General features: G+C 28.9%; 49 protein-coding genes and 1 other RNA gene. 35 read left to right on the top strand and 15 right to left on the bottom strand.

Annotation, left to right across the window (positions count from 1 at the left end):
- The first annotated feature begins 26 nt into the window (after window positions 1-26).
- From rplC to secY, 21 genes are all read left to right on the top strand, one after another.
- Window positions 27-653, top strand: a complete 627-nt coding sequence (gene rplC / locus ACO409_RS04130; protein WP_485555108.1) for a 50S ribosomal protein L3 — start codon at window positions 27-29, stop codon at window positions 651-653.
- A 21-nt stretch (window positions 654-674) separates the two neighbouring features.
- Window positions 675-1,319, top strand: a complete 645-nt coding sequence (gene rplD / locus ACO409_RS04135) for a 50S ribosomal protein L4 (protein ID WP_485555110.1) — start codon at window positions 675-677, stop codon at window positions 1,317-1,319.
- Complete coding sequence (gene rplW / locus ACO409_RS04140; RefSeq protein ID WP_314393820.1) at window positions 1,319-1,603, top strand: 50S ribosomal protein L23; 285 nt, start codon at window positions 1,319-1,321, stop codon at window positions 1,601-1,603. The genes rplD and rplW overlap by 1 nt, the downstream gene beginning before the upstream one ends.
- 180 nt (window positions 1,604-1,783) lie before the next feature.
- Complete coding sequence (gene rplB / locus ACO409_RS04145) at window positions 1,784-2,611, top strand: 50S ribosomal protein L2 (RefSeq protein WP_485555112.1); 828 nt, start codon at window positions 1,784-1,786, stop codon at window positions 2,609-2,611.
- Window positions 2,612-2,872: 261 nt separating this feature from the next.
- A complete protein-coding gene (gene rpsS / locus ACO409_RS04150; RefSeq protein WP_485555114.1) occupies window positions 2,873-3,142 on the top strand; it encodes a 30S ribosomal protein S19 in 270 nt (89 codons plus the stop codon).
- Window positions 3,143-3,245: 103 nt separating this feature from the next.
- Window positions 3,246-3,584, top strand: a complete 339-nt coding sequence (gene rplV / locus ACO409_RS04155; RefSeq protein WP_018451263.1) for a 50S ribosomal protein L22 — start codon at window positions 3,246-3,248, stop codon at window positions 3,582-3,584.
- 15 nt (window positions 3,585-3,599) lie between these two features.
- A complete protein-coding gene (gene rpsC / locus ACO409_RS04160) occupies window positions 3,600-4,256 on the top strand; it encodes a 30S ribosomal protein S3 (protein ID WP_018451264.1) in 657 nt (218 codons plus the stop codon).
- Window position 4,257: 1 nt separating this feature from the next.
- Entirely contained in the window at window positions 4,258-4,683 is a 426-nt protein-coding gene (gene rplP, locus ACO409_RS04165; protein ID WP_147004422.1) for a 50S ribosomal protein L16, read from the top strand.
- Window positions 4,683-4,874: a 50S ribosomal protein L29 gene (rpmC, locus tag ACO409_RS04170; RefSeq protein ID WP_485555117.1), complete on the top strand. Its 192-nt coding sequence runs from the start codon at window positions 4,683-4,685 to the stop codon at window positions 4,872-4,874. The genes rplP and rpmC overlap by 1 nt, the downstream gene beginning before the upstream one ends.
- 11 nt (window positions 4,875-4,885) lie before the next feature.
- Window positions 4,886-5,146 carry a 30S ribosomal protein S17 gene (rpsQ, locus tag ACO409_RS04175; protein WP_485555119.1) on the top strand — a complete coding sequence of 87 codons (261 nt, stop codon included), beginning with the start codon at window positions 4,886-4,888 and terminating at the stop codon, window positions 5,144-5,146.
- Between the two features lie 97 nt (window positions 5,147-5,243).
- Window positions 5,244-5,612, top strand: a complete 369-nt coding sequence (rplN, locus tag ACO409_RS04180; RefSeq protein ID WP_485555121.1) for a 50S ribosomal protein L14 — start codon at window positions 5,244-5,246, stop codon at window positions 5,610-5,612.
- A gap of 16 nt (window positions 5,613-5,628) precedes the next feature.
- Window positions 5,629-6,012 carry a 50S ribosomal protein L24 gene (gene rplX / locus ACO409_RS04185; RefSeq protein ID WP_485555123.1) on the top strand — a complete coding sequence of 128 codons (384 nt, stop codon included), beginning with the start codon at window positions 5,629-5,631 and terminating at the stop codon, window positions 6,010-6,012.
- A gap of 25 nt (window positions 6,013-6,037) precedes the next feature.
- Window positions 6,038-6,592: a 50S ribosomal protein L5 gene (gene rplE, locus ACO409_RS04190; RefSeq protein ID WP_485555124.1), complete on the top strand. Its 555-nt coding sequence runs from the start codon at window positions 6,038-6,040 to the stop codon at window positions 6,590-6,592.
- Between the two features lie 30 nt (window positions 6,593-6,622).
- Window positions 6,623-6,910: a 30S ribosomal protein S14 gene (gene rpsN / locus ACO409_RS04195; RefSeq protein WP_485555126.1), complete on the top strand. Its 288-nt coding sequence runs from the start codon at window positions 6,623-6,625 to the stop codon at window positions 6,908-6,910.
- Window positions 6,911-6,933: 23 nt separating this feature from the next.
- Window positions 6,934-7,329: a 30S ribosomal protein S8 gene (gene rpsH / locus ACO409_RS04200; protein ID WP_485555128.1), complete on the top strand. Its 396-nt coding sequence runs from the start codon at window positions 6,934-6,936 to the stop codon at window positions 7,327-7,329.
- A 32-nt stretch (window positions 7,330-7,361) separates the two neighbouring features.
- Window positions 7,362-7,895 (top strand): 50S ribosomal protein L6, encoded by a 534-nt coding sequence (gene rplF / locus ACO409_RS04205; protein ID WP_485555130.1) that lies wholly within the window; start codon window positions 7,362-7,364, stop codon window positions 7,893-7,895.
- Between the two features lie 13 nt (window positions 7,896-7,908).
- Window positions 7,909-8,271 carry a 50S ribosomal protein L18 gene (rplR, locus tag ACO409_RS04210; protein ID WP_485555132.1) on the top strand — a complete coding sequence of 121 codons (363 nt, stop codon included), beginning with the start codon at window positions 7,909-7,911 and terminating at the stop codon, window positions 8,269-8,271.
- A gap of 18 nt (window positions 8,272-8,289) precedes the next feature.
- The gene (gene rpsE, locus ACO409_RS04215) at window positions 8,290-8,799 is read left to right on the top strand and encodes a 30S ribosomal protein S5 (RefSeq protein WP_485555134.1); all 510 of its coding nucleotides are present in this window, start codon (window positions 8,290-8,292) and stop codon (window positions 8,797-8,799) included.
- 20 nt (window positions 8,800-8,819) lie between these two features.
- Window positions 8,820-8,999, top strand: a complete 180-nt coding sequence (gene rpmD, locus ACO409_RS04220; protein WP_006806072.1) for a 50S ribosomal protein L30 — start codon at window positions 8,820-8,822, stop codon at window positions 8,997-8,999.
- Window positions 9,000-9,004: 5 nt separating this feature from the next.
- Entirely contained in the window at window positions 9,005-9,619 is a 615-nt protein-coding gene (gene rplO, locus ACO409_RS04225) for a 50S ribosomal protein L15 (RefSeq protein WP_485555136.1), read from the top strand.
- 46 nt (window positions 9,620-9,665) lie between these two features.
- Window positions 9,666-10,973: a preprotein translocase subunit SecY gene (gene secY, locus ACO409_RS04230; protein ID WP_485555138.1), complete on the top strand. Its 1,308-nt coding sequence runs from the start codon at window positions 9,666-9,668 to the stop codon at window positions 10,971-10,973.
- 316 nt (window positions 10,974-11,289) lie between these two features.
- Here secY and ACO409_RS04235 read toward each other — a convergent pair whose 3' ends face one another.
- From ACO409_RS04235 to ACO409_RS04255, 5 genes are all read right to left on the bottom strand, one after another.
- Window positions 11,290-12,096: a PhnE/PtxC family ABC transporter permease gene (locus ACO409_RS04235; RefSeq protein WP_485555139.1), complete on the bottom strand. Its 807-nt coding sequence runs from the start codon at window positions 12,094-12,096 to the stop codon at window positions 11,290-11,292.
- A 48-nt stretch (window positions 12,097-12,144) separates the two neighbouring features.
- On the bottom strand, window positions 12,145-12,939 hold the full coding sequence (locus ACO409_RS04240; protein ID WP_485555141.1) for a PhnE/PtxC family ABC transporter permease: 795 nt from the start codon (window positions 12,937-12,939) through the stop codon (window positions 12,145-12,147).
- A 12-nt stretch (window positions 12,940-12,951) separates the two neighbouring features.
- On the bottom strand, window positions 12,952-13,701 hold the full coding sequence (gene phnC, locus ACO409_RS04245; RefSeq protein WP_485555143.1) for a phosphonate ABC transporter ATP-binding protein: 750 nt from the start codon (window positions 13,699-13,701) through the stop codon (window positions 12,952-12,954).
- A 232-nt stretch (window positions 13,702-13,933) separates the two neighbouring features.
- Window positions 13,934-15,448, bottom strand: a complete 1,515-nt coding sequence (locus ACO409_RS04250; protein ID WP_485555145.1) for a hypothetical protein — start codon at window positions 15,446-15,448, stop codon at window positions 13,934-13,936.
- Between the two features lie 172 nt (window positions 15,449-15,620).
- Complete coding sequence (locus tag ACO409_RS04255; protein WP_485555147.1) at window positions 15,621-16,499, bottom strand: peptidyl-prolyl cis-trans isomerase; 879 nt, start codon at window positions 16,497-16,499, stop codon at window positions 15,621-15,623.
- 558 nt (window positions 16,500-17,057) lie between these two features.
- Here ACO409_RS04255 and glmS point away from each other — a divergent pair.
- The 5 genes from glmS (at window position 17,058) to ACO409_RS04280 (ending at window position 22,914) form a co-directional block, all read left to right on the top strand.
- Window positions 17,058-18,887: a glutamine--fructose-6-phosphate transaminase (isomerizing) gene (glmS, locus tag ACO409_RS04260; protein WP_485555149.1), complete on the top strand. Its 1,830-nt coding sequence runs from the start codon at window positions 17,058-17,060 to the stop codon at window positions 18,885-18,887.
- A gap of 50 nt (window positions 18,888-18,937) precedes the next feature.
- Window positions 18,938-19,237: a hypothetical protein gene (locus ACO409_RS04265; protein WP_485555151.1), complete on the top strand. Its 300-nt coding sequence runs from the start codon at window positions 18,938-18,940 to the stop codon at window positions 19,235-19,237.
- A 694-nt stretch (window positions 19,238-19,931) separates the two neighbouring features.
- Window positions 19,932-20,696, top strand: a complete 765-nt coding sequence (locus tag ACO409_RS04270; protein ID WP_485555153.1) for a site-2 protease family protein — start codon at window positions 19,932-19,934, stop codon at window positions 20,694-20,696.
- 115 nt (window positions 20,697-20,811) lie between these two features.
- Window positions 20,812-21,693, top strand: coding sequence for a hypothetical protein (locus ACO409_RS04275; RefSeq protein WP_485555155.1), 882 nt, complete (start codon window positions 20,812-20,814; stop codon window positions 21,691-21,693).
- A 51-nt stretch (window positions 21,694-21,744) separates the two neighbouring features.
- A complete protein-coding gene (locus ACO409_RS04280; protein ID WP_485555157.1) occupies window positions 21,745-22,914 on the top strand; it encodes a hypothetical protein in 1,170 nt (389 codons plus the stop codon).
- A gap of 119 nt (window positions 22,915-23,033) precedes the next feature.
- Here ACO409_RS04280 and ACO409_RS04285 read toward each other — a convergent pair whose 3' ends face one another.
- From ACO409_RS04285 to ACO409_RS04300, 4 genes are all read right to left on the bottom strand, one after another.
- Window positions 23,034-23,411, bottom strand: a complete 378-nt coding sequence (locus ACO409_RS04285) for a DUF1304 domain-containing protein (RefSeq protein WP_485555159.1) — start codon at window positions 23,409-23,411, stop codon at window positions 23,034-23,036.
- 48 nt (window positions 23,412-23,459) lie between these two features.
- Window positions 23,460-24,233 (bottom strand): type I methionyl aminopeptidase, encoded by a 774-nt coding sequence (gene map, locus ACO409_RS04290; RefSeq protein WP_485555160.1) that lies wholly within the window; start codon window positions 24,231-24,233, stop codon window positions 23,460-23,462.
- Window positions 24,234-24,265: 32 nt separating this feature from the next.
- A complete protein-coding gene (locus ACO409_RS04295; protein ID WP_146964915.1) occupies window positions 24,266-24,895 on the bottom strand; it encodes an adenylate kinase in 630 nt (209 codons plus the stop codon).
- 392 nt (window positions 24,896-25,287) lie between these two features.
- Complete coding sequence (locus ACO409_RS04300) at window positions 25,288-25,548, bottom strand: hypothetical protein (protein WP_485555162.1); 261 nt, start codon at window positions 25,546-25,548, stop codon at window positions 25,288-25,290.
- Window positions 25,549-25,815: 267 nt separating this feature from the next.
- On the opposite strand from ACO409_RS04300, the gene nadA reads away from it, so the two are divergent.
- The 6 genes from nadA (at window position 25,816) to tgt (ending at window position 32,346) form a co-directional block, all read left to right on the top strand.
- Window positions 25,816-26,712 carry a quinolinate synthase NadA gene (nadA, locus tag ACO409_RS04305; protein ID WP_485555164.1) on the top strand — a complete coding sequence of 299 codons (897 nt, stop codon included), beginning with the start codon at window positions 25,816-25,818 and terminating at the stop codon, window positions 26,710-26,712.
- A 1-nt stretch (window position 26,713) separates the two neighbouring features.
- A complete protein-coding gene (locus ACO409_RS04310; protein WP_485555165.1) occupies window positions 26,714-28,015 on the top strand; it encodes an L-aspartate oxidase in 1,302 nt (433 codons plus the stop codon).
- Window positions 27,993-28,847 (top strand): carboxylating nicotinate-nucleotide diphosphorylase, encoded by an 855-nt coding sequence (gene nadC, locus ACO409_RS04315; RefSeq protein ID WP_485555167.1) that lies wholly within the window; start codon window positions 27,993-27,995, stop codon window positions 28,845-28,847. Before ACO409_RS04310 ends, nadC begins: the two co-directional genes overlap by 23 nt.
- An 18-nt stretch (window positions 28,848-28,865) precedes the next feature.
- Window positions 28,866-29,261: a MazG nucleotide pyrophosphohydrolase domain-containing protein gene (locus ACO409_RS04320; RefSeq protein ID WP_485555169.1), complete on the top strand. Its 396-nt coding sequence runs from the start codon at window positions 28,866-28,868 to the stop codon at window positions 29,259-29,261.
- 142 nt (window positions 29,262-29,403) lie between these two features.
- Window positions 29,404-31,062 (top strand): bifunctional metallophosphatase/5'-nucleotidase, encoded by a 1,659-nt coding sequence (locus ACO409_RS04325; RefSeq protein ID WP_485555171.1) that lies wholly within the window; start codon window positions 29,404-29,406, stop codon window positions 31,060-31,062.
- Window positions 31,063-31,164: 102 nt separating this feature from the next.
- Window positions 31,165-32,346: a tRNA guanosine(34) transglycosylase Tgt gene (gene tgt / locus ACO409_RS04330; protein ID WP_485555172.1), complete on the top strand. Its 1,182-nt coding sequence runs from the start codon at window positions 31,165-31,167 to the stop codon at window positions 32,344-32,346.
- Between the two features lie 330 nt (window positions 32,347-32,676).
- Here tgt and ACO409_RS04335 read toward each other — a convergent pair whose 3' ends face one another.
- The 6 genes from ACO409_RS04335 to ssrS form a co-directional block, all read right to left on the bottom strand.
- Window positions 32,677-33,888: an IS256 family transposase gene (locus tag ACO409_RS04335; RefSeq protein WP_485555174.1), complete on the bottom strand. Its 1,212-nt coding sequence runs from the start codon at window positions 33,886-33,888 to the stop codon at window positions 32,677-32,679.
- Between the two features lie 121 nt (window positions 33,889-34,009).
- Window positions 34,010-35,257, bottom strand: coding sequence for a DKNYY domain-containing protein (locus ACO409_RS04340; protein WP_485555175.1), 1,248 nt, complete (start codon window positions 35,255-35,257; stop codon window positions 34,010-34,012).
- A gap of 106 nt (window positions 35,258-35,363) precedes the next feature.
- Entirely contained in the window at window positions 35,364-35,759 is a 396-nt protein-coding gene (locus tag ACO409_RS04345) for a transposase (RefSeq protein WP_485555177.1), read from the bottom strand.
- Window positions 35,760-35,772: 13 nt separating this feature from the next.
- On the bottom strand, window positions 35,773-36,297 hold the full coding sequence (locus ACO409_RS04350; RefSeq protein WP_485555187.1) for an IS3 family transposase: 525 nt from the start codon (window positions 36,295-36,297) through the stop codon (window positions 35,773-35,775).
- Entirely contained in the window at window positions 36,261-36,578 is a 318-nt protein-coding gene (locus ACO409_RS04355; RefSeq protein ID WP_485555179.1) for a transposase, read from the bottom strand. The genes ACO409_RS04350 and ACO409_RS04355 overlap by 37 nt, the downstream gene beginning before the upstream one ends.
- Window positions 36,579-36,783: 205 nt before the next feature.
- A non-coding RNA gene (gene ssrS / locus ACO409_RS04360) (6S RNA) lies at window positions 36,784-36,986 on the bottom strand.
- A gap of 362 nt (window positions 36,987-37,348) precedes the next feature.
- Between ssrS and der the strand changes: the two genes are divergently transcribed.
- From der to ACO409_RS04375, 3 genes are all read left to right on the top strand, one after another.
- Window positions 37,349-38,674 (top strand): ribosome biogenesis GTPase Der, encoded by a 1,326-nt coding sequence (der, locus tag ACO409_RS04365; protein WP_485555181.1) that lies wholly within the window; start codon window positions 37,349-37,351, stop codon window positions 38,672-38,674.
- Window positions 38,675-38,834: 160 nt separating this feature from the next.
- Window positions 38,835-40,040, top strand: coding sequence for an AI-2E family transporter (locus tag ACO409_RS04370; protein ID WP_485555183.1), 1,206 nt, complete (start codon window positions 38,835-38,837; stop codon window positions 40,038-40,040).
- Window positions 40,041-40,058: 18 nt separating this feature from the next.
- A complete protein-coding gene (locus ACO409_RS04375) occupies window positions 40,059-40,544 on the top strand; it encodes a MarR family winged helix-turn-helix transcriptional regulator (RefSeq protein ID WP_485555185.1) in 486 nt (161 codons plus the stop codon).
- Window positions 40,545-40,984 lie beyond the last annotated feature (440 nt).

Raw genomic sequence — 40,984 nt, forward strand, 5'->3', positions numbered from 1 at the left:
AATATATTAAGGAGGAAAAATAAAAAATGATATTAGGTAAAAAAATCGGAATGACACAAATTTTTGAAAATGAAAAATTAATTCCAGTTACAGTAATCGAAGCAGGAACTAACTTCATTACACAAATTAAAACAGAAGAAAAAGAAGGATATAATGCTATCACATTAGCTTATGGAGATAAAAAAGAAAAAAATACTACTAAACCATTATTAGGTATATTTAAAAAAGCAGGAATTACTCCAAAAAGATTTCTTAAAGAATTTAAAGTAGCTAATCCGGCTGATTTTAAATTGGGACAAGAAATCAAAGTAGACGTATTAGAAGGTATCGAATTTGTTGATATTTCTGGAACTTCAAAAGGTAAAGGAACTGCTGGAGTTATGAAAAGACATAATTTTGGTGGAAACAGAGCAACTCACGGGGTTTCAAGAAACCATAGACTTGGAGGTTCTAACGCAGGTGGTGCTGCATCAAACAGTAACGTACCTAAAGGTAAAAAAATGGCTGGAAGATTGGGAGCTGAAAAAGTAACAGTTCAAAACTTGCAAGTTATTAAATTTGATGTAGAAAACAGTCTTTTATTAGTAAAAGGTGCTGTTCCAGGACCAAAAAATGGATTTTTAGTAATCAAAAAATCGGTAAAAAAATATTAATAGGAAAGAGAGGAGGATAACATGCCAGTTTTAAATATATATAAATTAGACGGTTCACAAGCAGGAACTATTGAAGTAAATAATGACATATTTGGAATTGAACCAAATAAACACGTAATGCACGAAGTTTTAGTAGCAGAATTAGCTGAAGCAAGACAAGGATCGGCTTCAACAAAAACAAGAGCAGAAGTAAGAGGTGGAGGAAGAAAACCTTTTAGACAAAAAGGAACAGGAAGAGCAAGACAAGGATCTACAAGAGCACCACATATGGTAGGTGGAGGAGTAGTTCATGGACCAAAACCGAGAGACTATACTAAAAAAGTAAATAAAAAAGTTAGAAAATTAGCTCTAAAATCAGCTTTAGCAACAAAAATTAACGAAGGAAATTTAATTGTATTAGATGATTTTGCATTAGAAGTACCAAAAACAAAAACATTTATTAATTTTGCAAAAGCATTAAACTTTGACGGTTTAAAACAATTATATGTAACAAATGATGATGTTGATACTGTTGACAGAGATTATTTCTTATACTTATCAACTAGAAATATTGAAAAAATTTCATCAATTAATACAAGAGATTTAAGCATTTACTGGTTAATCAAACAAGACAAAGTAATTTTAACTAAAGAAGCTCTTGCAACTATCGAGGAGGTGCTAGCATAATGCATATTACTGATATTATAAAAAAACCTGTAATTAATACAGAAAAAGCGAGAACTTTATTGGAAAATAATGAATATGTTTTTATCGTAGATAAAAGAGCAAATAAACTTCAAATTAAAGATGCGGTTGAAAAATTATTCAATGTAAAAGTTCAAGGTGTAAATACTTTAAACATCAAACCAAAAAACAAAAGATTCAGAATGTCAATGTATAAAACAGCTGCTATCAAAAAAGCAATTGTTAAGTTAAAAGCTGGAGAATCAATTACAGCTTACGAAGGATAATTAAAACATAAAATTTATTTTGATTTTTAAATTTAATTTTAAAAAAGTAAAATAAATAAATTTTTTTGTGGAAATTATTTAATAAAAATGCTATAATAAACAAGTTATATAAAATATGGAAGTTTTAAATAATTAATTAAAAATTAAAACGTAAAATTAGGAAGAGAGGGAAAGTAAGTTATGCCAATAAAAAAATTAAAGCCGATAACTAGTGGGACACGGCATATGTCGATATTAGTTAATAAGGAATTAGATAAGGTAAGACCTGAGAAATCTTTAGTTGAACCGTTAAATTCATCTTACGGAATTGACAACTATGGACATAGAACAGGTAGAAACAGACATAAAGGACATAAAAGATTATATAGAGTAATCGACTGGAAAAGAAATAAAATTGGAGTACCAGCAAAAGTTGTAACTCTTGAATATGATCCAAATAGAACTGCAAATATTGCATTGCTACATTATGTTGATGGAGAAAAAAGATATATTTTAGCTCCAAATGGACTTAAAAAAGGTGATGTTGTATTAGCTGGGGAAAGTGCAGATATTAAACCTGGAAATGCATTGAAATTAAAAGATTTACCAATAGGGACAGTTATTCATAACGTTGAGTTAATGCCTGGTAAAGGTGGACAATTAGCAAGATCTGCAGGAACAGCTGCAAGACTTGTTGCAAAAGAAGGAACTTACTGTCACGTGGAATTACCTTCTGGAGAATTAAGATTGATTCATAAAGAATGTATGGCAACAGTTGGAGCAGTAGGAAATTCTGAACATTCATTAGTATCATTAGGAAAAGCTGGAAGAAATAGACATTTAGGAAGAAAACCTCATGTTAGAGGATCAGTAATGAACCCTGTAGATCACCCACATGGAGGAGGAGAAGGAAGATCTCCAATTGGTAGAAAATCACCAGTTACACCTTGGGGTAAACCTACTCTTGGTAAGAAAACTAGAGGTAAAAAATCTAGCGATAAATTCATTGTTAGAAGAAGAAAAAAATAGTTGTTTAAAAATTAATTTAATACGAGAAAATATAATAATAGAATTTTTAATAAACTTAACGAGAAGTCTCCAACTTTTAGAAGTGGGAGTAACTCACATAAAAAACGTAGAAATGGACTGTGCCAGTCAAATATACAGATTACATGTAAAAGAAAATTTGGCTGAATATAAAAACATTGCTTAATACATTGAACTAAATAATTAAGATGAGATGTATTGAGTAACATTTCTCGATTTAAAAAATGAAATAAGGAGGAAAGAATGGCTCGTTCATTAAAAAAAGGACCTTTTGTTGATGCATATTTATTAGAAAAAATAGAAGCATTGGGAGGTAAAAAACAAGTTATTAAAACATGGTCTAGAAGATCAACTATATTCCCTCAATTTATTGGACATACTTTTGCTGTATATAACGGTAAAAAACATATCCCTGTATATGTAACTGAGGAAATGGTTGGGCATAAATTAGGTGAATTTGCACCAACTAGAACTTTCTATGGACATGGAAAAGATGCAAAAAAAGTTAAATAATAAAGGACTTTAACAAACATAACAGCGAAATCTCTAACTTGTAAAAGTAGGAGCAGTTCACTTGTTAATTAATAGATATACATTGGAAAGGAGAGGACTTTGAATGGCAGTTGTAGCTAAATTGAAATACCAAAGATTAAGCCCTCAAAAAGCAAGATTAGTTGCTGATATTGTAAGAGGGAAAAACGCATTACAAGCATTGAACATATTAAAATTTACTAACAAAAAAGCAGCATTATATATAGAAAAAACATTAAGATCAGCGATTGCAAATGCTGAACATAATAATAATATGGATCCAGATAAATTATTTGTTTCAAAAATATTAATTGATAAAGGACCTGTATTAAAGAGAATCAGCCCAAGAGCAATGGGAAGAGCTGATATTATCAGAAAACCAACAGCTCACATCACAGTAGAAGTTGATGAAAAAGAAGATTAATAAGGAGGTAAGTCTGTGGGACAAAAAGTAGATCCTAGGGGGATAAGATTAGGAATCACAAGAACTTGGGATTCAAAATGGTTCGCTGAGGGGAAAGAGTACGTAAATAATTTTCATGAAGATTTAAAAATAAAAAAATATATTAAGAAAAACTATTACCACGCGGGGGTTTCTTCTATTCAAATAGAAAGAACATCACCTACAGAAGTAGCAGTTATTATAGAAACTGGAAAAGCTGGAATTTTAATTGGTAGAAAAGGTCAAGAAATCGAAGCTTTAAAAGTAAAATTAGAAAAATTAACTGGTAAAAGAGTACAAATTAAAGTACAAGAAATTAAAAATCCTAATAAAGACGCTCAATTAGTAGCAGAAAGCATTGCAACAGCAATTGAAAAAAGGGTTGCTTATAAAAGAGCAGTTCAACAAGCTATTCAAAGGGCAGAAAAAGCTGGGATTAAAGGAATTAAAGTTATGGTATCGGGAAGATTGAATGGTGCCGAAATTGCAAGAAGTGAATGGACACTTTCAGGAAGAGTACCACTACATACTTTAAGAGCAGATGTTGATTATGCAACAGCTACTGCACACACTACATACGGTGCTTTAGGATTAAAAGTATGGATATTTAATGGTGAAGTTCTTTCTACTACAAAGGAAGGAGAAAACGAATAATATGTTAATACCTAAAAGAACGAAATATAGAAAACAGTTCAGAGGAAAAATGGGTGGCGTAGCAACTAAAGGAAACAAAGTTGATTTTGGTGAATTTGGACTTGCCGCTAAAGAATTTGGTTGGATTACTTCAAGACAAATTGAGGCTTGTAGGGTAACAATCAACAGAACGTTTAAAAGAGAAGGTAAAATTTGGATTAGAATATTCCCTGATAAACCTTATACAAAAAGACCTGAAGGAACAAGAATGGGTAAAGGTAAAGGTAATACAGAAGGTTGGGTAGCAGTAGTTAAAAAAGATAAAGTAATGTTTGAAGTTGGTGGAGTATCAGAAGAGAAAGCCAAAGAAGCATTAAGAAAAGCAGGACATAAACTACCTATCAAAGTTAAATTTGTAAGAAAAGAAGAAGTAGGTGGTGATAAGTAATGACAATTAAAGAAATTAGAGAATTATCATTGGAAGAATTGGAAGTTAAAGTAAATGAATTGAAACAAGAATTATTTAATTTAAAATTTCAAAAAACTCTTGGACAATTACAAAACACTGCTAAAATACGAGATGTTAAAAGAACAATAGCGAGATTAAAAACTGTTGTAACTGAAAAAACTGGTAAATAGGAGGATCAAGAGTGGAAAATAAAAGAAACGAAAGAAAAGTAAGAGAAGGAATCGTTGTTTCAAATAAAATGGATAAAACTGTAGTTGTTCTTGAGGAAACAATGAAATTACATAAACTTTATAAAAAGAGAGTAAAAACTTCTAAAAAATATAAAGCACACGATGAAAACAACGAATGTGGAATCGGAGATAAAGTGCAAATTATGGAAACTAGACCATTAAGTAAAGATAAAAGATGGAGAGTTGTTACAATTTTAGAAAGAGCTAAATAGTTCTATTTTATCAATAAAATTAAAAATAATATTTTATTTTCAATATTAAAAAAAAGGCAAATAGCGTGAGTTAATATTTGAGAGGAGGAAATTTTAAATGGTTCAACAACAAACGATTCTTAATGTCGCTGATAACACTGGAGCTAAAAAAATCATGGTTATTAGAGTATTAGGTGGATCAAGAAAAAGATTCGGTAAAATAGGAGACATCGTAGTAGCAACTGTAAAAGAAGCTATACCAAACGGAAACGTTAAAAAAGGTGATGTAGTAAAAGCTGTAATCGTTAGAACAAGAAAAGAATTAAAAAGAGCAGATGGTTCATATATAAAATTTGATGATAATGCGGCAGTTATTTTAAATACTGCATTAGAAGTAAGAGGGACAAGAATTTTTGGACCTGTAGCAAGAGAATTAAGAGCTAAAAACTTTATGAAAATAGTTTCTCTAGCACCAGAAGTATTATAGGAAGGAGAGTTTAAACGTGGCTAAACCAAACTTAAAATCAGTACCTAGAAGATTACATGTTAAAACAGGAGATACGGTTATTGTAATTAGTGGTAGATCAAAAGATTTGTTACGTAATGAAAACAGTACACAAACTGGAGATAAAGGAAAAATTGGAAAAGTATTAAAAGTTTTCCCAAAAACTGGAAAAATAATTGTTGAGGGTGTTAATATTAAAAAAAGACATATCAAACCTAATGCAATGAACCCACAAGGCGAAGTTGTAGAAAGAGAAATGCCAATTTTCTCATCTAAAGTAATGCTTTGGGATGAAGGGGCAAAAAAACCTACAAGAGTAAGAAAAGAAATAAGAGATGGAAAGAAAGTAAGAATATCAGTTGTATCTGGTAATGAAATATAGTATTTTAGAGAGGAGGATGTCATAAGTGGCTGAAAAATATATTCCAAGATTACAAAAATTATATAAAGATGAACTTGTTTCATCATTGATGAAAGAATTAAACTTGTCTAATGTTATGCAAGTACCTAAACTAGATAAAATAATAGTTAATATGGGGATTGGTGAAGCAGCAAGCAACCCTAAATTAATAGATGCAGCTATCGTTGAATTGGCACAAATTACAGGACAACAGCCTGTAGCAAGAGCAGCTAGAAAGTCAGAAGCTGGATTTAAATTAAGAGAAGGACAAAAAATTGGAGTAAAAGTTACATTGAGAAAAGAAAAAATGTATGAATTTCTAGATAGATTAATCAGTATTACTTTACCAAGAGTAAGAGATTTTGAAGGTGTTTCACCTAAAGGATTTGATGGAAGAGGAAATTATACATTAGGACTAAGAGAACAAATCGTATTTCCTGAAATTGAAATTGATAAAGTTGATAAAATCTTTGGATTAGGAATTACAATTGTATCTACGGCACAAACTGATGAGCAAGGAAGAGCTTTATTAAAAGCATTTGGAATGCCGTTTGCAAGATAGTGTTATTTTGAAGGAGGTGTAATTTAATCAATGGCTAAAAAAGCAATGGTTGAAAGAAATTTAAAAAGAGAAAAAATAGTTGATAAATATGCAGCTAAAAGAGCTGAATTAAAAGCAAGAGCTAAAAAAGGTGATCGTGAAGCAGTTTTAGAATTATCTAAATTACCAAGAAATGCATCACCTACAAGAGTTAGAAATAGATGTCAAATTAACGGAAGACCAAGAGGATTTATGAGAGAATTTGGTATTTCAAGAGTTATGTTTAGACAATTAGCAGGAGAGGGAGTTATCCCTGGAGTAAAAAAATCAAGTTGGTAATATTTTGAGAGGAGGAAGAATTAATGTATTTAACAGATCCTATTGCTGATATGCTTACTAGAATCAGAAACGGAAACATGGCTAAACATGCACAAGTTGCAGTACCATTTTCAAAAATTAAAGAAAGTATAGCAAATATATTAAAAAATGAAGGATATATAAACGGTTACGAAATTAAGGAAGAAGGAGCTATAAAAAATATAGTTGTATCTTTGAAAGTTGTAGATGGAGAAGCTGTTATTAAAGGGTTAAAAAGAATATCAAAACCTGGAAGAAGAGTTTACACATCTGTAGAAAGTTTGCCTAAAGTATTAGGTGGATTAGGAATTGCCATTGTCTCAACACCACAAGGTGTTATTACAGACAAGGAATGCAGAAAGCATAACGTAGGTGGAGAAGTTCTTTGCTACGTGTGGTAATTTACGCATTTTATAAATTAGGAGGATAAACAATGTCAAGAATAGGTAGAAAACCTATAATTATACCTGCTGGTGTTGAAGTTAAGCAGGATGGGAATACTTTTACTGTAAAAGGGCCAAAAGGGCAATTGGTAAGAGAATTAAGTGATGAAATTAAAGCAAATATTGATGGTAATGAAATTGTATTTGAAAGATCAAATGATTTACCAAATACTAGAGCTCTTCATGGAACTACAAGAGCAAACTTAAACAATATGATTGTTGGAGTAAGTGAAGGATTTTCTAAAGGATTGGAATTAGTCGGAGTAGGATACAGAGTACAATCTAGTGGAAAAGGATTAACTTTATCTTTAGGATATTCACACCCAGTTGAAATTAAGCCAATAGAAGGAATTACTTTCAAAGTTGAAGGAAATACTAAAATTTCTGTTGAAGGAATTGACAAACAATTAGTTGGACAAGTTGCAGCAAACATCAGAGCAAAAAGACCACCTGAACCTTACAAAGGAAAAGGAATTAAATATGCTGATGAAGTAATTAGAAGAAAAGAAGGTAAGAAAGGATAGGAGGTAGATTTTAATGGTAAAAAAACTTGATAGAAATAAATTAAGACAAAAAAAACATAGAAGTATTAGAAAAAAAATCGTTGGAACTGCTGAAAGACCTAGACTTGCTGTGTATAGAAGTTTACAAAACATCTTTGTTCAAGTAATTGATGATACAACAGGAAATACTCTAGTTTCTGCATCAACTATTGAAAAAGGTGCAAAAATTGAAAAAGGTTCAAATATCGAAGCAGCTAAACAAATTGGTGAAAGAATTGCTAAAAAAGCGTTAGATAAAGGAATTACTACTGTTGTATTCGACAGAGGAGGATATATTTACACAGGAAGAGTTAAAGCTGTGGCAGATGCTGCAAGAGAAGCAGGATTAAAATTCTAAAGATAAGGAGGATTTATTTTGGCTAGAGATAGAGATAACAGAGAAAGAGAAAGTGAATATAAAGAAAGACTTTTAAGAATAAGCAGAGTTTCTAAAACTGTTAAAGGAGGAAGAAGAATTTCATTCTCAGTATTAGCAGCTGTTGGAGATGAAAAAGGAAAAGTAGGTATTGGTTTAGGAAAAGCTAACGGTGTACCTGATGCAATTAGAAAAGCCATTGCAAATGCCAAGAAAAACTTAGTAAATGTTTCATTAAAAGGTGGGACATTACCACATGAACAAATTGGTAAATACAATGCAACTAGTGTGTTATTAAAACCAGCTTCAAAAGGGACAGGAGTTATCGCCGGTTCAGCAACTAGGGAATTACTTGAGCTAGCAGGTGTAACTGATGTGCTTACAAAAATTAGAGGTTCAAAAACTAAGGATAACGTTGCAAGAGCAACTTTAGAAGGTCTTAAGCAATTACGTTCTCTTGAAGACGTAGCAAGACTTAGAGGAAAATCAGTTGAAGAAATTTTAGGATAATAGGTTAGGAGGTAAAATTAATGTCTAAAGTAAAAGTAACACTTGTAAAAGGAATTAATGGAAGAAAACCTAATCATGTTGCGACTGTAAAATCACTTGGATTAAGAAAAATCAGTCAAAGTGCAGTTCATAACAAAACTGCTGATATTGAAGGAAAAATTAAATTAGTTTCTTATTTACTTAAAGTAGAGGAGGTTTAGAATAAATGAATCTTAATGAATTAAGACCTGCTGCTGGATCGAAAAGAGAAAGAAAAAGAGTAGGAAGAGGACACGGAACTGGTTGGGGAAAAACTGCTGGTAAAGGTCATAATGGACAAAAACAAAGATCAGGTTCTTATGTATCACCTATATTTGAAGGTGGACAAATGCCTATTATTAGAAGAATCCCTAAAAGAGGATTTTCTAATGCACCATTTAAGAAAGATATTATAGCAATTGCATTGTCTGATATTGTTGAAAGATTTAACGATGGAGATGTAGTTAGCTTACAAACATTAGTTGAAAATGGAATAGTAAAAAACCCTAAATTTATAAAAAAATATTCTGATGGAGCATTGAGAAATGCAAAAGGAAAAAGAGCTGTAAAAGAATACTTAAACTCAAATGTTGAGGCTTATGTAAAAGAAAAAGAATTTACTAGCTTATTAAAAATTATAGGGAATACAGAAGTTAATAAAAAATTAACTGTAAAAGCACACAGAATCTCAAAAGCAGCTAAAGAATTAATTGAAAAAGCTGGAGGAAGTGTAGAATTATTAGAAATCAGATCATATTCAGCTAAAGCAGGAAATAATAAAAAAGAAGATGGAGATAAGTAAGATTTAATATCTTGCTTTTTCTTCATACATTAAAGGAGTGGTAGAATTGACTCTAGCTGAAGCAGTATCAAGTAGGGTAAAAGCTATTTTTAATATACCTGAATTAGAAAAAAGAGTAACGTTTACATTACTTATGATAATGGTTGCAAGAGTTGGAATTCATATAGCAGTTCCTGGAATTAATACAGAAGCTTTTAAAAATTTCCAGCAAGGAAATGCGATTGCTCAATTTTTAAATTTATTTTCGGGTGGAGCTGTTGAAAGAGCTTCAATTTTTGCATTGGGAATTGTCCCTTACATTAATGCTTCCATTGTATTTCAATTATTAGGAGTAATTTTTCCTAAAATAGATGAAATGCAAAAGGAAGGTGGAAAAGAAAGAGATAAAATAACTCAATGGTCAAGATATGTAACAATTGTACTTGCAATAATTCAATCTTTTGGGATTGCAATATTAATGCAAAATCAAGGATTAGTATTGGAACCAGGTCCTAAATTTGTTCTTAGTACAGTAGTTTTGATTACAGGTGGAACTTCATTTTTAATGTGGATTTCTGAAAGAATTTCAATAAGAGGTATTGGAAATGGTACATCAATGTTGATTTTCCTAAATATCGTTGCAGGATTACCATCTGTTATTAGTTCTATGTTTACTGGATTACCTAGTGGAATGGGAAAAGTTTTGTTAGGATTGTCATTAATAGTATTTATAATATTTATTGCGTTGATGGTAATTATTCAGTTAGCAGAAAGAAGAATTCCTATTCAATATGCTGGAAAAGGAAGCCTTGGATTTGGTGGTGGACAAAGTACAGTTGGAAAAAGAACATATTTGCCATTAAAGATAAATATGTCTGGAGTAATGCCAATAATCTTTGCATCAGTATTGATGGCGGCACCATCATTTTTAATTTCAATGATGAAAACTGGAAATTTAAAAAACTTTTTAACAGCTCAATTTGAGCCTAAAGGAGTTTTTTACTTGCTATTATTTGCAATATTGATTACAGTATTTTCATTTTTCTATACGCTTACAATTGCTTTTGATCCAGATAAAGTTGCAGATGACTTAAAGCAAAGTGGTGGAACAATTCCAACAGTAAGAGCTGGAAAGGAAACTGCTGATTATTTGGAAAAAGTTACTACAAGAGTAACATTTGGAAGTGCAATATTCTTATCACTATTAGGTATTATGCCTAATATATGGTTTGGATATATTTTAAATCTTCCAGTAATGCTTGGAGGAACAAGTTTATTGATTTTGGTTGGGACTGCAGTAGAAATATTATTGCAAATAGACTCATTCTTGGCAGTTAAACATATGAAGAGTTTTGTAAATAAAAGACATCGTTAATATTAAAATTTAATTCTATATAAAATAAAAAATCTCTAACTAGGTAAAATTCTTTTTAGAGATTTTTTTATTTAGTGAACTACTCCCACTTTTAGAAGTGAAGTGTGAGCTTCTTGGGAAGTATCTGCTTCTGTTAGCCAAATAAGCTCTTTGGGCAGTCCTTGCCCTGATGTACGAGCATTATGCCATATAATAATTATTATTTCAAGTTATGTTCTGCAATTCATCTCCCTCTTCTACAAGTGGGAGGGGAATAGTATAATTTTTACATTAATTGGAGTATCCAAAACTATGTAAATAATATAAGTTAAAAATTTTAATTTTTTAAATATTTTTTTCTTAATAAATATGAAATAAATTCCAATATAATTGCCACGCCAAATATTAAGTATACAAATACTCCAATTTCACGTATATCAAAATACATTGTTCCAGACATAAACATATCATATCCAATTCCGCCAGCTCCAGCGGCAGCTCCAACTAAAACTGCATTTGTAAAGTTTATTTCAAAACGTATAAAAGTCCAAGATAAAATGGAAGTTATAGTGCTTGGTAAAATTCCTTGAAAAATGATTTTCCAAAAGGAAGCTCCTGTTGACTTTAATGCTTCGATGATGCCGTTATCTATTTCTTCAATACTTTCAGAATAGGCTTTTACAAGATAGGCAACACTGTGAAAAGTCATTCCAATAATTGCTGCCTCTACTCCGATGTTTGCAACGACCGAAAATACCATAACCCATAATATTGTTGGGATTGCTCGAATAAGAGATATACCTAATTTTATAGTTTTTGATAAATATTTATTAGAAAGATTTTGTGATGCAAAAAAGGATAAAAACAATGCTATAAATGAACCAATAATCGTTGTAAGGATAGATAAAGCAATTGTTACAGCAAGACTTTGAAATACTTGAATGTAAGTATATCTATTAGATAGCTTTGGAGAAAAAAACATTGTTTTTAAGTCCTTAAAAAAATGTCCAGTTGCTTTAAAAATATTGACACCGCCAAAATCCATTGTGAATAAAGTATAAACTGTAATAATTAATAATATAGATAAAGTTGTGTATAAGTAAATTTTTGATTTTGTAAGTTTTTTTATTTTTATTTTTTCCAAAAGAATATTCACCTTCCTTTTTTTTATTAAAGAAATTATTCAAATATTTTACATTAATTCGCTTCTAAGTTTGTTTGAAAGCATTTCTACACCAACTACAATGATTGTAACAACTAAAATTACAAGTCCAGCGGCATCATAACGGAAACTTTTGTAATACAAGTTAAATGTAAATCCGATTCCAGTTCCTGTTAATATTCCAACTAATGTTGATTCACGTATTCCAGTTTCTATAAAGAATAGAAGCCAAGATAAAAGTTGAGAAGCTGTACTTGGAATAATTCCACAAAATATTATTTGAAAATACGAAGCTCCTACTGATTTTAACGCTTCTATCACATCATTTGCTGTATCATCGATTGTTTCAGAAAAGGCACGTGTCAAATATCCAAATGTAATTAGAAACAATGCCAGAAATCCCGTAAATTGACTTTGTTTGAAAGAAAATACAAGTATTAATGACCAGGCTACAATTGGCATATTTCTAAAAAATGAAGCAATTACTTTTGTTATAATTTTTGTGAAAATATTGATTCCAGTTGAGTTTGAGCCAATTATTGCGAGAAATAGGGCAAATATTGCTGAAATCGTTGTGGAAGTTATAGCAAGTAGAACTGTCTGCAGAGCAGAAGTTATGATTTCTGGAAAATATTGAATAGCATTTTGTGTAGGAATAAATTTTTGTAATAACCAAAAAATTCCTGCTGGAATTGAGGAGAATGCCATTCCATTTTGAAATCCTGAAATAATAGAGGACATTACATAAAGTAAAATAATTATTAGTACAAATATAAATTTAGAATAAAATCTTTGCTTAAAAATATCTTTTTCATTTAAATTCATAATCCCTCCTTATTAAGCATGTTCTTCATCTTTGTAAATAAGATCAATCATGTCATTTGTAAGTTGATCTGTTCTATCATCAAAAATTTTCTTGCCTTCATTTAATGCAATAATTCTATTGGAATACTTTTTTGCAATATCAACTTGATGAAGATTGACAATGCATGTAATTTTTAGTTCAGAAACAATTTTTTTTAAGTAGTCCATTATATTTTCAGCAGTTTTGGGATCAAGTGAAGCTATTGGTTCATCGCAGAGAAGCAGTTTTGGTTTTTGCATTATTGCTCTTGCAATTCCTACACGCTGCTTTTGTCCACCTGAAAGTTCGTTGCACTTTTGGTAGGCATATTTTGTCATGTTTACTTTTTCTAAAAAATTAAAAGCATCTTTTTTTTCTTCTTCTGAATAAATTCCAAGTATTCCAGCAAATACCGATTTATATCCAAGCCGCCCATGAAGCACATTTTCAATAACAGTCAGCCTTTCCACAAGATTATAATTTTGAAAAATCATGCCGATTTCACGTCTTACAAGTTCAATTTCTCTTTTTTTTAAATTTTCAATATTTCTATTTTCAAATAAAATCGAACCTTGGGAAATATCAATCATTTTATTAATACTTCTAAGTAGTGTTGATTTTCCAGAACCTGACGGTCCAATAATAGAGATAAATTCACCTTTTTCCACATCAAATGAGACATTTTTTAAGGCAGTTGTTCCATTGTTATATTTTTTTGAAATATTCTTTATACTTAATAACATAAAAACTTCCTTTCTAAAATTTATATTATTTCTGATTTAAATAGTGGATTTACTATAAAATTTTTTCTTAAAATAATAACTTTGTTATAATTTTTGTTATGCAAGAGGCTGATGCTCTCTTGTTAGGAAATAGGAAAATATAATTTATATTTTTTTATAGAGCATAGTTTTACCATACAAATAATATTTTAAAAAATAAGGCATATCATTAGAGGTATGCCTGTTATAAAATTTATCTAATTCCAATATTAATTTTATTAGTATTTTGGCTGCCATTTTGTTTTTCGGCATTATTATTTATATTATCATTATTATTAGAATTTGTATTGTTTATATTAATAGTTGATGCGTTATTTTGATTATTATTTTGTGGAGTATTGTCATTAATTGCAGTAGACTGTTCAACTGTTATAATAGTTCCAAGTGACAGTAAATCTCTTTCTAATTTATCAAGTTTGTCTTTTTGTGCATAAACTGTATTAATTAATGTTTCAATATTTTTGTTATCTTCTTCATATTTTGCCATAATTTGCTGATAATTGTTATTTCTCAAATTTTCGATTTTTTGAGTTAGCAATGTTTTTTCCTCATCAGTTAAGACAGTGTGATTTAAATTTTTGAAATTATTATTTTCCATAATAAGTTCTGAAGCAAGTTTTACAATTTTTCCTTCAATTAAATCATTTTTTGAATATTCAATAACTGAACCTATTTTATTCATTGTAAATAAAGTTTTAGAAGTAAAATTATCTTTGTTGTAAGTAATTTCATAATCATTATTTTGACCTTTTATTAATGCTTTTGAATTATTTGGCAATAAGACTTCGCCATTTACTTGCGAGATATTTCCATTTAGCCCTTTAGCTACAATTTTTCCTTCGTTAATATCCACATCTGAAATTCTAATATTTAAATCTTTTATTTCCTTTATAAGGTTAGTAGCTTTTAAAGCCGTATTTAATGAAGTTTCTAAGTCTTTTCCTTTATCTAGGAATATATAAAGATTCATATTTTGAACATTGCTGTTGGAATTGTTATTAAAGTCATTTAATGAAATTTCTTTTTCGAGTTTAGTTAGGTTATCAGAAATATTTTCAAGTGCAATATCTCTTTCTAGCTCGATTTCGGAAATACTTTTTTCAATATTTTCTTTTTCAGAATTTATAGATTTTACAAGTGGCTTAATTTCATTATTTAATTCTACAATTTTTTGAGCTTTGCTCTTCAAGTCTGTAGTTTCTGCATAATTTTTTTTCATGGTATTAATTTTTTCAATGTTTTGTTTCCACTGGTTATTGATAAGATTATCAGTATTAGTTGTTAAAGCTGTTGCCTTATCTGTTGTTTCCTTAATAAAATCAGCAGTTGTTTTACTTGCTTTTTCTTGAGCGCTAAGGGAATTTATTTTTTCTGTAAAAGTATCAATTTGAGAATTTTTTTCTTTATAAATGCTGTTTAAGTTTACATTTTCCAGCTTTAGATTAGAGATTGTTAATTTTGGTACAAGTTTAAACAGACCAGTTCGTATTATTCCAATTGTAGCATGTCCTTTTCCAAGATTTTTTCCATTAACCGTAAAATTATCAAAAACCATTTGACTATTTTTTACAGAATATTTTACATTATAAAATTTAGAATGTTTGGATTTTGTCATAAATGAAACAATATTACTAGAAAACATAATACCAAAAAGTGATATAATTAATATTAATAATACAATACTTAGCAGGTATTTCAAAATTTTCACAAAAACCCTCCTTTTTAATATTATTTAATCCCCTTTATCCCACTACTAAAGTAATGGGATTTTTAGGGTAATTTGTAAACTATCTGCTTTTGTTAATTATGAGTTGTAATTTTTTATTTGTGTATTTTTATAAAGCTCTAATGATAGTTTATGTGTGATATTTTTTGTTAAATTATTTAACATTTTTTATTGCATCATCTATATTTGAAAGTTTAAATTCGTCAGATATAGATTTTAAATAATTTTGTTGTTCAACTTGTCTTTTTTGATTTCTTATTTGAGTTTTTATAGTTTCCTTAATTTTTTCAAAAGGAATCAAACCTTTAGAGTTCTTTTCCAATACTTTTACAACATATAAAGCGTTATCAACTTTAACTACACTGTTAACAATTTGTCCAGCTGATACATTTTTTATAGCTGTACCTAAAGCACCTAAACGGCTATCTGGAATTACAGGAGTTTCTCCATTTTCAGAAACTCCAGCAATATTTGAATTATATTTACGTGCATAAGCAGTAAAATTGTTAGGATTTGCAAGAACATCCTTTAATACTTGATTTGCTGTTGCAGCGTCTGTAGCTTTAAATGGAATAATCTGTAATTTTGCAGAATCTTCCTGAAGAGTGAAAGCAGCAGGGTTTGCATCATAATATTTCTTAGCTTCTTCATCGGTAACTTTAACTTTACTGTTAACTTCATTAACTAAAGTCAAACTTGCTAATAATTGTTCTCTTATAACATTTTGATTTTCTGTATATTTTTTATCTTTGTCAAGTTTTTCTTCTTTACCTTTTATGGCAAGAGCTCTGTTCAAAGCAATATTTCTAATAATAGATTGTTTCATTTGTTTAATTTGATCAGGTGTAAGATCTTTTTGTGCAATACCGCTGGAAAATAGATTCTTTTCCAATTCAATATCAACTTCATTTTCATATACTTTTATCTTTTTATCTGGTGATTCAAATACTACCTTTCCATTTTGTCCATTTCCACAAGATAATGCAAATAAGCATAATGCTGTTAAAATACCCATTTTTAATTTATTATTCATTTTAAAATCCTCCAATTTAATTTTTTTATTTAAGTTTCTAGATTTATAACCTTAGTATATCACAACATCACAAACATTTCAAACTAATTAAATAAAAGACGCAATAATTTTTTATTTATTTTAAAAAATTTGTATATGTATTGAAAAAATATAAAAAATTTGATATAATCTTTTAAACTAGAAAGTAAAAATTTGAAAAGCGCCTGTTCTTTTGAAATATTTAACAATATTTAGCAAGAAGTCTCTTTCTTCTATAAGTGGGAGATGAATTGCAGAATATAGCTTGAAATAACAGCTCTTATACGGTATAATACTCATAGTCAGGGCAGGGACTGCCCGAAGAGCTTGGTAAATATATTTGGCTAGCAAAAGCAGATACTTCCCAAGAAGCTAGTTCACTATAGAAAAGAAGACGAGGAAAAGAGTTATCGAAATATCGGCGGATGCTCTTTAGGTGGTTACAGCCTTAATAATATACAAAAATTTCAAGTAATTGAAATTACAAAATTATTATAGTAACATTTTCTAGTAATTTTATATTATTAAAGGAGAAAAATTATGTGTGGAATTGTAGGTTACATTGGATCAAAAAATGCTCAGGAATTTGTTATTGACGGGTTGGAAAAATTAGAGTACAGAGGATATGATTCAGCTGGGATCGCTGTTAATACTGGAAGTGAAAAATTTGAAATTGTGAAAAAAGTGGGAAGATTGAAAAATTTGGCTGATGAATTAAAAAAACATCCGCTTTCAGGAACTGTTGCAATAGGGCATACAAGATGGGCAACTCATGGAAAACCATCTGATGAAAATTCACATCCTCATTTTAACAAAGATAAAACATTAGTTGTTGTTCACAACGGAATTATTGAAAATTATCTGGAACTAAAAAAAGATTTAATTGCAAAAGGATATGAATTTAAATCAGAAACTGATACGGAAGTTGTGGCACATTTATTGGATGAACTTTATACAGGGGATATACTTGAAACAGTAAAAAAATTGTTAAAAGTTATAAAAGGTGCTTATGCACTTGGAATTATGTCTGTTAAGGAGCCTGATAGAATTATTGCGGCTAGAAAGGAAAGTCCATTAATAGTTGGAATTGGAAAGGGAGAAAACTTTATCGCGTCTGACATCCCTGCTATTTTAAAATATACAAGAGATGTCTATTTGATTGAAAATAATGAAATTGTAGAAATAAAAAAAGATTCTGTAAAAATTATGGATGTTGACGGAAATGAGAAAAAAAGAGAAATAACTCATATTGAATGGGATTTGGAAGCTGCTTCTAAAGGTGGATATGAATATTTTATGGAAAAAGAGATTTTTGAGCAGCCAGAAGTTCTTGTGAAAACATTAAACAGCAGAGTTGATGAAAATTACAACATTAATTTTGATGATGCGGGGCTTACAAAGGAATATTTGAGTGGAATTAACGATATTTATATTGTGGCTTGTGGAACTGCTTATCATGCAGGGCTTGCCGGAAAGCATATTATTGAGAAAAAAACTAGAATACGTGTAGATGTTGATATTGCTTCTGAATTTAGATATAGAAATCCTGTAATTGATGATAAGGCATTAGTCATCGTGTTGAGTCAGTCTGGAGAAACATTAGATACGCTTGAAGCTATGAAAGAGGCTAAAAGACATGGGGCAAGAGTTGTTGCAATTACAAATGTAGTAGGATCTTCAGTGGCAAGAGAGGCAGATCATGTTATTTATACTTGGGCAGGGCCTGAAATTGCCGTTGCTTCTACAAAGGCATATACTACTCAAATGGTAATTTTAAATTTGATGGCAATTGATTTTGCATATAAATTTGGTAAAATTACAAAAGATGAAGTGGCTAAGGATATTAAAAAATTGTATGAAGTGGAGCAAAGTATCCAAAGAATGCTGGAATACGATGAAAAAATCAAAGATGTTGCAGATAAAATTAAAAATAGTGAAAGCATGTTCTATCTTGGGCGTGGGCTTGACTATGTAATTGCTGTAGAAGGTGCCTTAAAATCTAAAGAGATTTCATATATTCATTCAGAAGCCTTTGCTTCAGGAGAATTAAAACACGGAACAATTGCACTTATTACAGATGGAGTGCCTGTTGTGGTTAATGCTACGCAATCTGACTTATTTGAAAAATCAGTATCAAATATAAAAGAAGTTACATCAAGAGGAGCTTATGTTATTGCAATTGCAAAAGAAGGAAATACAGTTGTAGAAGAAGTGGCAGATGAAGTATTCTATATTCCAGATGTCGAAGATGATTATGCAGGATTCCCTACAATCGTAATTCATCAGTTATTGGCATACTATTTATCAAAATTAAAGGGAAATGATGTTGATAAGCCTAGAAACTTGGCAAAATCAGTAACTGTAGAATAAAAAAGATAGTTATTTAATAATTATAAATAAAAAAAATGGAGGAAAAAATTATGAAATTCGATGATTTAAAAAAAGGTGCAGAAGATGCATTGAAAAAAACTGTAGATGGAGCAAAAGACTTGGCTGACAAAACAAAGGAAATTGCAGGAAGCGAAGTTGCTCAAAATATTAAAAAAGGAACTGAAGAAGTTTTTGAAAAAACAGTAGAAGGTGCAAAAGACTTGGCTAATAAAGCAGCAAATAACAAAATTGTTAAAGATGTGGAAAAAGGTGCTGAAAAAGCAGTGGATAAAACTGTGGAAGGAGCAAAGGACTTAGCTGGCAAAGTTACTGGAATGTTTAAAAAATAGTTAAAACAAAAATGTAGCAAAAAGAAGTTATTTGGAGTATCAGTTATGGTACTCCATTTTTTAAAAAAAATTTTGAAAAATCAAAAAAATGTGGTAAAATAAGTTTGTAGTAAAAATTCCTGCCACTACCAAAAGTAAAAAATTCAGGGAAAAATCTATTGAAAGCCAGTAAAAATGCAGGCTAGGAGTTACGGAAAATGCCAAAAAAACAGCAAAAAATAACAAAAATTAGTCAAAAAAATGCGATTTTAATGTCTGAAAAAATCTCTGTAACACCGATAAATAAAGAATTTTCTCAAAAGTACGGGTTAAAGTAGAGTATCCATTAAAATAAGGATTGAAACGATTAAGAAATAAATGAAACAGGATTCTTGCGTCCAAGTTAAAGTAGAGTATCCATTAAAATAAGGATTGAAACGTAATCGCTTTCGCATTAAAAATTTGTTCATGTTCATTAGAGTATCCATTAAAACAAGGATTAAATTATTCGTTAAAAGCAACAACTTTTACATAAGGTTGTTTTTTTTATTTGTAAAAAAAGATTTGAATACTTTAATCCATCAAATTTTTAAAATGTTTTGTTATTTTTGGGAAAATTTGATATAATTTATACAATAGGAATTGGATATTGGGTGATGAATTTGAGAAATGAATAAAAAATATTATGTAAAGTCAAATTTGGAAAGGAAATTTTGTGAAAATATTAAAAGATTATTATGATAGATTTAAAAATTTGAATCCAGAGTATTCGGGAATAAAGCTGGGAGTCATTATAGCAGTTATTATTTATTTTATTGCAAGAATTTTTTTTGTGGTAGAAATTTCGAGAGATATGATAATTTCACTTGTGATTTTTGTAATATCAATGACTCTTCACGAAGTGGCACATGGATATGTGGCTCATAAATTTGGAGATGATACAGCTAAGATAAAAGGAAGAATAACTTTGAATCCTTTAAAGCACATTGACTTGACAGGGATAATTTTGCCTATTTTAATACTTTTGAGTGGATTTAAGTTTTTGGTAGGATGGGCAAAGCCTGTTCCAGTAAATTTTGATAATCTAAGACCGCATCGGCTTGGATTATTTTGTGTTGCAATAGCTGGAATAGTTGTGAACTTTATAATTGCTGCAGTTTCACTTCTTTTATTAAAATTTCTTGGAAAATATCTGGATATTGAAAATATTTTTATGACAGTTCTTCTTTATGCATATCTAATAAATTTGCTTCTTGGCATATTTAACCTGATACCAATCACACCTTTGGATGGAGGAAGAATAATTTATTCTTTTTCTGGTGAAAAAGTAAGAAAGTTTTATAACAAAATTGAAAAATATGGAATTTTAATTATATTTGCAATAGTTTACTTTGGAAGTGGAATTTTAACGAATGGATTTATAGCAATTGTGGAGTTCTTTTTAAAATTAGCAGGAATTCATTTTAATTTGATGTTTTAAATTTTAAAAAAAATCAAGAAAAAATTTTTAAAAATCAAAAATGTAGGATATACTTATATTGTACAATAAATGTTAAAGGAGATGTTTTTATCAAAATTTTAAGGATGTGGTAAAGGTGAAAAAATTATTTTTGATTTTAGGAATATTTTTAATGATGAATTTTGAAATATATGGATTTACACAAAGGGAAAAAATTCAGGAAACATTGTCAAAACTTGGAGTTAAGCAGGAATTGATTGATGAAACAATTGCGTTGGATTATGAAATACGTGATACGCAATATTTTGAGGAAGATGAGAAAATCATACGAGAGCGAGTCGAAAAACTGGAAAATCTTCTTCAAAAAGACAAAAGAAATTATATAGCCGCACAAGCATTAATTACTATTTTTGAATCAAAAATAAGCGGAGATTATAAAAAATATCTGGATTTATTTGAAAAATATACGCCTTATGAATATACAAAAACTTTTTCAAAAATGATGTATGCTCTAGATCAAGGAAATACATCTGAATTTGAAAAAATTATGAATGAGATTCCTAAAAAATACAATGATCCTGCGATAATAGCATTATCAAAAATTTTTGTAGCAAAGAATCCTGATGAAAAGCAGATGCTGACAGAAAAAGTTCTAAAATTATTAAAAGATGAAAGCGAAAGAAGAAAAATAGGAGTTTCTGATGAAGAGTACCATCTTATGAAATTGACTTATTATTTAAATAAGATTCGTGGACTATTTGATAAAGGTGAAGTAAAGCAGGCTGTTGCCGAGTATCTGAATAATGTTGTAAATGATGATGTTAGTAATGAAATACGAAATTATAATCTTCGTGCTGAAGTAATACTTTACTTTAATGTTGTAATAATGAATGAGGAAATAAAGGAAGTCGTACTTAAAATAAACAATGGAGCAAAATTGGAAGATACTTGGATTGCTAACAAAATTCAAAAAGAAACTGAAAAAGATAAGGATTTTTTGGCCAAAATGATAAATTGATACTATTTAGTAAAATGTAAAAAAAGATTTATATAAAAACAGGAGGGATTTATGAAAAAATTGTTTGCATCGCTATCATTGCCATTATTGCTTGGATTAAGTTCAAAATTATCGGCGTATACACGGGCAGAGCTTACACAGGATAAGCTTTCTAAAATTGGAATAAAGCAGGATATTATTGACGAAACTATAAAACTTCAATATGATATTAGAGATGAAAGAAATTTTTTTGCGGAAGATGGTAAAGAAAATGATGATTTTTTAAGACTAAAGGAAATTTTTGAAAAAGACGAGAGGAATGAAACTTTAGGAGAAATTATTGCTGGTGCATATATGATTGGAGAACAGAAAGACTTTAAAAAAGCAAGACAATATATGGACAAGATTTCAAAATATTCATCAAAATTTGACAGATTATCAGATGAATTTAGTTATTATAAGCTAAAAGGCGATGAAAAAAATTCTGAAAAATATTACAATCTTTTAAAAAGAAGTTATAAGGGAACACCAGCAATGGATTTGATTGAAATATTAAATGATAATTTGGATATGGTCTTGTTTTTTAATACACTAGGAGATTATTTATCTGAAGAAGATAAAAGTAGTAATAATGAAGTAAATGATCTTCCAGATGGTTTTTTGTATGATAATGAAAAAGGAATTATACAAAATAAATATGAAGAAGACGATAACGATTCAGACGAAGCAGAAGATAATAAAGAAAGTAATCAAACTTATTCTGAAAGCATAAAAGAAATTCTTGATAATGGAAAAGATAATGTAAAAAATCAAAAAGAAGAAATTACTAAATATCGACGAATAGCAGATTATTTTAAAATTGATAAAAATCAGAAGGAATTTGGTATTTCAGATGATTTTGTAAGAGGATTTGAGTTAAAAGTTGCAGAAATAGAAATAGCCAAAAATATGATGAATTATGGAGCAGAAAGTGCAGTAAAATATTATTTGGATAACGTTTCAACAAAGGATGTAAGTTATGAAGATGTATATTTTAACGAGCAGTCGGAATTAGCACTTTATCTAGCAGTTGCTCAAATGCTTGCAGTTGCTGATGAAAGTGTAATAAATAAATACAGAAAAGAATTTGAGAATACAAGAGTAATAAAACTTTTAGATGAAGTTTTGGAAAATGAGAGAAAAAAAGAGAAGGATAAAATTGAAAATCCTGATAAAAATAGTAAAAAACATATAAAAGGTTGATTTTTAAAATTAGATTTTGTGAATAAACTTGTGGCAGGGGGTTATTGACCCCTTGTTATTATTTATAAAAAAATACACCTAAAACTTTTTTCCATTTCAGATGCATTTATTATATAAAATTATGAAATTATTAATGGCAATAATAATAAAATAAAAGCTATTAATGCAGGGACTCCCTGTAATAAGAATATTTTTTTTGAAACTGTTACAGAACCGTAGATTGCTGCACAAATAATACAAATCAGGAAGAAAATTGCAATTTGAAATTGAAATTCTCCGCTTTCGGTTAAACTCCACATTAATCCTGAGGCAAGAAAACCGTTGTATAGTCCTTGATTTGCCAGCATTTTTTTTACACGTTTATCTTTTAGAAAATCTAGTTCTAATCCAAAGTTTTTTTGAATAGATTTACTTTCATTTAGGTACATTTCAAGAATTAATATGTAATAATGTTCCATTGCCACGAATAATATTAATATGAATGCCAGTATGCTCAATTTAATTCTCTCCCTTCATTATATTTTTTATTTTTATATTTTTTTTCATTAATCTCTTACACTTAAAATTACAGGTTTTCCACCAATAATGGCAAAACTGTGTTCATATTGGGCTGAACGTTTTCCGTCTTTTGTAACGGCAGTCCACATATCAGGTAATATTTTTACTTTATAAGTTCCGACATTTACCATTGGCTCAACTGTAATTACCATTCCATCTTCAATTTTAGCTCCAGTTCCAACTCTTCCATAATTCGGGATAATTGGATCTTCATGCATTTCTTTACCAACTCCGTGTCCTGCAAAATCTCTTACAAGTGAGAATCCAAAACTTTCCACATATTCTTGAATAGCATGTCCAATGTCACCAATTCTATTTCCAGCATGTGCCGCTTCAATTCCGATGGCTCTTGCTTTTTCAGTAACTTCCATCAACTTTTTAGAAGTTTCATCAATTTCTCCAACAGCATAAGTAATTGCAGAATCCCCAAAATATCCATCAAGCACTGTTACTGTGTCAATTGTTAAAATATCCCCTTCTTTTAAAATTTGCTTTTTGCTAGGAATACCATGTACTACAACTTCGTTTACAGAAATACAAGTTGCAGCTGGATATGGAGGATATGGGCTTCCTATGTCGTATCCTTTTGTTCCTGGGATTGCACCTTGGCTTCTAATGTAATCTTCTGAAATTTTATCTAATTCATAAGTACTTATTCCAGGTTTTATATATTTTGGCAATACATCTTCAAAAAGTCTTGCGATTATTTCATTAGCTTTTTTGATTTTTTTTATTTCATCTAATGTTTTGTAAATTATCATTTTTCTTCTTCTTTCTAAATTCTTGTTTTTATTTATTTTTCCAGAATATCAATTATATCTTTTGTAATTTCTTCTAGTTTTTTGGCACCATCTACGCTGTAAACTTTGTTTTGTTTTTTGTAAAAATCCAATACTGGTGCTGTTTGTTCATTATAAACTGCCAATCTTTTTTTAACTGTTTCTTCGTTATCATCTGCTCTTTGTTCCAAATCTTCTGGATTTTCGTCAACTGGCGGATTATATTTTATGTGGTAGATTTTACCAGTTTTTTTAGAAACTCTTCTTCCTGTAATTCTTTCGATGATTTCTTCATCGCTTACTTCAAGTGCAATTACTTTTTCGATTTCTCTATTTGATTTTGCTAAAATTTTGTCAAGTTCTTTGGCTTGAGCCACAGTTCTTGGAAATCCATCCAAAATGAACCCTTTTTTACAGTCATCTTCTTTAAGTCTTGCTTCTACAAGTCCATTTACAATATCGTCTGAAACTAATTTTCCTTCATCCATCAATTTTTTTGCTTCCAGTCCAAGTGGAGTTTTATTAGCAATTGCCGCTCTTAAAATATCTCCAGTTGAAATTTGAGGAATTTCATATTTTTTAATTAATTCTTTTGCCTGAGTCCCTTTCCCTGCTCCAGGTGCTCCAAATAATACTATATTCATAATTATTATTATTCGATATTTAAAATATCGCTCCTTTCTAAATTATTTATCTATACTTAATTTTAACATTTTAATAGTTATTTTTCAATTTTCTTTTTCAATTTTTTTAAAAAATAGTGAATTTAATTTGGAAATAAAAAATAACCGCTGTCTTTTGCAACAACGATTATATTATTTTTTATTATGTGTTAAAAAAATTCTAATATTTAACTTTGTAATTCAGATAAAATTTCTTTATATCTTTTTATTGCTTCATCTTCTGTCAAAAACTGAGTTCCATTTTCTTTTTCTTTCTTTTATATTCAAAGCCTCAACAAACATAGCATTTATAAAAAAAAGCAATTCATCTCCCGCTTGTAAAAGTCAGAGACTTATTGCTATTTTTGGTTAAATTATCTTCTTCTGGCAGCTCTCGCTCTAGCGGCAGCTCTTTGTCTACGTGTAGGTTCTTTTTTTACGTATACTACTTTTGAATTTTTCTTTTTAGGAACTTTCACGAAAATGTATCTTCTTCTAACTACTACTTTACGAGTTGGCTCTTTTTTTACATATACGACTTTGTTATTTCTTCTAGGTGCTGCAAAGGCTGTAAGTGAGATTCCAATAACTCCAAAAATTAGAATCATTTTTTTAATAAGACTTCTGATATTCATTCTATCATCTTCCCTTCCTTAAAAATTATTTTTTTAACAATAAAAAACTGTCTTAAAATATTGTAGCACATTTTCATTAAAAAACATTGTAAAATTTATTTGAAATCTATGTTTAAAAAAAATTATTTTTTTAGTGATTTTTTTTGAAAATTAAGTTATAATTAGACTAGGAAAATAAATATTGTTTCTATTTTGGAATAATTTAGCTTTTTAAGCAGGAGGGGTTGACAATATTAGGAAATTTTATGGAATACTTTAGGAGGAGCAATGAAAGAGAGAATAAAAAAATTACAAAAAGAAAAAGATGTGGCGATTTTAGCTCATTATTATGTAGATGGAGATGTACAGGAGATTGCTGACTATGTTGGAGATTCTTTTTATTTAGCTAAGACTGCGACAAAGCTGAAAAATAAGACCATAATAATGGCAGGAGTATATTTTATGGGTGAAAGCATAAAAATTTTAAATCCAGAAAAAACAGTGTATATGGTTGATATTTATGCCGACTGTCCTATGGCACATATGATAACTATAAAAAAAATAAAAGAAATGAGAGAAAAGTACAATGATCTGGCAGTAGTATGTTATATAAATTCGACAGCTGAAATTAAAGCACATTGTGATGTCTGCATAACTTCATCCAATGCACTTAAAATTGTAAGTAAATTAAAAGAAAAAAATATCTTCATAGTTCCTGATGGAAATTTAGCCTCGTATATCGCAAAACAAGTAAAAAATAAAAATATTATTTTAAATGAAGGTTATTGCTGTGTACATAATTTAGTGCATTTAGAAAATGTAAAGAAACTAAAAGAAGAATATCCTAATGCAAAAGTTTTGGCTCATCCAGAATGCAAGGAAGAAATTTTGGAACTAGCAGACTATATTGGGAGTACAAGCGGGATAATCGCTGAGGCTTTAAAAGAGGGAGATGAATTTATAATTGTAACTGAAAGAGGAATTAGATTTGAAATATATAAGAAAGCTCCTAATAAAAAATTGCATTTTGCAGATGCTTTGATATGCAGAAGTATGAAGAAAAACACCTTGGAAAAAATTGAAAAAATTTTGACGGAAGGTGGAGATGAACTGAAAGTTGATGATGAAATAGCTAAAAAAGCTCTAATTCCTTTGGAAAGAATGTTAGAATTGGCAGGGGATTGAAATGAAAGCTGAAAATTACGATGTAGTTATAATTGGTTCTGGAGTTGCGGCATTGATTTGTGCTTTGACATTAGATGACAGTATAAATATATGCTTAATAACGAAAAAGGAGCTTAAAGACAGTAATTCTTATCTTGCACAGGGAGGAATATCTGTTTGCAGGGGAAAAGAGGATAGAGAAGATTATATCGAAGATACTTTAATTGCAGGCCATTATAAGAATGACAGAAAGGCAGTTGAAATATTAGTTGATGAATCAGAAGAAGCTGTAAAGACTTTGATTGGAATGGGAGTAAAATTTACAGGTGATAAAAAAGGTCTTTTCTATACAAGAGAGGGAGGACACAGAAAATTTAGAATTTTATATTGTGAAGATCGAACTGGTAAATACATAATGGAAAGCCTTATAAAAAAAGTTTTGGAAAAAAAGAACATAAAAACAATAGAAAATTGTGAATTTTTAGATATAGTTGAAGAAAATAATACTTGTCTTGGTATTGTAGCCAAAAATAAAGAAATATTTTCCATAAGATCTAAATTCACAGTTTTAGCAACAGGAGGGATAGGCGGAATATATAAAAATACTACAAATTTTTCTCATATAAGAGGAGATGGAGTAGCAGCAGCTATCAGACATAATATAGAATTAAAGGATATTTCATATGTTCAAATACATCCAACGACATTTTATACAAAAGATAATGAAAGGAAATTTTTGATTTCGGAATCAGTAAGAGGGGAAGGAGCGGTGCTTTTAAATCAGAAGTTGCAAAGATTTACAGATGAGTTAAAACCTAGGGATGAAGTCACAAAAGCAATACTGAAAGAAATGAAAAAAGATAAATCTGAATATGAATGGTTAGATTTTAGCACAATAAAATTAGATATTGAAAAAAGATTTCCAAATATTTATAAACAATTAATAAAAAAAGATATAAATGTATTGAAAGATAAAGTTCCAGTAGTTCCTGCTCAGCATTATACAATGGGAGGAATCAAGGTTAATATGGATTCAAAAACTTCAATGAAAAATTTGTATGCTGTTGGTGAAGTTGCCTGTACGGGTGTTCATGGGCAAAACAGGCTTGCAAGCAATTCATTATTAGAAAGTGTTGTGTTCGGAAAAAGAGCAGCCCGTTCGATTAATATTGAAAATAACATCTCTAATTATAATAATGTGGCAGCAGATAATGCTTTTAAAAATATTGAAAAAGAGGTTTTTGAAATAGAAAATAAAATAAAAGAAAATAAAAATATTATAGAGCAAAGGATAAAAGAAGATGAGTTTGAGAAAAATAGATAAATTTCAAATGGATGATTCAATCAAATTAGCATTAAAAGAGGATATTACTTCAGAAGATGTAAGTACAAATGCAATTTATAAGGATGATAGACTGGCGGAAATTTCTTTATATTCCAAGGGAGAAGGAATTTTGGCAGGACTTGATGTATTTAAAAGAGTTTTTGAGTTAAATGGTTCTCCTGTTTTTACTGAGTATAAAAAAGATGGGGATGAAGTTTTTAAAAAAGATCTGATACTAAAGATAAAAGATGATGTAAAAGCATTGCTATCTTCTGAAAGAGTAGCTTTAAATTATTTGCAAAGAATGAGTGGAATTGCAACTTATACAAAAAAAATGATAGAAGCGCTAGACGATAAAAACATATATTTACTAGATACAAGAAAAACTGTTCCGAATATGAGAATATTTGAAAAGTACGCAGTTGTAGCTGGTGGAGGGCATAACCATAGATATAATCTTTCCGATGCGATAATGTTAAAAGACAATCATATAGATGCCGCTGGTTCAATAACAAAAGCTATAAAACTTGCTAGGGAATATTCTCCTTTTATTAAAAAAATTGAAATAGAAGTTGAAAATTTAGAAGGGGTGGAAGAGGCAGTTAGAGCTGGGGCAGATATAATTATGCTTGACAATATGGATATAGATACTATTAAAAAGGCTATAAAAATTATACGAAAGAAAGCTGTAATAGAATGTTCTGGAAATATAGACATTAATAATATAAATCGCTTTAAAGGATTGGAGATTGATTATGTTTCAAGTGGGGCTATAACACATTCAGCTAAAATTTTAGATTTAAGTCTAAAAAATTTGAGGTATATAGAATAAGAAAGGGGGTAAATTTTTATGAAAAATAATATTGAAGATATGACGCTTAAAGAAGTCCAGTATCTGATTAAAAGAATAGAAAAAGGGACTTTAGATGAAAGCAGAGATAAGGAAGAATCACAGAAAAAAAAAGAAAATGGACAAAGATTAGTTTTAAAATTAATTGAGGAATTTGGGGAACTGGCTGAAAATATTAGAAAAAATACGAGGTTTGATGGACAAAATATAAAGGGGACGATTGAGGAGGAAGTATTTGATGTATTTTATTATATTGTTGCGATTGCGAATTATTATGAAATTGATTTGGAAAAAATCTTTTACATAAAAGATGAATTGAATAAAGTAAAATATGAAAGAGAATTTTCAATTTATGAAGCTCGGGAAAAGTGGAAAAATATTAGATATGTTCGATAACCTAAGTTTTTTTATCTATACAAGGGGTCAAGACCCCTTGCTTCAAGATATTTATTTTATTAAATTCTAAGTTTGTATAGTTATCAAACAGGTCTATTATAGAAAATAAAAAAAATAAAAAAGAAGAGGGAAAATAGGAATTATGTCAATGAAAAATATTGATACTTGCTTAGAAAATAAAAGAGAAGTGGATATAAAAATACTTGGAACAAGTGATGTGCATGGAAGAGTATTGGCTTGGAACTATGGGGCAGATGAGGAGGATAGGTCGGGTTCTTATGCACAAATTTCAACATTGGTAAAAAAAATAAAAAAAGAGAATAAAAATATAATTTTAGTGGAAGTTGGAGATGCGATACAGGATAACTGGATAGAAAAATTTGCTATGGTTCCAAAGCATCCTGTTCCCCAGATTTTAAATTATATGGGCTATGACATCTTTGTACCTGGAAATCACGAATTTAATTTTGGAATGCCAACTTTGTCAAATATTTTAAGAGATATGAAACTTAATAAATTGACAGCTAATTTATATTACAATGAAAATGCTGAAAATGATACTAACTTTTCAAAAAATAAAAGAAGATATTTAGATGCCTCTGTAATTATTGAAAGAGATGGTGTAAAAATAGGAATTATCGGATTATCAACTCCGATGTCAGCAAAGTTTGAAGAAGATACAGGTTACTTAAAGGATTTTTACTTTGTATCGCCTATAAATGAAACTAGAAGGCAAATAGAAAAATTAAAATCTGAAGGGGCAAATGCGATTGTCGTAGTGGCTCACATGGGAATTGAAAATGAAAATAACATTCCAGAAACTGGAGTGAGAGATTTGGCAAATGCCGTACCTGAAATAGATGTAATTGTCGCAGGACACATGCATCAGAATGTTCCAAAGGAAATAATTAATGGTGTTTTAATTACAGAGCCTCATAGATACGGCACTTTTGTTTCAGAAGTCGATTTAAAATTTGAAATTGAAAATGGAAAAATCAGTTTAATAAGCAAGGATTCGACAACTGTTCCTGTAAAAAATGAAGAGCCCGATCCAGAAATAGAAAAAATTTACAAGCCTTTTCATAACAGGCTTTGCAGAATTGCAAATGAAAAAGTAGGCGAAACATTGAATGACATGGTGCCAAAGAAAAAATATCATGGTATATCGGCAGCTTTTGCCAAAGATACTGGACTGTCTTCGTTTATAACGGATGTAGAACTTTATTACAGTGGGGCAGACGTGGTTTCATTTGCATATAATTATGAAAATGTTAGGCTTAATAAGGGTGAAATTAGGAGAAAGGACATAGTTTACAATTACAGATATGCAGGTGGAGATGTCACAATTTATAAAATGACAGGAAAGCAACTAAAAGACTATATGGAATGGGCAGCTGACTATTTTGACACGATACAGCCTGGAGATACAGAGTATAGGTATAACAGTGAACGTGCAGGAAGAAAATATGTGACTTTTGATATTTTTGGCGGAGTGAAATATAAAATTGACTTGAGAAATGAGAAAGGTAATAAAATTACTGATTTAATGCTTGTAAACGGAAAAGAGATAACTTCTGAAATGGAATTGAAAGTTGGAATGAATGCTTACAGATTTGAGCAGTTAGCAAGAAAAGGCGGAATTTTTGATGGGCAGAAAATCCCTGTATTATGGGCATCTAAGGAAGCAATTGGCGAAATTGATGGAACTATTCAAAATATGATGATTGATTATATAAAAAACGTAAAAAATGGCATAATAGAAGGGAAAAGTCATAATAATTGGGAAATTATAGGATTATAATAAATTTTTTTTAAAAGTTATATATTAAAAAATACAATATTAAATCGTATTTTATAAACTTTACAAATTAATAAAAAATAAATTTAGGAGAAAAAACAAATAATGAGCATAGAAAAGGAAAATCAGGATTTTAACAATCCAATAAAATATAAATTGGAAAAAAGTGATGGAAATGCACGTGCAGGAGTTATAACAACTCCACATGGAGAAATAAAAACGCCAGTATTTATGCCAGTTGGAACACAGGCAACTGTGAAAGCTATGACTAAGGAGGAATTAGAAGAAATTAATTCTCAAATTATTCTTGGGAATACGTATCATTTGTATTTACGTCCAGGAGATGAATTAGTAAATGATTTTGGCGGACTTCACGGATTTATGAAATGGGATAGACCAATATTAACTGATAGTGGTGGATTTCAAGTATTTAGTCTGGGAGAATTGAGAAAGATAAAGGAAGAAGGTGTTTATTTTCGTTCACATCTGGATGGGTCAAAGCACTTTTTATCGCCTGAAAAATCTATTTCAATTCAAAATAATTTGGGAAGCGACATTATGATGGTGCTGGATGAATGCCCGCCAGGATTATCAACACGTGAATATTTGATTCCGTCTATTGAAAGAACCTCAAGATGGGCAAAACGTTGTATTGAAGCAAATAGAAATAAAGACAGACAGGGCCTTTTTGCAATCGTCCAAGGTGGAATTTATGAGGATTTGCGGGACAAAAGCCTTGAGGAATTGTATGAGGCTGATTATGGATTTGCGGGATATGCTTTAGGAGGGCTTGCAGTTGGAGAGCCACGTGAGGATATGTATAGGATTTTAAAATATATTACGCCCAAATTGCCTGAAAATAAACCACGATATTTAATGGGAGTTGGAGAACCTATGGATATGCTTGAGGCGGTAGAGCACGGTATTGACATGATGGATTGCGTTCAGCCTACTAGAATTGGTAGACATGGAACTGTTTTTACAAAATATGGACGTCTTGTTATAAAAAATGCAATTTATTCACGAGATGACAGACCTTTGGATGAGGATTGCGACTGTTATGCCTGCAAAAATTATACAAGGGCCTATATTAGACATTTATTCAAGGCTGGAGAAATTTTAGGGCAAAGACTTGCAACATATCATAATTTGTACTTTTTGTTAAAACTTATGGATAATGCACGTGAGGCAATTATTGATGGAAGATTTAAGGAATATAAGGAAGAAGTGCTGAGAAATTATGCTATGGGAAAAGAAAGTGATTGGATAAAGCCAAAGTCGATATAATACTATTCCCCATTAAAACAATAGATTTATTATAAATTCTATTTAACATGAGGTCTTGATCCTTTGCCATAAAAAAATAAATAAAATATAATTTCTATTTTTTAAATGGGATTTAGTATAAGATAAAAAAATGCAAGGAATAAAAATCTTGCAATTTTTTTGAATTTTATAGGCTCTTTGTCAAGTGTGGGGGTGGAAAAAGTTCAATAACCTTAATAGATTCTAAGTTGAATAAGCTTTTTAAGGTTGTCGAATTTGAGAGTGTACATAATTTTGTGTAAACTCAAAATATAATATATGGTACAGGATGGTAGTTTTATCATCCTGTTTTTAAATTCTTCCTTCAAAATAAATACTTAACTGTGAATATATTTCTCCCCAGCCTGGTATTCTTCCAGTCCATTTCTTTGTTGCTTCCTTTAAGCTTAGGTATACCGATTTCATTAATGCTTCATCTGTCGGATAAAGTGATTTTGTCTTCGTATACTTTCTTAATTGTCTGTTTAAGCTTTCTATCGGGTTTGTCGTATATATCAACTTTCTTATCTTTGTATCATATTTAAAGTATGTTGTCAACTCATTCCAGTTACTTCTCCAGGAATTAATTACTGCCATATACTTTTTACCCCATTTTTCTTCTAATTCATCCAGTTTAAACTCTGCCTGTTCCAGTGTTGGTGCATTATACATTTCTTTTAAGTCTGATGTAAATTCCCTTGTATCTTTGTAAGATATATATCTTATGCTGTTTCTAATTTGATGAACCACACATTTTTGAATTTCTGTCTTTGGAAACACTGAAGATATTGCTTCGCTGAATCCTTTTAAATTATCAACAGACATAATTAGTATATCCTGAACTCCTCTGTTTTTCAATTCATTTAAAACATTTAGCCAGTACTTGCTTGATTCATTTTCTCCTATCCAAAATCCTAAAACCTCCTTTTTTCCTTCCTTATCTATTCCTATAGCTAAATATACTGCCTTTTTAACAACAACTCCATCTTTTCTTACACTATAATGGATAGCGTCCATGAAAACTATTGGATATACATCCTCAAGCTGTCTAGACTGCCATTCCCTAATTTCAGGTATAATTTTATCTGTAATTTTACTGATCATAGATGGCGAAACATCAATTCCATAAAGATTATTAAGATGGTCCTCGATATCTCTGTTGCTCATTCCTTTAGCATAAAGAGAAAGAATCTGTCCTTCAATACCAGTAATTTCTCTTTGATATTTAGGGATGATTTGAGGTTCAAACTCAGCATTTCTATCTCTAGGAATATCTAAGTCAATATTGCCGTACTCACTTCTAACAGTTTTCTTGGAATGTCCATTTCTAGCATTAGAGGTAGTCTTATCTTTCATAGAATGTTTAGCATACCCCAGTTCATGCTCAATTTCAGCTTCAAGCATAGTTTGAATAGTACCCGAAAGCAAATCCTTAAGCATATCCTTAATATCATTAGTATCTTTAATATTGTAATCCTCAATCAGTGTTTTAAAAATTTCGTTGTCAATTTTCTTTTTAGCCATAACAAAAACCTCCAAATATTATATAGTTATTTTACCATATATTATTTAGAGGTTTACACAAAAATTTTTACACACCCACAAAATTATGTACACTCTCAAAAATTAATATTTAATTTTCGATCTATTCAATAATTTTTTTTGGAGGAAGAATTAAATCAAAATCTATATATTTATCAACTTTAAAATTTTTAAAATAAATATTGTTCTTATCTTTCGAATAATATTTATTAATTATTTCAAAACTGTCTAAATCTACTTCTGGTATTTTTTTATACATGTAATAAATATTTTTTTCATCTGTATAATAATAATATTTAATTTTCTTAAATTTTTTACTATTTTCTACATTTATAAAATGAACTCCTGCAAAATCTTCATATAAAATTGTATTCTCATCAAAAGAAAAAAAATAATTATCTATTTTTATTAATTTAATGTTACTATTTATTTTTATTTTTTTTAAATTTTCAATAAAAGTATCATTAAAAAAAATTCTTCTCAGATACAAATAACCGTTATTTCTAAAAAAGTATCTGTTATAAATTTCTAAGTTTTTAATAGATCCATTTAAAAAAGTATTTTCTTCATAATATATACTATTTTTATCTTTTGAATATCCATAAGATAAAATTTCAAAACTATTTAAATCTACATCTTTTATTTTTTTCCCGTGATAATAAACATTATTTTTATCTCTTGAAAAATTTTCATCTAATATTTTAAAACTATTTTTATCCACATTTTCAATAATATTATTCACATAATATATATTATTTTTATCAGAGATATAATTTTTTCCTAGTATCTTCATAGTTGGAATATCAATTTTTACTTCTCTCAATGTATTAAAATCAATTTCTAGGATTCTGGCTTTTTCTTCGAAAAAAAGAACATAAATTTTATCATTAATAAGAAAAAAATTCCCCCCTAAAAATTTAAAATTTTTTATGTTTTCTAAAATTTTTTCTCCTTCAAAATATAAACTATTCTTATCTTTTGAAAAACCATAAGGTAAAATTTCAAAACTATTTAAATCTACATCTTTTATTTTTTCTCCACAATAATAGACATTATTTTTTGAAAAAAAATATTCATTTACTATTTTAATTGGAATGTCATCTATTTCAAAAATTTCTTCTAAATCTTTATCACCAATTATTAATTTATTTATATCTGAAATGTCAACTAATAAAACTTTTTTTTTAGTTCCATAATAGTTATAAGAATCTTTTAAATAATAATCATTTATTTTATTAAATATATTTTTTTGAGGTTTAAAATCTTTATCATTAGCGTAAAGTATATTTAAAATTGTAAAAAAAATCAAGTATTTTATCGTTAGAGTTTTTAAAAATATTTTTTTAATCATTTTTCTTCTCTCCATTTTTTCATTATTTCTTCATAAAATTTGTGTTCTTCCTCCATTTTTTCTCTATCTTTTTTATCTGCCTCATCATTGGAGTGTCCTCAAAAATTTAGACTATTTTTAAGCAATTTTTTTGTTTCCTTTCTTTATGGCTTTCTTCGTATTCATTTGGACTTATAAATCCTATTTTACTGTGTATTCTGCTATTATTATACCATATTTCTATATACTCGTACATTCCAGTTCTTAAACTTTCTAAATTTTCAAATTTTTCATTATGTACATATTCTTTTTTCAATGCTGCATGGAATGATTCTATACAGGCATTGTCATAAGGATTCCCTTTTCTACTATAAGATATGCTTATGTCTTTTTCTGCACAAAATTTACGATATTCTTTACTCATATACTGGCTACCTCTATCTGTATGTATTATTAGATTAGTTGTATCCCCTCTTTTATATATCGCCATTTTTAAGGTGTCCATCACTAATTTTATATCCATAAATTTTCCAACCTTATGTGATGCTGTGCAAATCCATTATACTTGATAAATAGCACCATCCGTCCTTTTTTGTCCAAATATATGTTATATCACTTACCCATTTTTCATTTAATTTTTCTGTATCAAAATTTCTTTTTAAAATATTTTTTGTTGTTTCTTTTATATCTTCTGATTTGTTATAATTTCTAAATTTTTTATGAATTATTGACTTTATCTGGTTTTCCTTCATCAATCTTCTAACTCGTTTTATATTTACTTCTAATCCTAATTTTCTTAGCTTTTTATGAATTCTTGCTGCTCCGTAAGTTTTTCTGCTATCTTGCCATATTGATTTTATTATACCATATAAAATTTCATTTTCTATACCCCTCTGTGTCTTGACCTCTTTAATCCAGCAGTAATAGCTGCTTTTTTTAATGCCTATTAAATTAATTATTCTTAATTTTGAAACATTAAACTCATTGAATAAAGTCTTTACTAATGTGTACTTGTCAACAGTTCTTATTTTTTCATTAATATGGCTGATGCTTTTTTTAATATGTCAATATCTAATTCCTTTTGTTCCAGCTCTTTTTCTAATTTTTTATTTTTTTCCATTTCTTGTTGCAGTTGCCTTTTTAAGGCCATGATTTCATTTAAAGCTTCGTTAGCATTGTATTTTTTATCTATGATTCCTCTAAATTCTTTTTCCCATTTTCTGATTGTTACCGTTGCTACCCCATATTCATTTTCTAATGATTTTTTTGTTCTTCCTTCTTCCAGCAATTCTAAAATTAACATTTTAAATTCATCTGTGTACCTTTTACTTCTCTTGTTCATAATCAAATTTCTTTCCTTAACTATATTTTAACAAATAGAAAACTAGTTTTCAATTTATTTGTCCAAGGTTTTGGGTACACTCCAGACATCTAAAATCCTCAAGAGCCATTTTATATAGAACAAAAAGATTTTTATGAAATAATTTTAAAAAGTAGAAGGTATAATCAATATTTTGCTTGCAACGATTTTAATCCATTTTAAATAAAAAAAATCCGATCTACCGTTCTAACTTAATTTTTGGTTGCCTGCAAAATGTTACAGGTGGTAGTCATATTTATAAACTGTACAGAATCCGTACAAAACTTAAAGTAGTCGTGATTTTCCTGAGACAATTTATAAAGGGATAACCCCATTAAAAAAGAGTAAAGCCCAAAAATTCGCTGTTAGTGGCGTATAGACCAGAAATATTGATATATGCCTAAATTTTTATCAAATTAAGTAAAAATATTTATTTGTTACATTTCATTACTTCAATATTATAACTGTTATACAAAAAAATGTCAAACATTCTTTTAAAAAAAGTTGGAAAAATTTAAATGATATATTGTATAATTAAGTGCAATAAAAAAAATATATATAAAAAAACATGGTAAAAATGACATACTAAGATCTTTCACCAAATTAAAAAGGATCATTCTTACTATGTAAGATAGTAATTAACATAAATTTGAAAAAAATTCTAATAAAAATTTAAAAAGTATGATAAAATATATTGTATATTCAAACTTATTTTTATAAAATTATTGAAACAACAAAAAATGGAGGAAAATATGAAACATACAGTAGCAATTGTTGGTAGACCTAATGTGGGAAAATCAACATTATTTAATAAGCTGGTAGGAGATAGGCTATCTATTGTAAAAAATGAGCCTGGAGTTACTAGAGATAGGCTCTATCGTGAGATGGAGTGGAATGGAATAGAATTTATTTTGATTGACACTGGAGGTCTTGAACCTCGAACTGAAGATTTCATGATGGGGAAAATTAGACAACAGGCACAAGTCGCAATTGACGAAGCGGATGTAATTATATTTTTGGTAGATGGAAAAGCTGGGATTACTGGACTTGATGAGGATGTAGCAGCTGTTCTTAGAAGACAGGATAAAAAAGTTATTGTAGCTGTGAATAAAATTGATAACTATATGCGAGATCAAGAAAATATTTTTGAATTTTATGGGTTAGGATTTGAAGAAGTTGTCGGAATTTCTGGAGAACATAAAACAAATTTAGGAGATTTGCTAGACGTTGTAATTAGCAAATTTGAGGATAAAAAAATAAAGCAAACTGAAGAGGGACTTAATATCGCTATTTTGGGAAGACCTAATGCAGGAAAATCTTCTCTTGTAAATAAACTTTTAAATGAAGAACGTTCTATTGTGAGTGATATTGCAGGAACAACTAGAGATACTATTGATTCTAGCTTAAAATATAATGGAAAAACTTATACATTAATTGATACAGCAGGAATTCGTAGAAAATCGAAAGTAGAAAATGACATTGAGTATTACAGTGTGTTACGTGCAATAAAGTCCATAAAAAGAGCTGATGTATGCTTGCTTATGCTAGATGCAACAGAGCTTTTGACAGATCAGGATAAAAGAATTGCAGGAATGATTTATGAAGAAAGAAAGCCAATTATTATTGCTATAAATAAATGGGATTTAATTGAAAAGGATAACAATAGCGTAAAAAAATTTACTGAACTTGTAAAAGCTGATTTATCATTTTTGGATTATGCACCGATTATTACGATTTCGGCATTGACTGGAAAAAGAACATTAAATATTTTGGAGCAAGCTAAATTTATTAATGAAGAATATAATAAAAAAATATCTACTGGACTTTTGAATCAAATTTTATCAGAAATAATAGCACAGAATCCAGTTCCAACAAGAAAAGGGCGTTCAGTAAAAATAAATTATGCCACACAAGTAAGCCAAGCACCACCAAAATTTGTATTTTTTGCTAATAATCCGGAATTGATACATTTTTCATACCAACGATATATTGAAAATAAATTAAGAGAATATTTTGGATTTGAAGGATGTCCAATTGATATTGCATTTAACAAGAAAAGCGAAAAGTTTTTTAAATAATTTTATTGTTATTAAATCTTGAATTACTATTTTAAAAAATTATAAAATAAAAAAATATAAAAACACTAAATTTATGTGATTTTTAATAGTTCGATTTTAAATGGGTTCAAGTATATTATTATTTTACAAGAAGCCAGAATTATATAGAAAGGATAAATAAATGAAATTTTATAACGAAAAAAAGCTGTTAAAGTTACGCAATATTTTAATTATAATAGTATTGGCACTTTTAGCACTTTTATTATTTTTCAGAGTTTATGCTAATTTTTCAAAACCGATAAAACTTGTTACAAGTACTATTTTTCCATTTATTTTATCATTTATAATCGTATATTGCCTTATGCCTTTCATTGATATGATAAGTGAAAAAGACAAAGATGACATCTTTTTAAAAAATGGCATACTTAATGAGCTTGAAAAATTGGAAAAAAAGAACATCAGTAATTCTGAAAGAAGAAAAAAGTTAGAGCTGTTTAATGAAATTTCACATGGTGATAAGAAAAAAAAATTGCAGTTAAATCGTAAACTTGCCATTTTGCTTGTATTGAGTATATTTTTTGCAATTTTTCTTTATATCATTTTGACAATCGTGCCAATAATTATAAAGCAGGTATCTAGCCTTATTAATTTTTTGCTAAAAAATCAGGAAAAACTTCAGAATAACTTTTTTAGTTTTCTTGAAAGTAATCATATTGACCTTAGAAGTTCTTTGATGAGTTCAAAAGATATAATTGTAAATAATGCTATAAAAGTGTTAAGTTCGAGTTTTTCTTTGGTGAGCAGCACATTTAGCCTATTGTTTATGACTCCAATTTTTACAATAATGCTTATTTTTAGTTATGACAATATTGAAAATAAAGTTAAACGAATATTACATAATATGGACAGGGAAGATTTGATCATTCTTATAAAAAATATGGATGAAACAATCGGAAAATATATTCTTGTAACAGCACTTGATAGTATGATAGTTGGAATTGTATCATTTACAATATTTTATTTTTTAAAAATGGATTATAGTATGCTTTTTTCAGTAATTATAGGATTTGGAAATGTAATACCATTTATTGGTCCATTTATTGGGCTAATTCCAGCAATATTATATGCTTTTACAAAATCATTTAAACTTGTAATTCTTATAGTAGTTTTAATTACAATTGTACAGACAATAGAAGCAAATATTGTAAAACCATGGCTTACTGGAAAATCTGTTGAAATGCATCCAATTACAACTCTTCTAGTAGTACTTATAGGAGGAGCTTTATTTGGAATTGGAGGAGCATTTATTGCAATCCCTGTATACATTATTATCAAATTAACTTGGTTATTTTGTTGGGAAAAATACATTATAAATAATAATAAATAAAGAGAAAGGAAAAAACTTATGGACAGCAAAGGAAAAATAGAAATTCAAAAATGTATTTATTTTTCAATTTCAAAAATGTTTAGAATAGTTAATAAAATAGCGGAAGAATCATTTCAAAAGATAGATATTTATCCAACACATGGATTTTTAATGATTATATTGAAAGAAGAAAAAAATGGGCTTACAGTAAATCAAATATCTGAAACACTTGCAATAGCTCCATCGACAGTTACACGATTTGTTGACAAATTAATTTCTAAAGGATATGTAAAACGAGAAAAATCTGGTAAAAATTCCATCACAAAAATAACTGCAAAAGGATTAAAGATAATACCTGACATTTATAAATCATGGGAAGGAATTTCTGAAAAAATAGAAGAAGTTATAGGAAATGAAGAATATTTAAGCAAAACTAGTGAAAGTTTCAAAGAATTTGCAGATGTGCTTGGAAAAGATAAAAAATATGATAAAATAAGCGAAGATTTTGATTTTTGGATTATATAAATTAACTTTATAAGAATACATCAAATTAATGAAGTAAAATATTCAAAAGCAAATGATGTATTGACAAGTTGAGTGTATCAAATAAATTAAAATATAAAAATATTTCTTAAAAGAGCAGAATTTTTTTCTGCTCATAATTTTTTTTATACTGTCATATCATTCTATTAATATTTTTAGCATTTAGTTTAGACCAAAACAGAACAAGTAAAGAATCCAATTATGAAACAGAATTACACTTAACTTTTTTAAAAATCATAGTTTAAAATAATTAATTCTATAAATTTGGACGTAATAAAAAATATTTTGCCTTTAATAAAAGATTATTAAAACATCATTTTTACTATGTTTTCTTATATATATTTTTTTAGTTGCATTTTAAGTATATAAAACACTTCTAAAAAAAAATCAAAAAAGTAGTTGACAAATAAAATCATTTATGA

It is taken from the genome of Leptotrichia sp. (assembly GCF_057270615.1).

What these genes read in the sequence shown, in the direction of transcription:
- rplC (WP_485555108.1), top strand. Translation starts at nt 27, where the DNA reads ATGATATTAGGTAAAAAAATCGGAATGACACAAATTTTTGAAAATGAA.
- rplD (WP_485555110.1), top strand. Translation starts at nt 675, where the DNA reads ATGCCAGTTTTAAATATATATAAATTAGACGGTTCACAAGCAGGAACT.
- rplW (WP_314393820.1), top strand. Translation starts at nt 1,319, where the DNA reads ATGCATATTACTGATATTATAAAAAAACCTGTAATTAATACAGAAAAA.
- rplB (WP_485555112.1), top strand. Translation starts at nt 1,784, where the DNA reads ATGCCAATAAAAAAATTAAAGCCGATAACTAGTGGGACACGGCATATG.
- rpsS (WP_485555114.1), top strand. Translation starts at nt 2,873, where the DNA reads ATGGCTCGTTCATTAAAAAAAGGACCTTTTGTTGATGCATATTTATTA.
- rplV (WP_018451263.1), top strand. Translation starts at nt 3,246, where the DNA reads ATGGCAGTTGTAGCTAAATTGAAATACCAAAGATTAAGCCCTCAAAAA.
- rplP (WP_147004422.1), top strand. Translation starts at nt 4,258, where the DNA reads ATGTTAATACCTAAAAGAACGAAATATAGAAAACAGTTCAGAGGAAAA.
- rpmC (WP_485555117.1), top strand. Translation starts at nt 4,683, where the DNA reads ATGACAATTAAAGAAATTAGAGAATTATCATTGGAAGAATTGGAAGTT.
- rplN (WP_485555121.1), top strand. Translation starts at nt 5,244, where the DNA reads ATGGTTCAACAACAAACGATTCTTAATGTCGCTGATAACACTGGAGCT.
- rpsN (WP_485555126.1), top strand. Translation starts at nt 6,623, where the DNA reads ATGGCTAAAAAAGCAATGGTTGAAAGAAATTTAAAAAGAGAAAAAATA.
- rpsH (WP_485555128.1), top strand. Translation starts at nt 6,934, where the DNA reads ATGTATTTAACAGATCCTATTGCTGATATGCTTACTAGAATCAGAAAC.
- rplF (WP_485555130.1), top strand. Translation starts at nt 7,362, where the DNA reads ATGTCAAGAATAGGTAGAAAACCTATAATTATACCTGCTGGTGTTGAA.
- rplR (WP_485555132.1), top strand. Translation starts at nt 7,909, where the DNA reads ATGGTAAAAAAACTTGATAGAAATAAATTAAGACAAAAAAAACATAGA.
- rpmD (WP_006806072.1), top strand. Translation starts at nt 8,820, where the DNA reads ATGTCTAAAGTAAAAGTAACACTTGTAAAAGGAATTAATGGAAGAAAA.
- rplO (WP_485555136.1), top strand. Translation starts at nt 9,005, where the DNA reads ATGAATCTTAATGAATTAAGACCTGCTGCTGGATCGAAAAGAGAAAGA.
- ACO409_RS04240 (WP_485555141.1), bottom strand. Translation starts at nt 12,939, where the DNA reads ATGAATTTAAATGAAAAAGATATTTTTAAGCAAAGATTTTATTCTAAA.
- phnC (WP_485555143.1), bottom strand. Translation starts at nt 13,701, where the DNA reads ATGTTATTAAGTATAAAGAATATTTCAAAAAAATATAACAATGGAACA.
- ACO409_RS04255 (WP_485555147.1), bottom strand. Translation starts at nt 16,499, where the DNA reads ATGAATAATAAATTAAAAATGGGTATTTTAACAGCATTATGCTTATTT.
- glmS (WP_485555149.1), top strand. Translation starts at nt 17,058, where the DNA reads ATGTGTGGAATTGTAGGTTACATTGGATCAAAAAATGCTCAGGAATTT.
- ACO409_RS04265 (WP_485555151.1), top strand. Translation starts at nt 18,938, where the DNA reads ATGAAATTCGATGATTTAAAAAAAGGTGCAGAAGATGCATTGAAAAAA.
- ACO409_RS04280 (WP_485555157.1), top strand. Translation starts at nt 21,745, where the DNA reads ATGAAAAAATTGTTTGCATCGCTATCATTGCCATTATTGCTTGGATTA.
- map (WP_485555160.1), bottom strand. Translation starts at nt 24,233, where the DNA reads ATGATAATTTACAAAACATTAGATGAAATAAAAAAAATCAAAAAAGCT.
- ACO409_RS04295 (WP_146964915.1), bottom strand. Translation starts at nt 24,895, where the DNA reads ATGAATATAGTATTATTTGGAGCACCTGGAGCAGGGAAAGGGACTCAG.
- ACO409_RS04300 (WP_485555162.1), bottom strand. Translation starts at nt 25,548, where the DNA reads ATGAATATCAGAAGTCTTATTAAAAAAATGATTCTAATTTTTGGAGTT.
- nadA (WP_485555164.1), top strand. Translation starts at nt 25,816, where the DNA reads ATGAAAGAGAGAATAAAAAAATTACAAAAAGAAAAAGATGTGGCGATT.
- ACO409_RS04310 (WP_485555165.1), top strand. Translation starts at nt 26,714, where the DNA reads ATGAAAGCTGAAAATTACGATGTAGTTATAATTGGTTCTGGAGTTGCG.
- nadC (WP_485555167.1), top strand. Translation starts at nt 27,993, where the DNA reads ATGAGTTTGAGAAAAATAGATAAATTTCAAATGGATGATTCAATCAAA.
- ACO409_RS04320 (WP_485555169.1), top strand. Translation starts at nt 28,866, where the DNA reads ATGAAAAATAATATTGAAGATATGACGCTTAAAGAAGTCCAGTATCTG.
- ACO409_RS04325 (WP_485555171.1), top strand. Translation starts at nt 29,404, where the DNA reads ATGTCAATGAAAAATATTGATACTTGCTTAGAAAATAAAAGAGAAGTG.
- tgt (WP_485555172.1), top strand. Translation starts at nt 31,165, where the DNA reads ATGAGCATAGAAAAGGAAAATCAGGATTTTAACAATCCAATAAAATAT.
- ACO409_RS04335 (WP_485555174.1), bottom strand. Translation starts at nt 33,888, where the DNA reads ATGGCTAAAAAGAAAATTGACAACGAAATTTTTAAAACACTGATTGAG.
- ACO409_RS04340 (WP_485555175.1), bottom strand. Translation starts at nt 35,257, where the DNA reads ATGATTAAAAAAATATTTTTAAAAACTCTAACGATAAAATACTTGATT.
- ACO409_RS04345 (WP_485555177.1), bottom strand. Translation starts at nt 35,759, where the DNA reads ATGGATATAAAATTAGTGATGGACACCTTAAAAATGGCGATATATAAA.
- ACO409_RS04355 (WP_485555179.1), bottom strand. Translation starts at nt 36,578, where the DNA reads ATGAACAAGAGAAGTAAAAGGTACACAGATGAATTTAAAATGTTAATT.
- der (WP_485555181.1), top strand. Translation starts at nt 37,349, where the DNA reads ATGAAACATACAGTAGCAATTGTTGGTAGACCTAATGTGGGAAAATCA.
- ACO409_RS04370 (WP_485555183.1), top strand. Translation starts at nt 38,835, where the DNA reads ATGAAATTTTATAACGAAAAAAAGCTGTTAAAGTTACGCAATATTTTA.
- ACO409_RS04375 (WP_485555185.1), top strand. Translation starts at nt 40,059, where the DNA reads ATGGACAGCAAAGGAAAAATAGAAATTCAAAAATGTATTTATTTTTCA.